Annotated in this window: 48 protein-coding genes (1 of these 48 cut by a window edge); 35 read left to right on the top strand and 13 right to left on the bottom strand. The window is 67.7% G+C overall.

Translation table 11 applies throughout. From position 1 onward, the window contains the following. The 5 genes from QZX79_RS05480 to secA all read left to right on the top strand — a co-directional run. Positions 1-826: the 3' portion of an LpqB family beta-propeller domain-containing protein gene (locus QZX79_RS05480; protein WP_294565736.1), read on the top strand. Its footprint begins 905 nt before the window's first position; only the last 826 of its 1,731 coding nucleotides appear in the window; its start codon lies beyond the left edge, outside the window; the stop codon is at positions 824-826. A gap of 251 nt (positions 827-1,077) precedes the next feature. Then, complete coding sequence (locus QZX79_RS05475; RefSeq protein WP_294565733.1) at positions 1,078-2,034, top strand: ComF family protein; 957 nt, start codon at positions 1,078-1,080, stop codon at positions 2,032-2,034. Positions 2,035-2,158: 124 nt separating this feature from the next. Then, complete coding sequence (gene raiA / locus QZX79_RS05470) at positions 2,159-2,902, top strand: ribosome hibernation-promoting factor, HPF/YfiA family (protein WP_294565730.1); 744 nt, start codon at positions 2,159-2,161, stop codon at positions 2,900-2,902. Positions 2,903-2,993: 91 nt separating this feature from the next. Further along, entirely contained in the window at positions 2,994-4,205 is a 1,212-nt protein-coding gene (locus tag QZX79_RS05465; RefSeq protein WP_294565728.1) for a winged helix-turn-helix domain-containing protein, read from the top strand. Positions 4,206-4,295: 90 nt separating this feature from the next. After that, the gene (gene secA / locus QZX79_RS05460) at positions 4,296-7,028 is read left to right on the top strand and encodes a preprotein translocase subunit SecA (protein ID WP_294565725.1); all 2,733 of its coding nucleotides are present in this window, start codon (positions 4,296-4,298) and stop codon (positions 7,026-7,028) included. An 11-nt stretch (positions 7,029-7,039) separates the two neighbouring features. Here the strand turns inward: secA and QZX79_RS05455 are convergent, their stop codons facing one another. Further along, positions 7,040-7,543, bottom strand: coding sequence for an Rv3235 family protein (locus QZX79_RS05455; protein ID WP_294565722.1), 504 nt, complete (start codon positions 7,541-7,543; stop codon positions 7,040-7,042). 50 nt (positions 7,544-7,593) lie between these two features. Next, positions 7,594-8,340 carry a LysM peptidoglycan-binding domain-containing protein gene (locus tag QZX79_RS05450; protein ID WP_294565719.1) on the bottom strand — a complete coding sequence of 249 codons (747 nt, stop codon included), beginning with the start codon at positions 8,338-8,340 and terminating at the stop codon, positions 7,594-7,596. 111 nt (positions 8,341-8,451) lie between these two features. Between QZX79_RS05450 and QZX79_RS05445 the strand changes: the two genes are divergently transcribed. Then, positions 8,452-9,003 (top strand): hypothetical protein, encoded by a 552-nt coding sequence (locus QZX79_RS05445; RefSeq protein ID WP_294565716.1) that lies wholly within the window; start codon positions 8,452-8,454, stop codon positions 9,001-9,003. Positions 9,004-9,015: 12 nt separating this feature from the next. On the opposite strand, the gene QZX79_RS05440 is transcribed toward QZX79_RS05445, so the two are convergent. Further along, a complete protein-coding gene (locus QZX79_RS05440; RefSeq protein WP_294565713.1) occupies positions 9,016-9,243 on the bottom strand; it encodes a helix-turn-helix domain-containing protein in 228 nt (75 codons plus the stop codon). 243 nt (positions 9,244-9,486) lie between these two features. Between QZX79_RS05440 and QZX79_RS05435 the strand changes: the two genes are divergently transcribed. Genes QZX79_RS05435 through QZX79_RS05420 form a run of 4 tightly spaced genes read left to right on the top strand, consistent with a single transcriptional unit; the run spans position 9,487 to position 17,849 of the window. After that, positions 9,487-10,155, top strand: a complete 669-nt coding sequence (locus tag QZX79_RS05435; RefSeq protein ID WP_294565710.1) for a hypothetical protein — start codon at positions 9,487-9,489, stop codon at positions 10,153-10,155. After that, positions 10,152-11,495, top strand: coding sequence for a P-loop NTPase (locus tag QZX79_RS05430; protein ID WP_294565707.1), 1,344 nt, complete (start codon positions 10,152-10,154; stop codon positions 11,493-11,495). Before QZX79_RS05435 ends, QZX79_RS05430 begins: the two co-directional genes overlap by 4 nt. 47 nt (positions 11,496-11,542) lie before the next feature. After that, a complete protein-coding gene (locus tag QZX79_RS05425) occupies positions 11,543-16,360 on the top strand; it encodes an NAD-glutamate dehydrogenase (RefSeq protein ID WP_294565704.1) in 4,818 nt (1,605 codons plus the stop codon). A gap of 13 nt (positions 16,361-16,373) precedes the next feature. Further along, positions 16,374-17,849, top strand: a complete 1,476-nt coding sequence (locus QZX79_RS05420; protein WP_294565702.1) for a sensor histidine kinase — start codon at positions 16,374-16,376, stop codon at positions 17,847-17,849. Positions 17,850-18,006: 157 nt separating this feature from the next. Here the strand turns inward: QZX79_RS05420 and QZX79_RS05415 are convergent, their stop codons facing one another. Then, entirely contained in the window at positions 18,007-18,255 is a 249-nt protein-coding gene (locus QZX79_RS05415; protein ID WP_086994524.1) for a WhiB family transcriptional regulator, read from the bottom strand. A 237-nt stretch (positions 18,256-18,492) separates the two neighbouring features. Between QZX79_RS05415 and QZX79_RS05410 the strand changes: the two genes are divergently transcribed. After that, positions 18,493-18,915, top strand: a complete 423-nt coding sequence (locus QZX79_RS05410; protein WP_294565700.1) for a hypothetical protein — start codon at positions 18,493-18,495, stop codon at positions 18,913-18,915. 4 nt (positions 18,916-18,919) lie between these two features. Here the strand turns inward: QZX79_RS05410 and QZX79_RS05405 are convergent, their stop codons facing one another. From QZX79_RS05405 to QZX79_RS05395, 3 genes are all read right to left on the bottom strand, one after another. Next, positions 18,920-22,822, bottom strand: coding sequence for an FtsK/SpoIIIE domain-containing protein (locus QZX79_RS05405; protein WP_294565697.1), 3,903 nt, complete (start codon positions 22,820-22,822; stop codon positions 18,920-18,922). 244 nt (positions 22,823-23,066) lie between these two features. Continuing rightward, entirely contained in the window at positions 23,067-23,912 is an 846-nt protein-coding gene (locus QZX79_RS05400) for an NAD(P)H-binding protein (protein ID WP_294565692.1), read from the bottom strand. Beyond that, positions 23,912-24,331 carry a nuclear transport factor 2 family protein gene (locus QZX79_RS05395; RefSeq protein WP_294565689.1) on the bottom strand — a complete coding sequence of 140 codons (420 nt, stop codon included), beginning with the start codon at positions 24,329-24,331 and terminating at the stop codon, positions 23,912-23,914. The genes QZX79_RS05400 and QZX79_RS05395 overlap by 1 nt, the downstream gene beginning before the upstream one ends. Positions 24,332-24,416: 85 nt before the next feature. Between QZX79_RS05395 and QZX79_RS05390 the strand changes: the two genes are divergently transcribed. The 8 genes from QZX79_RS05390 (at position 24,417) to QZX79_RS05355 (ending at position 32,578) form a co-directional block, all read left to right on the top strand. Then, positions 24,417-25,004 (top strand): TetR/AcrR family transcriptional regulator, encoded by a 588-nt coding sequence (locus QZX79_RS05390; RefSeq protein ID WP_294565686.1) that lies wholly within the window; start codon positions 24,417-24,419, stop codon positions 25,002-25,004. A gap of 157 nt (positions 25,005-25,161) precedes the next feature. Continuing rightward, positions 25,162-26,451, top strand: a complete 1,290-nt coding sequence (locus tag QZX79_RS05385) for a nucleotide sugar dehydrogenase (RefSeq protein WP_294565683.1) — start codon at positions 25,162-25,164, stop codon at positions 26,449-26,451. Between the two features lie 5 nt (positions 26,452-26,456). After that, positions 26,457-27,386 carry a glycosyltransferase family 2 protein gene (locus QZX79_RS05380; RefSeq protein ID WP_294565680.1) on the top strand — a complete coding sequence of 310 codons (930 nt, stop codon included), beginning with the start codon at positions 26,457-26,459 and terminating at the stop codon, positions 27,384-27,386. Beyond that, entirely contained in the window at positions 27,379-28,755 is a 1,377-nt protein-coding gene (locus tag QZX79_RS05375; protein ID WP_294565677.1) for a hypothetical protein, read from the top strand. Before QZX79_RS05380 ends, QZX79_RS05375 begins: the two co-directional genes overlap by 8 nt. After that, the gene (locus QZX79_RS05370; protein ID WP_294565674.1) at positions 28,752-29,348 is read left to right on the top strand and encodes an acyltransferase; all 597 of its coding nucleotides are present in this window, start codon (positions 28,752-28,754) and stop codon (positions 29,346-29,348) included. The genes QZX79_RS05375 and QZX79_RS05370 overlap by 4 nt, the downstream gene beginning before the upstream one ends. Continuing rightward, positions 29,345-30,436: a DegT/DnrJ/EryC1/StrS aminotransferase family protein gene (locus QZX79_RS05365; RefSeq protein WP_294565672.1), complete on the top strand. Its 1,092-nt coding sequence runs from the start codon at positions 29,345-29,347 to the stop codon at positions 30,434-30,436. Before QZX79_RS05370 ends, QZX79_RS05365 begins: the two co-directional genes overlap by 4 nt. A gap of 1 nt (position 30,437) precedes the next feature. Continuing rightward, positions 30,438-31,430, top strand: a complete 993-nt coding sequence (locus tag QZX79_RS05360; RefSeq protein ID WP_294565669.1) for a Gfo/Idh/MocA family protein — start codon at positions 30,438-30,440, stop codon at positions 31,428-31,430. Then, on the top strand, positions 31,427-32,578 hold the full coding sequence (locus QZX79_RS05355) for a glycosyltransferase family 4 protein (protein ID WP_294565666.1): 1,152 nt from the start codon (positions 31,427-31,429) through the stop codon (positions 32,576-32,578). The genes QZX79_RS05360 and QZX79_RS05355 overlap by 4 nt, the downstream gene beginning before the upstream one ends. Here the strand turns inward: QZX79_RS05355 and wecB are convergent. Further along, complete coding sequence (gene wecB, locus QZX79_RS05350) at positions 32,559-33,611, bottom strand: non-hydrolyzing UDP-N-acetylglucosamine 2-epimerase (RefSeq protein ID WP_294565663.1); 1,053 nt, start codon at positions 33,609-33,611, stop codon at positions 32,559-32,561. The two genes, QZX79_RS05355 and wecB, sit on opposite strands and share 20 nt — an antisense overlap. 9 nt (positions 33,612-33,620) lie before the next feature. Then, positions 33,621-34,742 carry a hypothetical protein gene (locus QZX79_RS05345; protein ID WP_294565660.1) on the bottom strand — a complete coding sequence of 374 codons (1,122 nt, stop codon included), beginning with the start codon at positions 34,740-34,742 and terminating at the stop codon, positions 33,621-33,623. Positions 34,743-34,957: 215 nt separating this feature from the next. Between QZX79_RS05345 and glf the strand changes: the two genes are divergently transcribed. The 4 genes from glf to QZX79_RS05325 are packed head-to-tail and all read left to right on the top strand — an operon-like array spanning position 34,958 to position 39,797. After that, positions 34,958-36,145, top strand: a complete 1,188-nt coding sequence (gene glf / locus QZX79_RS05340) for a UDP-galactopyranose mutase (RefSeq protein ID WP_294565657.1) — start codon at positions 34,958-34,960, stop codon at positions 36,143-36,145. After that, positions 36,142-38,169, top strand: coding sequence for a glycosyltransferase (locus QZX79_RS05335; RefSeq protein ID WP_294565655.1), 2,028 nt, complete (start codon positions 36,142-36,144; stop codon positions 38,167-38,169). Before glf ends, QZX79_RS05335 begins: the two co-directional genes overlap by 4 nt. A 2-nt stretch (positions 38,170-38,171) precedes the next feature. Beyond that, the gene (locus QZX79_RS05330; RefSeq protein ID WP_294565652.1) at positions 38,172-39,065 is read left to right on the top strand and encodes an ABC transporter permease; all 894 of its coding nucleotides are present in this window, start codon (positions 38,172-38,174) and stop codon (positions 39,063-39,065) included. A gap of 3 nt (positions 39,066-39,068) precedes the next feature. Continuing rightward, entirely contained in the window at positions 39,069-39,797 is a 729-nt protein-coding gene (locus QZX79_RS05325) for an ABC transporter ATP-binding protein (RefSeq protein WP_294565650.1), read from the top strand. 129 nt (positions 39,798-39,926) lie between these two features. On the opposite strand, the gene QZX79_RS05320 is transcribed toward QZX79_RS05325, so the two are convergent. Beyond that, complete coding sequence (locus QZX79_RS05320; RefSeq protein WP_294565647.1) at positions 39,927-41,888, bottom strand: DUF6541 family protein; 1,962 nt, start codon at positions 41,886-41,888, stop codon at positions 39,927-39,929. A gap of 417 nt (positions 41,889-42,305) precedes the next feature. Between QZX79_RS05320 and QZX79_RS05315 the strand changes: the two genes are divergently transcribed. Genes QZX79_RS05315 through QZX79_RS05305 form a run of 3 tightly spaced genes read left to right on the top strand, consistent with a single transcriptional unit; the run spans position 42,306 to position 44,375 of the window. Next, complete coding sequence (locus QZX79_RS05315) at positions 42,306-42,971, top strand: glycosyltransferase family 2 protein (protein WP_294565644.1); 666 nt, start codon at positions 42,306-42,308, stop codon at positions 42,969-42,971. A 5-nt stretch (positions 42,972-42,976) separates the two neighbouring features. Beyond that, the gene (locus QZX79_RS05310; RefSeq protein ID WP_294565640.1) at positions 42,977-43,354 is read left to right on the top strand and encodes a DUF2304 domain-containing protein; all 378 of its coding nucleotides are present in this window, start codon (positions 42,977-42,979) and stop codon (positions 43,352-43,354) included. After that, positions 43,341-44,375: a glycosyltransferase family 4 protein gene (locus QZX79_RS05305; RefSeq protein WP_294565637.1), complete on the top strand. Its 1,035-nt coding sequence runs from the start codon at positions 43,341-43,343 to the stop codon at positions 44,373-44,375. The genes QZX79_RS05310 and QZX79_RS05305 overlap by 14 nt, the downstream gene beginning before the upstream one ends. 171 nt (positions 44,376-44,546) lie before the next feature. Here QZX79_RS05305 and QZX79_RS05300 read toward each other — a convergent pair whose 3' ends face one another. The 3 genes from QZX79_RS05300 to QZX79_RS05290 form a co-directional block, all read right to left on the bottom strand. Further along, entirely contained in the window at positions 44,547-46,334 is a 1,788-nt protein-coding gene (locus QZX79_RS05300) for an ABC transporter ATP-binding protein (RefSeq protein ID WP_294565634.1), read from the bottom strand. Positions 46,335-46,403: 69 nt separating this feature from the next. Then, entirely contained in the window at positions 46,404-48,428 is a 2,025-nt protein-coding gene (locus QZX79_RS05295) for an FG-GAP-like repeat-containing protein (RefSeq protein ID WP_294565632.1), read from the bottom strand. Positions 48,429-48,744: 316 nt separating this feature from the next. Beyond that, a complete protein-coding gene (locus QZX79_RS05290) occupies positions 48,745-51,660 on the bottom strand; it encodes a hypothetical protein (protein WP_294565629.1) in 2,916 nt (971 codons plus the stop codon). A gap of 534 nt (positions 51,661-52,194) precedes the next feature. On the opposite strand from QZX79_RS05290, the gene QZX79_RS05285 reads away from it, so the two are divergent. The 9 genes from QZX79_RS05285 to QZX79_RS05245 all read left to right on the top strand — a co-directional run bounded on the left by QZX79_RS05285 (position 52,195) and on the right by QZX79_RS05245 (position 57,563). Beyond that, entirely contained in the window at positions 52,195-53,421 is a 1,227-nt protein-coding gene (locus QZX79_RS05285) for a CpaF family protein (RefSeq protein ID WP_294565626.1), read from the top strand. Next, positions 53,418-54,275: a type II secretion system F family protein gene (locus tag QZX79_RS05280; protein ID WP_294565623.1), complete on the top strand. Its 858-nt coding sequence runs from the start codon at positions 53,418-53,420 to the stop codon at positions 54,273-54,275. Before QZX79_RS05285 ends, QZX79_RS05280 begins: the two co-directional genes overlap by 4 nt. Beyond that, positions 54,272-55,216: a type II secretion system F family protein gene (locus QZX79_RS05275; RefSeq protein ID WP_294565619.1), complete on the top strand. Its 945-nt coding sequence runs from the start codon at positions 54,272-54,274 to the stop codon at positions 55,214-55,216. The genes QZX79_RS05280 and QZX79_RS05275 overlap by 4 nt, the downstream gene beginning before the upstream one ends. A 44-nt stretch (positions 55,217-55,260) precedes the next feature. After that, the gene (locus QZX79_RS05270) at positions 55,261-55,473 is read left to right on the top strand and encodes a hypothetical protein (protein WP_294565615.1); all 213 of its coding nucleotides are present in this window, start codon (positions 55,261-55,263) and stop codon (positions 55,471-55,473) included. Next, the gene (locus QZX79_RS05265) at positions 55,474-55,872 is read left to right on the top strand and encodes a TadE/TadG family type IV pilus assembly protein (RefSeq protein WP_294565613.1); all 399 of its coding nucleotides are present in this window, start codon (positions 55,474-55,476) and stop codon (positions 55,870-55,872) included. Positions 55,873-55,936: 64 nt separating this feature from the next. Further along, positions 55,937-56,326 (top strand): hypothetical protein, encoded by a 390-nt coding sequence (locus tag QZX79_RS05260; RefSeq protein WP_294565611.1) that lies wholly within the window; start codon positions 55,937-55,939, stop codon positions 56,324-56,326. A gap of 7 nt (positions 56,327-56,333) precedes the next feature. Then, entirely contained in the window at positions 56,334-56,798 is a 465-nt protein-coding gene (locus tag QZX79_RS05255; protein ID WP_294565607.1) for a pilus assembly protein TadG-related protein, read from the top strand. Positions 56,799-56,923: 125 nt separating this feature from the next. Beyond that, positions 56,924-57,049 (top strand): hypothetical protein, encoded by a 126-nt coding sequence (locus QZX79_RS05250; protein ID WP_294565604.1) that lies wholly within the window; start codon positions 56,924-56,926, stop codon positions 57,047-57,049. Positions 57,050-57,122: 73 nt separating this feature from the next. After that, positions 57,123-57,563, top strand: a complete 441-nt coding sequence (locus QZX79_RS05245) for a DUF5956 family protein (RefSeq protein WP_294565601.1) — start codon at positions 57,123-57,125, stop codon at positions 57,561-57,563. Positions 57,564-57,671: the final 108 nt, after the last annotated feature.

Raw genomic sequence — 57,671 nt, 5'->3', positions numbered from 1 at the left:
CCTCGTGATTCCAGACTTCAACCCCCCGGTGGGCAATGAGCAGGTGGTCATCGCGGACAATGAGGTGCGCACCGTACGGAACCTCGATGTGCTCCCGGTCGAGGGGCTGCCCTCGGTGGCCGACTACAGCCCGAAGGACCCGGCGCGGTCCCTCGAGGGGAGCAACTTCGCGTTCCTGAACGGCCGGTCCACGGCGCTGCTGGCCACCGCCCCGGGCAGCGAGGTCCGCACCGCCGTCGAAGGCACCGGTCTCACCGCCCCCAGCTTCGACACCAGCAACTGGGTGTGGACCGCACGCAGCGTGGAGGGCGGCCCGAGCGGCCGCGGCACCGAGGTGGTCGCGGTGCCTCCGGGCGGGGTGACGCGCAATGCGGTCGTCGTCTCCGCGTCGTGGCTCGCAGACCGCACGGTCAGGGAGCTCCAGATCTCCCGGGACGGCGCCCGCGCCCTCCTCGTCGTCGATGAGGCCGGGGCCTCCGAGGTGCTGCTCGCCGGCATCACGCGCAGCGCCCAGGGCATTCCGCAGAGCCTGGGGACCCCGATTGCCCTCAACGCGGGCGCGGACATCGGCACCGCCAAGTGGGCGGGGGAGAGCACCATCGTCGCCTCCCCGGTCTCGGAGACGGCCGAGGTGACGCCCCTGATCGTCCAGCTCAGCGGGGAGACCGAGGCCCTTAAGCCGCACAAGGGTGTGCTGAACATCAGCGCCGGAAGCGATCCGCAGGAAGACTTCTACATTCAGACCGCGGAGGCGCTCTTTGCCAGGGTGGGACTGAGCTGGATCCGCAGCGTCGAAGGGGTACGGGACCCGGCCTTCCCCGGCTGATGCCGAGAGGGCCGCTCCCGCCGCCGCGCCGCGCCGCGCGCCGCCTGACGGGAGCTGGCGGCACCGCCCGGCTACGCGCTCCGCGCGCCCTGCCGGGTGGTCCGCGCTCCCCGGGTTCCACACTGCACCCTTATCCACACAGCCCTTATCCCCACAGCCCCTTATCCACACAGCCCCTTATCCACACCGCCCCTTATCCACACCGCACGCCGGTGCCCCGGCATCCCCAGCCTCCGCGGCACCCTTAAGGCATGGCTCACCCGGTCCGCGTACTCCCGGAAGCCGGCGCGGTGCCCGGCGGCGGCATCGACTGCAGCAGGGGCGGTGGCGTCCCGGCCGCGGCCGGCCGCGCCCTTCGGGGTTTCTGGGCACTGATCCTGCCGACCTCCTGCGTGGGATGCGGCCGCCATGACACCTCCCTGTGTCGGCCGTGCCGCCGGACCCTCCGGCGGGCCACGGTGCGTCCCTTCCGGGCCGAAGCCGGAGCCGGTTCCCTCCCGCTGCGCGATCCCGACGGACCGGGAAGCGGCACCGGCGCTCCGGGCGATGACGATGCCGGAGGCGGCTTTGAGCCGCTGCCGGTGGTCGCCGCGGGAATCTACCGGGGAGTGGTCGCCCGGGCCCTGCTGGCGTTCAAGAATGCCGGCCACACCGACCTGGCCCGCCCCCTCGCGGCGGCCCTCGGCGGTGCCCTGCTCGCCGCATGCTCGGACCTGCCGGCGGGTCCCTGCCTGCTGGTGCCCGTCCCCACCCGCGGCCGGTCCCTGCGCCGGCGCGGCTACGACCCGTTGGGCCTGCTGCTGGACGGACTCCGCCGCCGCGGTGAGCTCCCTGCCGGGTCCCGGCTTGCACGGCCCGTGGGGCACCGGCATCCGGGGGTGCGTGCGGGCGGACGGCCCGCCGGCATCCCGTGGTTTCCCTCGGCGCGGCGGGGCGGGCAGAAGGGGCTGGGGCGGCGCGGCCGGCAGGAAAACGTCGCCGGGTCGATGCGGGTTCGGCGGCGGTACCGCGGCCGCCTGGAGGGGGTGCAGTGCCTCGTCGTGGACGACGTCCTGACCACCGGAGCGACCCTCGCGGAGGTCGTCAGGGCGCTGCGGGCCGAGGGCGCGGCGGTGGCCGGTGCCGTCGTCCTGGCGGCCACGCCACCGCCGTCCGGAGCCGAGTTGGCTTACAGCGAATTCCGGAGAAATCGGCGCGGGGAGGGATGAATTACGGGGTGCCGTGATCTACCGTGAGGTATGGGTGTTAGAAAGCAGACAAGCACCCATCGGCAGCGGACCGGGGCAGCCTGACCGGCCGCTGTTGTGTCACCTTAGCGATTTGGAGGGCACCATGGAATTTGTGATTAACGGCCGGAACCTTGCAGTATCGGACCGGTTCCGCGAGTACGCCGCAGAGAAGGTCGACAAGATCGAACAGCTCGGCGATAAGGTCCAGCGGGTGGATGCCAAGATCACCAAGGAAACAAGTGCCAGGGACGCCGACACGGCCCTCACCGTCGAACTGACGGTACTGTGCAAGGGCCCGGTCATCCGGGCCGAGGCCACGGCCGGCGACAAGTTCGCCGCCTTCGACCTCGCCTACAACAAACTCCTCGAACGCCTCCGCCGGGCGCGGGACCGCCGCAAGGTCCACCACGGACGGCACACACCCGTCGCGGTCGGCGCTGCCACCGCCGGGCTCGAACCCGTCAGCACCTCCCAGCCGATCTACGCCGCGCTGGCGGACGATTCCGCCAATGGAACGACGGCTGGAACGACGGCGCCCGCCGCCTCGACTGATCCCTACGAGTCGCCGGACGATGTCCCGGCAGGGGACTCACCGGTCCTCATCCGGCGGAAGGTCTTCTCCGGAGAGCCGATCACCCTCGATGACGCCGTCGACAACATGGAACTGGTCGGCCACGACTTCTACCTCTTCGTCGACTCTGCCACCGGTGCCCCCTCGGTCGTCTACCGGCGCCAGGGCTGGACCTACGGAGTCATCACCCTCGATTCGAAGTGCGCCGAAGGGACGCAGGACCCCCAGGAGGAGCTCCTGGCGTACCGGGCGAAGGAAGCCGCTGCAACCCAGTGACACCCCGTCCCACTTCCGGGCCCCGGACCTGCGCCGCTAACGGCGCGTCCGGGGCCTCGTCGTCGGCCCGTCCGTTACCCCCGGCAGGGCCATGACCGTTCACCTCACCCTGTCCCAGGCCCGCAGGGCAGCCCTGCTGGCCCAGGGACTCGCCAAGACCCGGCCCACGGCTCCGCCCTCCGCGCGGTCCGTGGGCCGGATCCTCGATAGGCTGCAGCTGCTCCAGATCGATTCGGTCAACGTGCTGGTGCGCTCCCACTACCTTCCGGTCTTCTCGCGGCTGGGCGCGTACGACCCGGCGGTCCTCGATCGGTTCGCCGGCAGGCATCCGCGCCGGCTGACGGAGTACTGGGCGCACGAGGCCAGCTTCATCGACCCTGCCCTGTTCCCGCACCTGCGCCCCTGGCAGCGGCGCACCTGGAGCGGAGCGTCGGGGATGGACCCGGTGCTCCGCTCATCCCTGGAGGAACGGATCCTCACGCTCCTTGCCTCGAGCCGGGCGCTGACCGCCGGACAGGTGCAGGAACGCCTCGGCCACTCGGAGCAGCGCAGCACCGATAACTGGGGATGGAACTGGAGCGCGGTCAAACGCGTCCTCGAGGACCTCTTCGCCCGCGGGGAAATCAGCTCGGCCGGCCGGACCTCATCCTTCGAACGCCGGTACGCACCCTCGGCCCGGGTGCTGCCCACCTCCGACCTCGCAGCCGAGGAGGCCGACCCGCGCGAGGCGATCCTTGTCCTGACCGAACGCGCCGCCGCCGCGCTGGGCATCGGCACAGTGCGCAGTTTCGCCGACTACTTCCGCACCCCCGTCCGCGACACCGCGGAGGCGGTGCGGATCCTCGAGGGGAGGGGGGTCCTCACCCCCGCCCAGGTGGGCTCCTGGAACCGGCCGGCCTACCTCCACCGCGACGCCGCAATCCCGCGCCGCGCCGCCGGGCGGGCGCTGCTGAGCCCTTTCGACTCCCTCGTCTTCGACCGCCCGCGGCTCGAGGAGCTCTTCGGCTTCCACTACCGGCTCGAAATCTATACTCCTGCGGCGGCACGCCGCTACGGGTATTACGTCCTGCCCTTCCTGCTCGGAGAGACGATGGCGGCCCGGGTGGACCTCAAGGCCGACCGGGCCACCGGGCGTCTGCTGGTGCGCGGAAGCTACGCCGAACCGGGCGCGCCCGCGGACACCGCCGACGAACTCTCAGCTGAACTGGGTACCATGGCCGGATGGCTCGGCCTGCAGCAGGTCGTCGTCGAACCCGTGGGAGACCTCGCGGCGCCGCTTTCCGCGGCGCTGGGGCGGCGTTGAGCCGTTCGGGAACTAAAGCGGGAGACAAAGCGTCTTCCCGTAGACTGATCACGCCATCTTTCGGCAGCCTTAGATTGGGAGCAGATACCAGTGCCATCACTTCTTGAACGAGTTCTCCGCACCGGCGATAAGAAGACACTGAAGAAACTCCGGAACTACGCCGACGCAATCAACATCATCGAGGACGACTTCCGTGCGATGTCCGACGCTGAGCTGCGCGGGGAGACCGACAAGCTGAAAAAGCGCCACGCGGACGGCGAGAGCCTCGACGACCTCCTGCCCGAGGCCTTCGCCGCGGTGAGGGAGGCCTCCCGCCGCACCCTCGGCCTGCGCCACTTCGACGTCCAGCTCATGGGCGGGGCCGCGCTGCACCTTGGCAATATCGCCGAGATGAAGACCGGCGAGGGCAAGACCCTCGTGGCCACGGCCCCGGCCTACCTCAACGCCCTCAGCGGCAAGGGCGTCCACATCGTCACGGTCAACGACTACCTCGCCGAATACCAATCGGACCTCATGGGCCGCGTGTTCCGGTTCCTGGGCATGACCAGCGGGTGCATCCTGTCCAAGCAGGACCCTGCGACGCGCCGCGAACAGTACGCCGCGGACATCACCTACGGCACGAACAACGAATTCGGCTTCGATTACCTGCGCGACAATATGGCCTGGAGCGCCACCGAGCTCGTCCAGCGCGGGCACAACTTCGCCATCGTCGACGAGGTCGACTCGATCCTCATCGACGAGGCCCGGACCCCGCTGATCATCTCCGGGCAGGCCTCCGGCGATGTCAACCGCTGGTACAACGAGTTCGCGAAGGTCGTGAAGAAGCTTTCCGTCGACGCCGACTACGAGGTCGACGAGAAGAAGCGCACCGTCGGCGTGCTCGAGTCCGGCATCGAGAAGGTCGAGGACTACCTCGGCATCTCCAACCTCTACGAGTCCGCGAACACCCCGCTGATCGGCTTCCTCAACAACGCCATCAAGGCCAAGGAACTGTTCAAGCGCGACAAGGACTACGTCGTGCTCAACGGCGAGGTCATGATCGTCGACGAGCACACCGGCCGCATCCTCGCCGGCCGCCGGTACAACGAAGGCATGCACCAGGCGATCGAGGCCAAGGAAGGCGTCGAGATCAAGGCGGAGAACCAGACGCTCGCCACCGTCACGCTGCAGAACTACTTCCGGCTCTACGAAAAGCTCTCCGGCATGACCGGCACCGCCGAGACCGAGGCCGCGGAATTCATGTCGACCTACAAGCTCGGCGTGGTGCCCATCCCCACCAACAAGGAGATGGCCCGCAAGGACCTCGCCGACCTGATCTACAAGAACGAGGTGGCGAAGTTCGACGCCGTCGTGAAGGACATCGTCGAACGCCACGAGACCGGCCAGCCGGTCCTGGTCGGCACCACCAGCGTCGAGAAGAGCGAATACCTCTCCAAGCAGCTGGCCAAGGCCGGGGTCCGCCACGAGGTCCTCAACGCCAAGAACCACGCCCGCGAGGCCGCCATCGTCGCCCAGGCAGGACGCAAGGGCGCCGTCACGGTGGCCACCAACATGGCAGGCCGCGGCACCGACATCATGCTCGGCGGCAACGCCGAGTTCAACGCCGTCGCCGCACTTGAGAAGCGCGGGCTTGACCCGGCGAAGAACCCCGAGGAGTACGAGGCCCAGTGGCCTGCGGCCCTCGAGGCTGCCAAGAAGGCCGTGGAGGCCGAGCAGGACGAGGTCCGCGAGCTCGGCGGGCTCTACGTGCTGGGCACCGAGCGCCACGAATCGCGCCGCATCGACAACCAGCTGCGCGGCCGTTCCGGCCGCCAGGGCGACCCGGGCCGCTCGCGGTTCTACCTCTCGCTGACCGACGACCTCATGCGGCTGTTCAACTCCGGCGGCGCCGAGCGCATCATGAACAGCTCGAGCATGCCCGACGACGTCGCCCTCGAGTCGCGGCTGGTCTCCAAGGCCATCGAGAACGCCCAGGGCCAGGTCGAGGGGCGCAACGCCGAACAGCGCAAGAACGTCCTGAAGTACGACGACGTCCTGAACCGCCAGCGCGAGGCCATCTACGGCGACCGGCGGCGCATCCTTGAAGGCGGCGACCTGAAGGAAAAGGTCGGCTACTTCCTTGAGGACGTGGTGACGGCCATGGTCGATGAGGCCACCGCCCAGGGCCACGGCGACGACTGGGACTACGAGCTGCTGTGGACCAACCTCAAGACGCTCTACCCGATCACCCTCACCATCGACGAGGTCATCGAGGAAGCCGGTGGGAAGTCGAAGATCACCCGCGACTTCCTCCACTCGGAGATCCTCTCCGACGCCAAGCTCGCCTACCAGGCGCGGGAGGATGCCCTCGGCGAGCAGACGATGCGCGAACTCGAGCTCCGCGTGGTCCTGTCGGTGATCGGCCGGAAGTGGCAGGAGCACCTCTACGAGATGGACTACCTCAAGGAGGGCATCGGGCTGCGGGCCATGGCCCAGCGCGACCCCCTCGTGGAGTACCAGCGTGAGGGCTTCATCCTCTTCCAGGCCATGATGGAGGCCATCCGCGAGGAGACCATCGGCTACCTGTTCAACCTCGAGGTCGAGGTCGCCGCCCCCGCGGCACCGGCGTCGAACGGGCTGGGCGTCCAGGACGGCCGCGGACTGGTCCAGGTTCCCTCGATCCGGGCGGCGGGCCTTGAGGCACCGCAGCGCCCGGCCAGCCTGAACTTCTCCGCGCCGAACGCGCAGGGCGAGGTCGAGACGCACGTGGAACGGCTCAAGACGGCCGTCGCCGAAACGAAGGCACGGGCCGAGCGGAACGGCTCCAAGCGACCGAAGAAGTAGCCAAAAGCAGCTCAGCCGATCTCCAGGGCGGTGACCTTCCAGTCGCCGCGGCGGTGTTCGACCCGCAGGGCGACGGCGCGTGCCCGCCTGCGGTCCAGAACGACCAGGGCGGCCTCGAAGGCGGTTTCGGAGACGCGGCACAGCCGCGCGCTGCGGACCGTCACGCAGCGGTAGGCCCGCCGGTCCACCAGGGCGCCGCCCGGGCAGGAGCCGGTGGCTTCGGAGGCTGCGACCTTCTGCATGAGGCAGGCGCGCAGGTGCAGCTTCTCGTAGCTGGCCGGATCGAGCCACCGGGACATCTGGGAGGCGGGGCGGCTGCCCCCGAGGACCTCGACGGCTCCCTGCGCCACGGCGCGCGCGATGCCGCCGACGCGCTCCTCCGCTTCCGGCAGCAGCGCCTCCGGCGGCGGCTGCTCCGGTGGGTCCGCGCAGGACGGGAGGGCCCACGGTGCGGCGGCACGGGCCGGGTGTTCCTGGATTCGTTGCTGGTTTCGTTGCTGGGTGAGGGTGGCCATGGTGGTCCTTTCACTGCTGGGATGGGCGGTCCTGCTGCCGGCTGGGACGCTCAGGGCGGGTCCGGGGCAGCCAGTGTCTGGCCCGGTGTCAGGAGGTCCGGATCCGGGCCGATCAGTGAGGCGTTCCTCGCGTACCAGCGCGGCCAGCTTGCCGCGATGTCGGCGTCCGAGGCGAGGGGACCGAGCCGCGCCGCGGCGATCGACCACAGCGAGTCACCCCTCCGGACAACCACCCGGGCGCTGTCCGCATCCGGTGCCGCGCCCTGCTGGCTTGGCGGCCGGGCCAGCAGGCCGGGATCGCAGGGGAGCGGCAGCGGTTTCCAGTCCGGGCTGACCCGCGGTTCCCGAACGGACGGGTGGGACTGCCCGGGCTGAGGGTCCTCGCCGCGGTCTGCAGGAACGGTCAGGGCCGCGACAGCCGGCACCACGACCGTGGGTGCCGGGACCGCGGGTGGGATCGATGCCGACGGCGGCGCCGAGGCTGCGCACGGTGCGGCCAGGAGATTCGCCCCGAGCAGCACGGCGGCCAGCCGGCGCATGAAGCCTGGAGTGAGGGCCGCCATCCTGGCGGCGGCGGCGGCGCGGCCCCTCCGCTTGAGGACCTCGGCGCCGAGCGCGAGCGCCAGGGCCCCGGTCCACCAGAGCAGCAGGCCCAGGCCGGCAACGGAGACGACGGCGCCGATACCGGTCTCCGGCGCCCGCGAGGCACCGGAGGCAAGCCCCAGTCCCGAGAGGACGAGGACCGCCCCGAGGCCGAGGAGGGCCGCAGGGTAGAGAACCCCCAAGCGCCTTTCCATGGTCTCCTCCCTTGCATTTGCATCCATTTGAGCGCGTTTGATACCGCTTGTATACGTTTACGGCTACTCGAATTCGTTGACCCCCTCTACCCGCCTGCCTACCGTTGGACCATGCGGTGGGAAGCCCTGTTCGGTGATCTCGAGGCCCAGCTGGCGGCCGCGCGGGCGGCCTCGGAGGAAGCGGCGGCGGCAGACCTGCTCAGGATGGAGCAGGCGCGGGTGGCCCTCGCGGACCGGCTGGCCGGTTCCATCGCCCAGGGGCTGAAGGTCCGGACCGGGAACGGGCAGGGCTTCTCCGGCAGCCTGGCCTACGTCGGCGCCGAATGGCTCGTACTCGCAGAGGGGCAGCGCTCCGTCCTGGTGCCCTTCGCCGCGATCCTGAGTATCGAAGGTCTGGGACGTGCCGTCGCCCCGCGCCCGGCGGGGATCCACGCCCGCCTGGGCCTCGCCTCGGCCTACCGCGCGCTGGCCCGCGACCGGGCGCACATCAGCGTCTATGCAGGGTCACCGGTCACGGTCTCCGAGGGCACGCTGGATCGGGTCGGAGCCGACTTCCTCGAGGTGGCACTCGTTCCGCCGGGCGAGCACCGCAGGCCGGCCAATGTCCGGGCGGTGGTGGCGCTGCCCTTCGCCGCGGTCGCCGCGGTGGCCTCCCGCCCCTGACACCATAGACGCTCAGGCGTTGTTGACCGGGTCGGCGCTTCCGCGCAGGGCGGCTGCGGATCTCCGGTAGGCATCGGCGATGTAGTCCTCGAGGACCCGTGCCTCGACGCGCCACTGACCGCGCCCGCCCACCTGGATCGCCGGAAGCTCCCCCGAGCGAACCAGGGCGTAGGTCTGGGAGGAGCTGATATTGAGCACCTCCGCAACGTCGGCGAGGGTCAGGAACCGCTTCTCAGCCACACGAACACCTCTTCCTCAGCCGTGGCCTTGCCTCCACGAGCGCCTCCGTTCCAACCGTGGGCACCCGGCTGGACCTGCCTCAATTCTGTCACTCCACGGCCCCGGAGGTGCCGGTTGTCCACAGATTCGGGCGAGCCGGAAACCTTCTGTTTATTTTGTGTGCCGCCTGCACAACAATGGCAGGAGCGCCGGTGCCCATCCGCCGGTGCCGAAGAGTGCTCCGAAGCGTGCGGAGGAAGCTCCATGAGCGGTAACGCCAGCCGGACGGACGGTCACGCCACCGCGCCGCGGATCGGCAGGCCGTCCTGGCGGGATCCACGGCTCATCATCGGTCTCCTGCTCGTGCTGGCCTCCACCGCAGGGGTTACGGCGCTGGTCGGCAGCCTCGACCGCACCACCGATGTCCTCGCTGCCCGTACCGAACTTCCCGTCGGCACCCGCCTGGAGTCAGGTGACCTCACCACGGTCGCCGTCCGGCTGGGAGGCTCGGAGGAGAAGTACCTTCGGGCCTCCTCCGGCCTTCCAAAGAACGCGGTGGTAACCCGGCTCGTCCGCCCGGGCGAACTGGTTCCGGCCGCCGCCGTCGGCCGCCCCGACGAACTGGACAGGAAACCGGTCGGGCTTCCCATCGAGGACCCCCTCCCCGCGGGCACGGAGCCCGGGGTGCGGGTCGATGTCTGGGTCGCCCTGCCGGAGGCGGCCACCGGGCAGGGCACCCGGTTCGAGCAGCCCCGGCTCCTGCTTGAGGGCGCCGAGGTCTCCGAGATCGCGGTCAACGAATCGGCCCTGGGAACGGAATCCCCGTCCCGGGTCTACGTGCTGGTGGCCGACGAGGCAATGCCTGCCCTGCTGAACGCCCTGTCGAACGGTGCGAAGATCGCCGTGGTGCTGAACCCGCGGGGGAGTCCGTGAGCGGCCCGGTCATCCCCGTCGTCACCGTGGGACCGGCCGCGGGGGAGTACGTTACCGGGCTGGAGGAACTCCACGGCCCGGTGACCGTGGTGCGCCGCTGCGAGGGGGTGCCCGAACTGCTGGCAGCCGGCCAGGCGGGACTGGCCCGCGCGGCCATCCTCTCACCCGGAACCGGAGCGCTGACGGTGTCGCTCCTGGAGCGGCTGCGCGACACCGGGATCGCCGTCGTGGTGCTCGCGGGAGAGGACGAACCGGCCGCGGGGGTCGTGGCGCCCGGGGTACGCCGTGCGCCTCCCGGCATCGCGCCGGACGCGCTGGCCGAACTCGTCACGGCGGCCGTCGAAAGCCTGTCCGGCGCCGCAGGAAGTCTGGGCACCAGCGCCTACGCCGACCCGGCCGCTTCCCTGCCGCCCCCCGGGCAAACCGCCGAGCCGCCCGCCGGCGAACCCGGCGAACCCGGCGGCGGCACCGTCACCGCGGTGTGGGGGCCGATCGGGGCCCCGGGGCGGACCACGGTGGCCGTGAATATGGCGGCGGAGCTGGCGGCGGCCGGCTCCACCGTCCTGCTTGTCGATGCCGACACCTACGGGGCCAGTGTGGCGGCGTTCCTGGGTCTGCTCGATGAGGCCGCCGGACTTGCCCAGGCCTGCCGGCTCGCAGACCAGGGGACGCTCGACCCGGACGGGCTCCGCCGGGTGGCCTCAACCGTCGCCGTGGGCGGCGGCAGGCTGGGAGTCCTCACCGGCCTGACGCGGCCCGACCGGTGGCCCGAGGTGCGTCCCGCGGCCCTGGCCCGGGTCCTCGAGTACGCCCGTGCATGCGCCGCCGTGACCATCGTCGACTGCGGGTTCTGCCTCGAAGCGGACGAGGAGCTCAGCTTCGACACCGCCGCTCCCCGCCGCAACGGCGCGGCACTGCGCTGCCTTGAACTGGCCGACTCCGTTATCGCGGTCGGTGCCGCCGACGCCGTCGGCGTACCGCGCCTCGTGCGTTCGCTGGCCGTCCTGGCCGAGGCGGTGCCCTCGGCCGAGCCGAGGGTGGTGCTCAACAAGGTCCGCGCCGGTTCCGTCGGGCGCTCGCCGGAGGACCAGCTGAGGGAGGCCTGGGAGCGGTTCGGGCCCGGCGCGGCCATTTCGGCCTTCCTCCCTGCCGATTTTCCGGCGGCGGACGAGGCGCTGCTGGCGGGCTCGGCGCTCGTCGAAACTGCCCCGTCCTCGGCCCTGCGGAGGGCGATTGCGGGACTCGCCGATGTGACGGTTGAACAACGCCAACGCCGCCGCATTGGATGGAGCTCCAACGAAGTGAAGTTTTCGTGGATGCCCGTTAGGCTTCCAAGGTAAGGGGCCGCAAGGGAGCGGTCTTTCATCTCGTTACGGAGGCGTTTTTCATGTCGTCTGGATCCAGCGTCACGGATCAGTCCAGTTCAGACACGTCGCTTGAGGACTTCATTGAGCACTACTATGAACACCTCGCAGGGGAGGACGCCGAAGCCTACAGCGGATCAGCGCTGCGTGACCGCGCGCTGACCCACCGCCGGCTTGCCGAGGTACGCGCCGCCGGAGAGCCGGTCGTCGATGTCTTTGACCAGGGCGAGGCGAGCGTCGTCGCCATTGTCACCGATGACATGCCCTTCCTTGTCGATTCGGTCACCGCGGAACTGGTCCGGCAGGGCTGCGCCATCCACCTGGTGGTCCATCCCACCTTCGTGGCGGCTCGCGACGAAGCGTCCCATGCCCTGAACGGTCTTCAGCGCGTCCCCTCCAGCGCCGGCTCCTCAAGCGGAGACACGGCTGCGCTTCCCGACATCTCCCACCTGATCCCCGGGGCCTCCTCGATCGAATCGTGGATGTCCATCGAGATCAACCGGATTCCCGACGAGGAAGCACGCGGCAAGCTCATCGACGGCCTTCACAAGGTCCTGGCCGACGTGCGGGCCGCCGTGCACGACTGGCCCGCCATGCGCGCCCAGGTCCAGAACATCGCGGATTCACTGGACGGGGTCGCCGGCGGCTCCTCCATCCCGGACCTCCGCCAGGCCCAGGAACTCCTGAGGTGGCTCGACGACGGAAACTTCACCTTCCTGGGCTACAAGGAATACGACCTCGTCGTCGAGGACGGCCTCGACGCCCTCTGCGTCCGCCACGGCAGCGGCCTCGGCCTGCTCCGCGACACCGACGCAGACCGGCGGATCCAGCACCTCACGTCGGCGGGCCGCGCCAAGGCCCGTGAGAAGCGCGCCCTGGTGATCACCAAGGCGAACTCTCGCTCCACCGTCCACCGCGCCGCCTACCTCGACTACATCGGGGTCAAGAGCTTCGACGCGCAGGGCAACGTCAACGGGGAGCGGCGCTTCATCGGGCTCTTCGCGACCAGCGCCTACACGGGGTCGGTGCGGAACGTACCGATCGTCCGGGACAAGGTCACCGAGATGCTCCGGCTCTGCGGGTTCCCCTCCGACTCGCACTCCGGCAAGGACCTGCTCTCCATCGCCGAGACCTATCCGCGGGACGAACTGTTCCAGATCGAGGCCGAGGACCTGGTCAGCACGGCCATGGGCATCCTGCGCCTCCAGGAACGCCGCCGCACCCGGCTGTTCCTCCGCCCCGACATCTACGGGCGGTTCATGTCGGCGCTGGTGTACCTCCCCCGCGACCGGTACACCACCAGCGTCCGGCTCCGGATCGAGGAGGAGCTGCGCACCACCTTCCACGCCGACTCGATCGACTTCGAGGCCCGCGTCAGCGAATCGGCCCTCGCGAGGCTGTTCTTCCGGATCCGGCTCGCCCGCGGCGGGGAGGTCCCGCAGGTCGACAGCGCCGAACTTGAGGAGCGGCTCGTCCGGGCCGCCCGGTCCTGGGCCGAGGGCATCGCCGAGGTCGCCCGCGACCGCTTCGACCACGAGGAGGCCGAGCGCCTGTCCGGACTCTGGGGGGAGGCCTTCCCGGCAGGCTACCGGGTGGACTACGAGGTTGAGGAAGCCCTCGAGGACGTCAGCCGCTTCGAGGCCCTCGACGGCTCCACCGGTGCCCCGGGCATGCACGTCTACGTCCCGCAGCGCCCCGGCGCCGAGGAGGACGCGAGGCTCAAGCTCTACCTCATGGAGCCGAAGAGCCTCACCCAGATCCTGCCGTTCCTCCACAACCTTGGACTTGAGGTCCTCGACGAGAGGCCGTTCGAAATCGAACGCGCCGACGGGCAGCAGTACTTCCTGTACGACCTCGGCCTGAGGTATCCGGCCGGCATCAGCCCGCTCGAAACGGCCGATCTGCTCAAGGAGGCGTTCGCCGCCGCCGTCGTCGGTGCCAGCGAGTCGGACACCTTCGACCGCCTGGTGGTGCGCGAGCACTTCAGCTGGCGCCAGGTGCTGATCCTGCGCAGCTACGCCAAGTACATGCGCCAGATCGGCAACGCGAACTCCTACGGCTTCGTCGCCGACACGCTGCTGCGCAACGCCGGCGTGGCCCGGGCGCTCGTCGCGCTGTTCGAGGCACGGTTCGACCCCGACCTGACCTCCGACCGGGAGGCCGCGGCCGCGGCTGCCCGGTCGGACCTCGCCGCGGGACTCGAACGGGTCGTGACCCTCGACGCCGACCGCGTCCTGCGCTCCTACGCCAACCTCATCGACGCGACCCTGCGCACGAACTACTTCCAGAACAAGCGGCACGTCAGTTTCAAGCTCGACACCCCCTCGATCGAGGGAGCGCCGTTCCCGCGGCCCAAGTTCGAGATCTGGGTGTACTCGCCCCAGGTCGAGGGTGTCCACCTGCGCTTCGGGGAGATCGCCCGCGGCGGGCTGCGCTGGTCGGACCGCCGCGAGGACTTCCGCACCGAGGTGCTGGGCCTGGTGAAGGCCCAGACCGTCAAGAACGCCGTCATCGTGCCCACCGGGGCCAAGGGCGGATTCTTCCCCAAGCAGCTTCCCGACCCTACGGTCGACAGGGCAGCCTGGCTGAACGAGGGAACGGAGAGCTACCGCACCTTCATCCGCGCCCTGCTGGACATCACCGACAATCTGGTCACCGTCGACGGGAGGGAAACGGTAGTCACGCCCGACCGGGTGGTGCGCCACGACGGCGACGACTCCTACCTGGTCGTCGCTGCGGATAAGGGCACCGCGTCCTTCTCCGACATCGCCAACGGACTGTCGGCGGAATACGGCTTCTGGCTCGGCGACGCCTTCGCCTCGGGTGGCTCGGTGGGCTACGACCATAAGGCGATGGGCATCACCGCCCGCGGTGCCTGGGAATCCGTCAAGCGGCACTTCAGCGAATTCGACCTCGACACGCAGACCCAGGACTTCACGGTGGTCGGTGTCGGCGACATGAGCGGGGACGTGTTCGGCAACGGGATGCTCCTGTCCGAGCACATCAAGCTCGTGGCCGCCTTCGATCACCGGCACATCTTCCTCGATCCCAACCCGGACCCCGCGGCCTCCCACGCCGAGCGCCGGCGGCTGTTCGAGCTGCCGCGCTCCAGCTGGGAGGACTACGACGCCTCCCTGGTCAGCGAAGGCGGAGGAATCTACCCCCGGCAGTCCAAGTCGGTTCCGGTCTCGGACCAGGTCCGGGCCGTCCTCGGACTGGAGGACTCCGTGACCACGCTCAGCCCGCCCGAACTCCTGAAGGCCATCCTGAGCGCGCCGGTCGACCTGCTCTACAACGGCGGCATCGGCACCTACGTGAAGTCCTCGGCCGAAACCAACGCCGAGGTCGGGGACCGCGCCAACGACGCGATCCGGATCAACGGCAGCGACCTGCGGGTCAAGGTCGTCGGCGAGGGCGGCAACCTCGGCATGACTCAGCGCGGACGGATCGAGGCGGCGCTGAACGGCGTGGTGCTCAACACCGACGCGATCGACAACTCCGCCGGTGTCGACTGCTCCGACCACGAGGTCAATATCAAGATCTTCGTCGACCGGATGGTGAAACTGGGCCGGATGACCCCTGAGGAACGCCCCGGGTTCCTCCACTCCATGACCGATGAAGTCAGTGAGCTCGTCCTGCGCGACAACATCGACCAGAACGTGCTGCTGCTCAATGACCGCCAGCGGATCATCGAGTGGAGCCCCAGCTTCGAGCGGCTGATGGACTGGCTTGAGGCACACGCGGACCTGGACCGTGGCATCGAGGCCCTGCCCACCACCAAGGCGCTGCGGGCCCGGATTGAGACCGGGAAGGGCCTGACCTCCCCGGAGCTGTCGGTCCTGGCGGCCTACGCGAAGATCGAGCTGGCCAAGGCGCTGACCAACAGCGACCTGCCCGATGACCCCTGGTTCTCCGGCACCCTGCGCCGGTACTTCCCGCACCAGCTGGTGGAGCGCTTCGGGGACCTGCTCGACACCCACCCGCTGCGCCGGGAGATCATCGCGACCACCGTCGCCAACGACATGGTCAACATGGGCGGGATCACCTTCGCCTTCCGCGTCATGGAGGAGACCTCCGTTTCCGAATCCGCTGTCGCCCGGGCCTTCGTTGCGCTGCGTGAGATCTACGAGCTCGACTCGATCGTCACCGCGCTCGAGGCACTGCCCGCGGACTTCCCGACCGAGCACTGGTGCGAGGTCCATCTGGACCTGCGGCGCCTGCTCGACCGGGCCGTCCGCTGGTTCGTGAACCACGTCGAGGCCAGCACCCCGGTCGAAGAAAGCATCGCGGCGTTCAAGCCCCTCATCGACCCGCTGCGGTCCCGGCTCTCCTCCTTCGTGCGCGGCGGAGACCTCGACCGGGTTCGGAAGTGGACTGCCGTGGCGCAGGAGCGGGGGCTGCCCGAGTCCATCGTGACCACCTGGGCCGAACAGTTCGAATCCTTCGCCCTGCTTGACATCGCCTTCAGCACCCGGCGGGTCGACGAGCCGGTTGAGGACATCGCCCGGGTGTACTACGCCGTCTACGATTACTTCGACGTGGACAACCTCCTCGAGCGCATCACCCACCTTCCCCGCAAGGACAGGTGGCAGGCGCTGGCCCGGGCGGCGCTGCGCGACGATCTCTACTCGACCGTCGCCGACATCACCGTCGCGGTGCTCAAGGCCTCGGAGAGGCTCCGCGGAGGCGAGCCGATGGCCCGCCTGCACGAGTGGGAGGCGCAGCACGCCGACCAGCTGGCGCGGGCCCGGAACATGTTCGACGAGGTCAACCGCCTCGAACAGGACGATATCTCTTCGCTCTCGGTGGCGCTGCGCCTCCTGCGCTCCATCGTCCGCTGATTGACAGGAATTTATGGCTATCTTCACCGACCCGATCCGGGACTATCAGGGCTTCGCGCCGGGGGACGCGGAGTGGCTGCACCTTCTGGTGGGGGACTGGCAGATGGTGGCGGACCTCGCGTTCGCCGACCTCGCCCTGTGGTTTCCACTCGACGACGGGGGGTACGTCGCGCTGGCGCATGCCCGGCCTTCGACCTCGCACACCGTCTTCCACAGCGACTTCGTGGGGGAGCGGATCCGGGCGGACCTGCTTCCGCTGGTGAACCGGGCCTGGGAGAGCCAGCGCATCGAATGCACGCCGGACGAACAGTGCGTGGAAACCGCCATGCGGGTCGAGGCGGTCCCCATGGTGCGCAACGGCCGGACCCTGGCCATTGTGACGACGCATATGGACATGTCCACCCCGAGGATGCCCTCCCGGCTGGAACTCACCTACCGGCAGTGCGCGCAGGACCTGCTCCGGATGGGCACCCTGGGCCTCTGGCCGGACTTCGCGACACCGACGGGCTCGCGGCGGGGCGCCCCCCGCGTCGGTGACGGACTCATCCGCATGGACGTCGACGGGATCGTCGAATATGCCAGCCCCAACGGGGTCTCGGCGTTCCGGCGGCTCGGGGACGTGGAAACCCTCGAGGGACGGTCGCTGGCCGAGATCACCACCCCGCTGCTGAAGGACCGGCGGATGGTCGATGAGACCCTGCCGCTCGTGGTGACCGGGCGCATGCCCTGGCGGTCCGAAATCAGCTCCCGCGGCGTCAGCCTGTCCCTGCGGGCGATCCCGCTGCGGGACGAGGCGGACCGCTTCGGGGCGCTGGTGCTCGTGCGGGACGTCTCGGAACTGCGCCGCCGGGAGATGGAACTCGTCTCCAAGGACGCCACCATCCGGGAGATCCACCACCGGGTGAAGAACAACCTGCAGACCGTCGCCGCCCTGCTGCGGATGCAGTCGCGGCGGATGGTCAGCGACGAGGGCAAGCAGGGCCTCGAGCAGGCCATGCGGCGGGTTGCGACCATCGCCCTGGTGCACGAAACCCTGTCCCAGGGGCTTGCGCAGAGCGTCGACTTCGATGAGCTCATCGAGCGGCAGTTCCGGCTCTCGGCTGAGGTCGCCTCGCCGTCCCACGCGGTGCGCACCGAACGCAGCGGCTGTTTCGGCGAGCTGCCCAGCGACTTCGCGACGCCGCTGGCCCTCGTCATCAATGAGCTGGTGACCAACGCCGTCGAGCACGGACTGGCCGACCGCAGCGGCACCGTGTGGCTCACGGCGAACCGGCGCACCGACCGCGACGGCGAGGAGCTCCTTGACGTCACGATCGCCGACGACGGCGTGGGCCTGCCTGCCGGGGACTTTCCCCAGGGCCTCGGCCTGCAGATCGTCCGGACGCTCGTGAACAGCGAACTCGGAGGGACCATCGAGTGGAGTGCCCGGGAGGGCGGTGGCACTGCGGTGCACCTCGAGATGGGCCTGCACAATGACCGGCGCGCCTGAGCGGTTGGATATGCCGGTCGGATACGTCGGCTGGCTACGTCGGTCGGTGATCTCCCCGGAGCCCAGCTGCAGGGGTCCGGCTTAAATGCAGGAGGGCCGCCCGCGGGCGGCCCTCCTGCATGTGCTGGCTGCGGCCGGTCGGCCGCCCAGCAGCTGGTTATGAGGCGCGGCGGGCTCGCGCGGCCCGGCGCTTGAGCGCACGGCGCTCGTCTTCACTCATTCCGCCCCAGACGCCTGCGTCCTGTCCGGATTCGATCGCCCACTGAAGGCAGGTGTCGATGACGGGGCAGCGACGGCAGACGCTCTTCGCCTCTTCGATCTGAAGAAGCGCCGGCCCGGTATTTCCGACCGGGAAAAACAACTCCGGGTCCTTGTCCAGACACGCAGCGCGGCTACGCCAATCCATGCTGACCACTTTCTCCTTTAGCCCTCATCCTTGTGAAAACATTCACGAGGGCCCTCATAGTAAAGGGGCCGTATGCGGCCCCCGCTTTCATCTCAGATCAAGGCTGTCACGTTACGTCACGGTAAACAAGAGCTAATACACCGAGAGTTGCGCAGACGGATGAGGGTTAGGTCACAAGAGGGTGCGGGAGGGGTCCGGTCTTGGCCGTACTGGAACTATCTCCGGTAGGGTGCCAGTGTGTCAAGACCCACCGAGCCAGCTCCCCACCTCCGCCCGGCAGGCGTCGCCGTGATCGCGGGAATCCTCCTGCTTGAGGCCCTGGGCTTCCTCGGAGTCGGAGCCCTCTTTATGAGCACCCTGGCCATGGGCGACCTGGTCTCCGTCGGGGGAACGGTCTTCCTGGCGGTGTTCCTGATCCTCCTTGCCATCTGGCTCGTGGTGCTGGCGCGTGCGCTGTGGCGGGGTTTCCGCTGGCCGCGTTCGGCCGCCCTGGTGATCCAGCTTTTCCTCGTCATCCTTTCGGTGTCGTTCTTCTCCAGCGGGTCGGTGGTGATCGGCCTCGCGATGCTGGTGCCGGGTGCGGTTGTCCTGATCGCCCTCTTCACCCGCCCGGTCCTGAACTACACTTCACGGACCACCGGGGAAACCCGGACCCTGTAGGGCGTCATGGGCCGCCTTCGGGACCCTGCGCAAGCTGCACCGGCAGCTGCCGGCCCGAGTCCAGCACCACCGCGCGTCCGGGTGGGCCGACACGGTCCCAAGGCTCCAGCCGCACCCCGAAGACCTCGCCGTCGGTTTCGGACCTCGGTGCCAGGACGACTCCGCGGCCCGCAGCCCGGGCCAGCCGGGCGAGTGGCCGCTGGGTCAGCAGGAACCGGTGGCCCGCCGTGAACACCGCCCGAGCGCCGGACGCGAGGCATGCCTCAAGGATCGGGTGGAGGGCGTCGGGCAGGGTCTCCGCGTCGTCGATCAGCAGCAGGCACCGCGCCGGGTCCGTCACCAGGGGAGGGCGGCTCCCTGAAGCCCGCCAGTAAGCCGCCGGATCGTCCCGGGGCCGCAGGCGGTGCAGCCAGGCCGGGGCCTGGTTCTCGAGCAGGGCCAGGAGGGTCGATCTGCCCGAGGCCGGAGGTCCCACCGCGGCCCAGAGGCCCCCGGCTTCAAGCCCAAGGAAGACAGTCTCCAGTTCGTCGCCGCCGACCCCGATGGGAATCCGGCAGGCCGCGCCGGTTCCGGTGGCCGCCTGGAGGTCCGTCGACCGGACGCGGACCGGGAGCGGGTCAACCCGGAAGGGGCGCCGCCGCGGCGGCCGCGGCGCCGCTGCACCCTCCCGCGGCCGAATGATCAGCTGGGCGGGGGCGCCGTCGTCGAGCAGGACCGGGCCAAACCGCGCCGTGCCGAATCTACCGAAGGCAACTCCCCGTCCCGGCACCGGGTCGACCGCCGGCAGCCGGGGCCAGCCGGCGGTCACCTCCGGGGGCGTTCCCAGGGGCAGGTAGACCCGGTTCGGCACCTGCCCGACGAAGCGCGCAGCGGTCAGCTCCCTTTCACCGGTGATCACCAGCGACACCCCGGCGGCGGGACCGTCGCGGACGATGTCGTGAAGCAGGTCCTCGGCGGCGGAAAACCGGCGGGACCGGAAGGTGCCCGCCCACCGGCCCCAGCCCGAGACCGCGAGGAGAATCGGGGGAGTCCCGGGTGCGGCGGGCGCCGAGAGCCGTTCGAGGACCACTGCCGCGAGGCGGAAGAGGATCCGTTCCGCCCGGACCGGTTCGTGGGCGGCGGCGTACGCTCCGGTCTGGGGTGCGTCGGAGGCGGAGGCGAGCGTGAAGTCGCCATCGAGGATATAGAGGTGCGTGTCCGGCTGGACCAGCAGGCACTCCGTGAGGGTGTGCCGGAGCGCTCCGGCTGCTCCGGAGGAGGCCGAACCGATGAAGGCGAGGTGGGAGCGGCCGGGTGCCCAGCGCAGGAAAGGCTGGGCCTGCCGGTCGGGAAGGTCGAGCAGTCCCAGGGTGAGCGCCTCCGGCACCGACGCCCCGGGGCCCGCGGGAAGGAGCTCCGACGGCAGCGGAGGGAGGACCGGGCGGTACTGATCGGGGGTGCGGCTCACCAGGGCCGCTTCCGCGATCCTTTGAACGAGCCCCCGAACCGCGTCCGGACCCTCCTCCGGCGCCGGACCGGGCGCGTCCGTGCGCGTTCCTTGAAGCCACTCGGCCAGCTCCAGGACGGGGCCCGGTCCCGGGGGCGGCCCGGCCGTCGACGCCACCTGGAACTCCCTGGGCTCCCCGGAGCCGACCTTCAGGAAGCCCCGACCGGGCAGGCCCACCGCGATGGCCGCGGCCTGGATCGAGCCGATGAGGTCCAGGGATTCGATGTCGTTCTGGACCCGAAGTGCAATCGACGCGGTGATGTTTGTCCGGAGATCGGCAGTGACGGCGCCGGTGGGCCGCTGGGTCGCCAGGACCAGATGGACCCCGAGAGACCGGCCCAGCGCCGCACACTTCATCAGGTCCCCGGCGGCTCCTGGGACTTCATCGCTCAGCCTGCGGAATTCATCGACCACCACCACGAGCCGCGGGAGGGACACCGCCGTCGACGCCGACAGCCCGGCGATGTCCTGGACGGAGTGGTCGGCGAACAGTTCCTCCCGTCGGCGCAGCTCGGCCCGGAGCGACCGGAGCGCGCGCTCCACCGACTCCGCCGACAGGTCCGTCAGGAACCCGACGCAGTGGGGCAGCCCGCTCAGCAGGCCGAGGCCCGAGCCTCCCTTGAAGTCAAAGAGGAGGAAGTTGACCCGCGGGGGTGGATAGCGGGCCGCGATGCCGAGGACCAGGGAACGCAGCAGCTGTGATTTTCCGGACCCCGTTGTGCCGGCGACCAGGAGGTGGGGCCCCTGCCTGACCAGATCGAAGACCTGGGGACCTCCCGGGGCAGCACCAATCGGCGCTTCCAGGCTGTCCTTTTCCGCGCCGTCGCACCACTGCTCGCCCAGTTCCCGAGCGGAAGGCGGAGCCGGAAGGTGCAGCCCGTCCTCGAATGAGGGGGGAGGCCGCACCCGGCGCCCGCCCGGTGGGGTCCGGGTCGAGGCTGTACCCAGGGCACGGGCAGAGGCTTCGAAGGCCGGGGCACCCACACGGTCCGGAATGAACCCGAGGCGGCCGGAGCCACGGACCACGGTGGCCCGGCCCGGCCGCACCGAGATGGTAATTGCCTCGGCCCACTCGCCTGCCGGAACGGGCCCGGGAGCCGCCGAAAACTCAATCAGCACCGGGCCGGGCCCTTCACGGATCACCGCCTCCAGCGCGGCGGGCGTGGACACGAGGCGGACCCCCGGCAGGAACCGCGCCGCGGTGGGCAGTTCGGACGGCAGGCCGCGGCAGATCACTCCCGCGTCGGATCCGAGTACTGCTGAGAACTGGAGCAGGATGAGCCGGCCCATGCCAAGCACGTCCTCCCGGGGGCCGTGCAGCTGGATCCGGGCGCGGAAGGGGCGTTCGGACGCCGGTCGGAACGGGAGCACCACGGGCATCCGCTTGAGGATGGGCGGCGTCCATTCCGGTCCCGGGCGGGTAAGTCGAAGGTTCGCCTGCTGGTCGGCCTCGCCCAAACGGATATTCGCGGTCCGGGAAGTCTGATCTGCCGCGGACGGGGAGGCCGTGCCCGGGTCGGTCCACCGGTCTTCCGGGCCGCGCCCGTAGGCCCGGAGGGCGACCGACCCGGCATCCAACACCGCCGCGCAGCGTCGCTTCGCATCGGCCCCGGCGGCGCTCCGGACGGCGGCCTCGAACCGCCGCCGGCGTCGACGCACGGCCCAGATCGACAGCAACCCGGTCAGCGAGGCGACCGCGGCGAAGGCGAGCAGGAGCCACATCTTCAGGGCCAGCGCCAGGACCGCCCCGCCCACCACCGGCAGCAGGACCGTCGGCGTGAGGAAGCGCTCGCGCTCCGACACGGGCTCGGCGGTGATGTCCAGGGGTTCCCCGAGGTCCCCTGGGCGGAATTCCGGGCGGCAGGCTCCGGTGAGGGCGAGGGCGCACCGCGAGCCGCCCATAACGAGCGAGGAGGAGGAAGAAATCGGTGCCTCGGTAATCCGGTTCCCGTCCACCCACGTGCCGTTCGCCGAGCCCGCATCGCGCAGCAGGACGCGGTCCTCTCCGACAGCCAGCACCGCGTGGCGCCGGGACAGCGCCGGATCGCGCAGCGAAATGTCGCAGCCCGACCGGCCGATCGAGTACGAACCCCGCATTAAGGGGAAGATGAGCCCGGCATCCGGTCCGGAGTGCACGACAAGCATGAGGGCGGAACGTGCCGGCGAGGGCCCAGGACCGGCACGGCCGCTCCCGGCAACGAGGACGGCCCCGTTGACCAGGGGAGGGACGCCCGGTTCGAGTGCGGCAAGGGGGATGCCCGCGACCGAGAGGCAGAGGTCCCCGAAGCGGAGGGTGAGGTGCCCGGCCAGGTCCGCTCCGGACATCGGCCGCTGGAGATTGACAACGAGCTCGCAGGGGAGGTGTGACGCGGTGGCGGCAGGGGCTCCGGGGCCCGCCACCACGGAAAGGTGAAGCTGCATACCCGCTCCAATGCTGAATGCTCCTCCGGCGAGGATAGGCAGTGTCCGGGTGGCAGGAATGCGGCCGGCAGGCGTTGTGGACAACGCGGCCGGACGGTCCTGGGCGCCCGGGGTCAACCCGATCGACGGTGGAACACAGGTGATGGTGCGGCCGCAGTACGTACCTGGACAGGCAGAGCAAGACTGTGCTGTTGCAAGACCACCACTCAGGCGAATCAGTGCATATGCACCCTCCACCCACGCCTCAATGGTTCCATGGCGTCTCCTTTGCCAAGAGGTCGCGGAAGCTGCGCGGGGACTGGCCGGTGAGTCGCTGAACGGTATCGGTGACGCGGTCTTCGGATCCTGCTGCGATGGCTACGTCCATGTCGGTCAGCATCGTCGCAAAGGATTTCGGCATGAGCGCACTCAGGCGACCGACCATGTGATCGTAAGATAAACGACGGTGCGCCACTGGTCGATTCCATATTTCGGTGATCCTGGTAGCGACATCATCGAAGCTCAGTGCTTCGGGTCCGGTAAGGATGAGTTCATCATTGGGTGCCTCTTCGTCGGTCAGCGCGTGAACTGCCACCGATGCAATGTCCCCGGCGTCGATGAATCCGACTCGGCCGTCGCCTGCAGCTGTCCAAATGGTGCCATGGTCCCGAATGCTCATGGCATGCGGGTGCGTTCCGGTGAAGTTCTGCATGAACCATGAGGGCCGCAGCACCGCCCACTGATCGAATAGATCAGGCAGGGCATCGTGCACCATCCCCACCGCTGGGCCGCCCCGGGCAATGGCTGAGGAGCTCAGCAGCACGGCGCGGAGCACACCCACAGCGCGGGCCTGTTTGAGGAACGGCAGCATGACCGACGCCGGGTCGGATTCACCTAAGGGCGGTATGAGGTAGACGCGGTCAACCCCGTCGAGGGCGTCGAAGTGGGTGGACGGGTCATACCAATCAAAAGTGACAGGTGTCGCTCCTGCGACGGCAGAGGCGCGCCGGCTGGCGGCCTTAGCCCGGTAGCCCACGGCAGCCAGTTGGGCAACGATGCGGGTGCCGGTGGTGCCGCTGGCACCGATGATCAATGCACTGCCGGTGGTCATCAGTTGGTCCTAAAGTCGGTGCCGGCCGTGGAGACGGCGAGGGGGTTCCAGTAGTCGCGGTAGGAGGAGAAGCAGCCGTTGTGAACAGTGACGACGGCGATATAGGTCATGTCGTACGGGCTGTCCGATGTCACTATGCGTCCGGTAGCACGCATCTCCACCACGATGGTCGCCGGGTCGGAGGTCTCATGAACCACGAGGTCGGGAATGTCCTGCAGGTCGATGTGGTCGGAGTAGTTCCGCATGTACGCGGCGATGGCCTCCTTCCCAGCCAGATGCGTGGGCCAGCCGGTGGGGGCGAAGGGAAACTCCATTCGTCCGTCTTCGGCCCACAGCTCGACCCAAGCGGGGACGTTCTTGTCCAGGAGCAGTTGCACACCGTTGCGGAACGTGTCCGCCGGCGAGATGGGCATAGACATGAGTACTCTCCTTATATCGAAATCGAACCCTTGGTCCGGATTAAGAACAATACGGACCGGTGGTCCGTATTACAAGGAGAGCCGTATGACCGAACGCAAGCCTCGTAAGGACGCCGTCCGTAACCGTTCGGCCGTTCTCGCTGCCGCCGACACCCTTTTCCATGACTACGACAGTTCGAAGGGCGTCACCATGGCCGACGTTGCCGCAGCGGCCGGCGTCGGCAAAGCAACGATTTTCCGGGCATTTGGCGATCGTGCGGGCCTGATTCGGGCGCTGTGCGAGGTGCGGCTCGAAGTAACCATGGACGCCATTACAGCCGGTCCACCTCCCTTAGGGCCTGGTGCCCGCCCGCAACAGCGCATTCCCGCAGTGCTCGACGCCTTGCTGTGCTTCAAGCTCGACAACCGCCACCTCGCACTGGCCCTGGAGGAAGCAGCGGATTTGGGCCCCTACCGGGCAGAGAATTACGACCGATGGCATGATCTGCTCCAGCTCATGCTGGAGCAGATTCCCGGTATGACCCACAGCGACTTCACGGCTCACGCACTACTTGCCGTCACCCGAGCCGATCTTGTAGATCACCTAGCGGGCAACGAGCGGGTATCACCCGAACAGATGCGGACACAGTTGGCAGACTTCACTGCCAGGGTCCTCCACCCATACCCCCTATAGGGCGGACATCAACCGGGGTTAAGGGGACGCCGGACCCAGCTGGTGCAGTGGCGCGCCCGATACCGCCAAGGCGGTTAATTGCGGGCACAACCTATAGGCTTGCCTCGATGCCCTCGAAGGGTGAGCCCTCAAAATCCTAGAAAAAGGTCATGCTGCTGTGAAGATTGCTGTTATCGCGCTCGGAAAGATCGGACTGCCCCTGGCCGTCCAGTTCGCGTCCAAAGGCCACGAGGTCGTTGGCGTCGACGTCAATGCCGCAGTTGTCGATCTGATCAACAGCGGCCGGGAGCCGTTCCCCGGAGAAGCCCACCTTCAGGAACAACTGGCCGAGCTCGTACCCGCAGGCCGCCTGAGGGCGACCACCGACTACGCCGATGCCGTTCCGGGGGCGGACGCCGTCGTCCTGGTCGTGCCGCTCTTCGTTGACGCTGATGCCAACCCCGATTTCGGCTGGATGGACGGGGCGACCGCCGAGCTCGCCCGGCACCTCACACCGGGAACCCTCGTCTCCTACGAGACGACGCTGCCGGTGGGAACCACCCGCAGCCGCTGGAAGCCTGCGCTTGAGTCGGGATCCGGCCTGGTTGAAGGGAAGGACTTCCACCTCGTCTTCTCCCCGGAGCGCGTGCTGACAGGCCGGGTCTTCGAGGACCTGCGGAAGTACCCCAAGCTTGTTGGCGGGCTTTCTCCCGAAGGCGCGAAGGCCGCCGTGGAGTTCTACGAGGCCGTCCTTGACTTCGATGAGCGCCCCGACCTGCAGCGCGGCAACGGCGTCTGGGACCTCGGCTCCGCCGAGGCATCCGAGCTGGCCAAGCTCGCCGAGACGACCTACCGCGACGTCAACATCGGGCTGGCCAACCAGTTCGCGCGCTACGCCTCAACGGTGGGCATCGACATCTATCAGGTCATCGAAGCCTCAAACTCCCAGCCCTACAGCCACATCCATCAGCCCGGCATCGCCGTGGGCGGCCACTGCATTCCCGTTTACCCCCGGCTGTACCTGTGGAACGACCCCGCCGCCACCGTCGTGCGCGCGGCGCGGGAAGCCAACGCCGGAATGCCCGACTACACCATCGGCCTGCTCGAGGGCGCCTACGGCTCCCTCGAGGGAGCACGGGTGGTAGTCCTCGGTGCCGCCTACCGCGGCGGAGTCAAGGAAACGGCCTTCTCCGGGGTCTTCGCCGCCGTTGACGCCCTGCAGTCCCGCGGGGCCACGGCCTTCGTCAACGACCCGATGTACACGGACGAAGAACTCGAGAAGCTGGGATTCACGCCCTACCACTTCGGAGAGCCCATCGACGCCGCCGTCGTCCAGGCCAACCATGCCGAGTACGCCTCGCTGAGCCCCTCCGACCTTCCCGGCGTGAAGGCGTTCATTGACGGCCGCCGGGTCAGCAGCGCCGAAAAGTGGGACGGTGTGGTTTACCGCGTCATCGGCAAGGCCTGATCGCCGTGTCGAACGTGAAAATTGCGGCCATCGTTCCCTGCCACAACGAGGCGGGAGCGATCGGCAAGGTGGTCACCGACCTCCAGGCATCGCTTCCGACGGCGACAATCTACGTCTACGACAACTGCAGCGACGACAACACCGCAGAGGTGGCGCGGGCGGCAGGAGCCGTGGTGCGGTTCGAGGACCGGAAGGGCAAGGGCAATGTCATCCGGCGGGCCTTCGCCGACATTGACGCCGACGTGTATGTGCTCATCGATGGCGACGACACCTACGACGCCGCGGCCGCCCCGGAGCTGATCAACAAACTCCTCGATGGTCCCTACGACCAGGTGACCGGCGTGCGCCGGCAGGAGAGCGACTCCGCCTACCGGTCCGGACATGAGCTCGGGAACCGTTTCTTCAACGGCATCGTCGGATTGATCTTCGGGTACAAGGTCGAGGATATGCTCAGCGGCTACCGGGTCTTCTCAAAGCGCTTTGTCCGATCATTTCCCGCACTGTCCCGGGGCTTCGAGATCGAGACCGAACTGACGGTCCACAGCATCAGCGCGCGCATTCCGCAGGCGGAACTGCCCATCGCCTTCCGGGACAGGGCGGAGGGCACCGAAAGCAAACTCCGGACCTACCATGACGGTCAGCGCATCCTTCGGACGGTGCTGAAACTTGCCCTGCACGAGCGGCCGGTTCCCACCTACGGCCTGATTTCCGGTGTGCTTGCCGGAGTGGCGCTGATCCTGGGCCTCCCGATCATCGTCGAATTCGTCGACACCGGACTGGTGCCGCGCCTTCCGACGGCCCTGCTCGCCTCCTCGCTCGTGATCCTCGCCGTACTTGCCATGATCAGCGGCACGTTGATGGATGTGCTGAAGAAGATGCGCGACGAGAGCTCCCGCCTCGCGTACCTCTCCTGGGAGGTGGTCGGGCATGGGTGACGGCAGTACCTCCCGGGAGGAGTTGTCGTTGAGGCTGCGCCGCCGTCCCTCGCTCCTGCGGGTGTCCGGTTACTTCGTCGGTGGGTTCGTCGCCCTTCAGATTGTGTTTTTCCTGTTCCTGGTGGTTGGGCAGGCGGTTCCCGACCGGCCGATCCTCACGCACCTGATCCATTCGATCAATGCCGGAACCTACGGACCCTCGTCGACTCCCGACCGGATGGGTGGAACCTCAGACGCGTTCACCGAGTGCGTCGTGGTCGGCACCGGCCTCGGGTCGAATCCCGGGGAGAGCGCCTTCGACCGCGCCGTGTACATGCCGCGGATCTCCAACTGTGCGCGGGGCGTGGAAGACATCCGCCTGCTGGCCGCGGGAGGTGATCCGGTGAATGGCGACTACTACAAGTACTGGGCCGGATACACCATCATCACGCGTCCCGTCCTCGCCCTGGCCGGCATGGACGGAGTGCGGATCGTGGCGGGCGCGATGCTGCTGGGATCGCTGGTACTGGCGTTCTCGCAGGTCGCGCGCAGGACGAGCAAATACGCGGCCCTCGCGTTGATGGGCCCGGTGCTGCTGGCCACCAACATCATGTCGACACCCTCGACATCCTTCAGCCAGGCGATCTCCCTGTCCTTCATCTTCCTCAGCACTGCCCTGGTGGCGTGGGGTGCGGGAGGCGGCCGTGCGCGCCTCGCCGGATCGACGATCCTCGGGGCAGCCCTGTTCTGCTTTGTCGACCTGCTTACGACTCCCGCGATCCCCTGGGCGCTGGCCTCCGCTGTGGCGGCCGCGGTGACCTACCGTCGGTTCGGGAAGCTTGCCGGGACCGTGGCTGCCGGAGTAGGAGTGGCCGTGCTCTGGCCGCTCAGCTTCTTCCTGACCTGGGCGTCCCGATGGGCCATTGCCGCCCTGTTCCTTGGTTGGAACGAGGTGACGACCTTTGTCCGGGGCAACGTTGAGTACCGGACGGCGGGTAAGGAGACCTGGCTCGACACCGCTTTCGGTGCCCCGACCAGGGCGAACGCGCTGTTCTGGTTGAATCACGTGCCGACTTCCCGGTTGGTCCTTCTGGCGGTGCTCCTGCTGGGGGTCGTCACGCTGCTGATCGCGGTGCGCCGCGGGGGAGTCCGGCGGATTGGTGTCGCGATGGTCCTGGCCCTGCCGGTCCTGGTGGTCCCGGTTTGGTACGAGGCCCTGAGCAATCATTCGCAGATCCACGCGTTCTTCACCTACCGGGCAGTGCCTGTCGCCCTTGGGATCTGCCTGTTTGCGTGTGCCATCGCCATGGTGGAGCGGCGCCGAGATGCTGGAACGGGAAGGCACGAAGCAGTGGCGCCCGCCGAACCTCAAAAAGAAAGTGTGTCATGAGCTATATCGCTGAAACCGCGGACGTCTCGCCCGATGCCGTCATCGGGCAGGGGTCAAAGATCTGGCATCTGGCGCAGGTGCGCGAAAACGCCCGGCTGGGCGAGAACTGCATCGTGGGACGGGGAGCGTACGTCGGAACCGGTGTCGAAATCGGCGCCAACACCAAGATCCAGAACTACGCGCTGGTGTACGAGCCCGCAGTGCTCGGCGAGGGCGTGTTCATCGGCCCGGCCGTTGTCCTGACGAATGACACCTACCCCCGGTCCATCTCTCCCGATGGAAGCCTCAAGAGCGCCCACGACTGGGTGCCGGTCGGGGTCACCATCGAGAAGGGTGCGGCCATCGGCGCGCGTGCAGTCTGCGTGGCGCCGGTGACCATCGGCGCGTGGGCGACGGTCGCCGCGGGCGCCGTGGTCACGAAGGACGTCCCGCCCTACGCCCTGGTTGCCGGCGTTCCGGCCAAGCGCCTCGGCTGGGTGGGCAGGGCCGGACACCCGCTGAAGGCTGAAGGTTCCTTCTGGGTCTGCCCGGAGACCGGGGAGCGGTACGAGGAAACGAACGACACACTGAAACCAGTAGGGGTAGAGGCATGAGCAAGGACTTCATTCCAGCAGCAAAACCGATCGTCGGAGACGAAGAGCGCGCGGCCGTCGACGCCGTCCTCGTTTCGGGAATGCTGGCACAGGGTGCCGAGGTTGCCGCGTTCGAGAAGGAATTCTCCGAGGTCCTCCTCGACGGCCGCGCGGCCGTCGCCGTGAACTCCGGAACGGCAGGACTCCACCTTGGACTGCTGGCCGCGGGTATCGGCCCCGGCGATGAGGTGATCGTCCCGTCCTTCACCTTCGCGGCCACGGCGAACTCCGTCGCGCTCACCGGCGCAACGCCCGTCTTCGCCGACATCGAACTCGATCACTACTGCCTCGACATCGCCCATGTGGCTTCCCTGATCACGGAGAAGACCAGAGGGATCATGCCGGTCCACCTCTACGGACACCCGGCCGACATTGAGGCCTACCGGACGCTGGCTGACCGCCACGGGATCGCCCTCTTCGAGGACGCAGCCCAGGCGCACGGCGCCTCACTGGGCGGGCGTCAGGTCGGCACCTTCGGCGACTTCGCGATGTTCTCGCTCTACCCGACGAAAAACATGACCTCCGGCGAGGGCGGGATGGTCTCCACGGGCAACCCCGAGATCGAACGCCGGCTGCGCCTGCTGCGCAACCAGGGCATGGAGCGCCAGTATGAGAACGAGCTGGTCGGCTTCAACGCCCGGATGACGAACCTTCACGCCGCGATCGGGCGCGTCCAGCTGACGAAGGTCGGGGGATGGACCGCACAGCGCCAGGCGAATGCCGCCTTCCTTTCCGCGAATATCGAAGGCGTGGCAACGCCAACGGTGGCCGAGGGCGCAGTGCACGTGTACCACCAGTACACAGTGCGGGTCGACGGCGACCGGGACGGCTTCGCCGCCGCCCTCAAGAACGAGTACAACATCGGCTCGGGTGTCTACTATCCGATTCCGAACCACCGCCTGCCCTCCTTCCAGCGCACCGAGGACCTTCCCAACACGGAAACCGCCTCCCGCGAGGTCCTGTCGCTGCCGGTTCATCCGTCGCTGGACTCCGAGGATCTCGACCGGATCGTGACCGCCGTCAACGCCCTGGCGAAGGCGGGTGCCTAGCATGGCGGATCTCCGGGTCGGACTGATCGGACTGGGAATGATGGGGCGCCACCACGCCCGCGTCATCCGGGAGGTCGAGGGCCTCGAGCTGGTCGCCGTCGCCGACGCGTACGGCGATCCGCACGGGGTCGCAGGGAAGCTTCCGGTCTGCGCGTCGGTCGATGAGCTGATCGCCGAAGGCATCGACATGGCGGTGTGTGCAGTGCCGACCGGTCTGCACGAGAAGGTCGGGCTGGCCCTGGCCGGCGCCGGCGTCCACACCCTCGTGGAGAAGCCGATCGCCGACACGGTCGAAGCCGGCCAGCGTCTCGTCGAAGCGTTCGAGAACGCCGGCCTGATCGGGGCCGTCGGGCACATCGAGCGGTTCAATCCCGCGCTGCAGTCGCTGCGCGCGCGCATTGAAGCGGGCGACCTGGGGGAGGTCTACCAGATCGCCACCCGGAGGCAGGGTCCCTTCCCCGCCCGCATCGCCGACGTCGGCGTCGTGAAGGACCTGGGCACCCACGACATCGACCTCACTTCGTGGCTCGCCCGGTCGCCCTTCACCTCCGTGTCGGCCCGCACGAGCACCCGCTCCGGGCGGCCGCACGAGGACATGGTCACCGCCTCGGGCCAGCTCGCCAACGGTGTGATCACCAGCCACCTCGTGAACTGGCTCTCCCCGATGAAGGAACGGCTCACCGTGGTCACGGGGGAGAAGGGCGCCTTCGTCGCCGATACGCTCACCGCGGATCTCACGTTCTACGAGAACGGCACCTTCACCACCGAGTGGGAGGCCGTTTCGAACTTCCGCGGCGTGTCCGAAGGCAACATCACCCGCCTCGCGCTGACGAAGCGCGAACCGCTGCGCGTGGAGCACGAGGCGTTCCGGGACGCCGTGCTGGGGATCTCGAACAACACCGTCACCATGCGCGAGGGTCTCAATACGCTCCGCGTGGCGGAGGCGATGATTCAGGCGGCCAACACCAATTCGACGATCGGCCTCGGCCTGTGAGTTCGAAGGTACTGCTGGCCACCCGGCTGTATCCGCCCGAGGTGGGAGCGGCAGCGTTCCGGCTTCAGGCGCTCACCAGGGGCCTCACCGACGCCGGCGCCGACGTCTCGGTGCTCACCACGCGTCCGCCGCGCGGCACCGATGACCCCCGCCCCGCCAAGGGAGTCAAGCGCTGGCCGGTGCTCCGCGACAGCGGCGGAAACGTCCGTGGCTACGTCCAGTACATGAGCTTCGACCTTCCGCTCTTCTTCCGGCTCCTTGCCGCGCGGGCGGACATCGTCGTCTCCGAACCGCCCCCGACCACCGGTCTGATGGTCGCACTGTCGTCATGGCTCCGCCGCCGCCGCTACGTCTACTACGCCGCGGATATCTGGACCGATGCGCTGGCCGCAACCAGTGCTCCGGCGCCGGTGGTGAGCATCATGCGCTCCATCGAGGGCGTGGCGCTGCGGAAGGCGCTGAAGGTCATTGCCATCTCACAGGGCGTTGCGGACCAGACACGGCAGTTTTCGGTCGACCCGAGCCGGGTCGTCGTCGTCGGCAACGGCGTGGACACCGAAACCTTCTCTCCGGACGGGCCGGCAGCCGAGCCGGGCTATCGATACTTCGTCTATACGGGGACGATGTCCGAGTGGCAGGGCGCGGAGATTTTCATCGACGCGATGGAGGAAGTGCTGCTGCGCTTCCCGGATGTGCGGCTTCACTTCTTCGGCCAGGGATCGGCCGAGGCGGCACTCAAGGAAAAGGCCGCCCGCATGGCCGACGACCGGATCCGCTTCGGCGGGGTCGTGCCGCCGGCCGAAGCGGCCACCTGGATTCGGGGGGCGGCCGGCTCACTCGTCAGCATCGTTCCCGACCAGGGCTACGACTTCGCCAAACCGACGAAGATCTATGCGGCGGCGGCCTGCGGGACACCGGTGATCTACGCCGGCAAGGGGGCGTCGGCTGGAATGGTGGCCGAAGGCGGCCTTGGGTACGCCAGCGGCTTCTCGTCGACCGAGGTCGCCAAGGCCATGATCCGGCTCCTCGAGGAGCCGGACCATGGCCGTGCGGCGCGGGCCGCGTGGGTCGAGGACAACGCCTCGCTCCGGACCTCGGGACGGCACGCCGCCGCCGAGGTGCTGCGCGCTATCGAAGAAGGGCGCTGACCACCTGCTGGGCCGCTGCCCCTTCACCGTAGGGGGCGGCGTCGGTCGGCTGGGGCGCGGGGCGCTGCACCACCGAGGTGAGCGAAGCCAGGTCCTCCGACACGAGGACGTTCCAGCCCAGGTCCACCGTCTCCACCCACTCGGTCTCCGGGCGGATGGTGGTGCACGGCACCCGCAGCAGGAAGGCCTCCTTCTGCAGCCCACCGGAGTCGGTGACGACGCCGGCGCTGTGGGAGACGGCGTTCACCAGCTGCGGGTAGGCCAGCGGCGACGCGACCCGGATGGACCCGGTCTCCAGTTCAAGGCCATGGCGCTCGGCGAGACCGACAAGCCGGGGGTGGGCCAGGAGGAGGACCGGCTTATCCAGGGCGGCCAGCGATTCAATAATCAGCTTCAGCCGGTCCGGGTCGTCGGTGTTGTCAGGACGGTGAATGGTGCTGACGTAGTAGTTCCCGGGGCTCATCCCAAAGGGCACCGCTTCGCCGCGTGCTTCAACAGCGGCACGGGTTCGGAACAGGACATCGGTCATGACGTCTCCCACGAGCACCGTGCGTTCGGCGAGACCCTCACGGCTGAGATGGTCGACGGCGACCTTGGTCGGCGCGAGCAGCAGGTCCGAGGCATGGTCGGTCAGCACCCGGTTGTGCTCCTCCGGCATGCGGCGGTTGAACGAGCGCAGCCCTGCTTCGAGGTGGGCCAGCGGAATGTGCATCTTCACCGCCGCGACCGCAGCAGCGAGCGTTGAGTTCGTGTCGCCGTATACGAGCACCCAGTCGGGGCGGACCTGCTCGAAGATTTCCTCAAGCCCGGTCAGCATGGCGCCCGTCTGCTGACCGTGTTTCCCCGACCCGACCCCCAGGTTGAAGTCCGGCTCGGGAATTCCCAGATCACTGAAAAACACGTCCGACATCAACGCGTCGTAGTGCTGGCCGGTATGGACAATGAGGTGGTCGGCGCGGCCCTTCATCGCTGCGGCAATCGGCGCAAGCTTCACAAACTGGGGGCGCGCGCCAACGACGCTGAGAATACGCATGGGAAAATCCTATCGTTCCGGGGTTGAGCCGGAGGTCGTTGAGGAATTCAGGCTGAGCAGCCTGCGCAGGATCGAGCGTTCCGTGGATTCGTCCGACTCGGAACTGAGCTGCCGGGCGGCCCGGTGCGCATTGGCCTTGTACCGCGCGATGTCTTCCCGGCTCATCCCTTGGATACTCCGGATCAGAGCGGCCGGTGAGTGGTCCTCTGTGATGGCACCGAGGTCGCTCTCCCGAATCAGCAGTGAGGTTTCGGGCGAGGGGCTGAAGACGATCGCCAGCCGGGCCTGGACAAAGTCGAAGAACTTGTTGGGGAGCATGAGTTCATGGTTCTTCGTCTGGGGAGGCAGGGAGAAGATTCCGATGTCGTACCGGTTCAGTACGGCCGGTAGTTCCTCCGGCTTGACCGGGTCGTGGAAAGTGACGCGGGCTGCGCCGGCCGCAAGCTCCTCGAGGAAACGGCGGTACTTTCCGCCGTCCCTGGCCGGGACCAGGTAGAAGTCGAGACTGTACTGGGGGCCAAGTCCCGCGGCGGCTTCAATCATTCCCTCGAGGTTCCTGCCGGGAACAGCTGCCCCACTGTGCACCAACCGGATGGCGTCTGCATCGACCGGCACCGGTTCGAGATCCACGAAGGGCCTGGCGTTCCTCACGGTCTCCGTGGCACAGCCGAAGGCACTCTCGTAGAGGGCCGCAATCGAGTCATTGACCACGGTCACCGCCTGGGTTTCAGGAAGGTAGCGGGCGCAGACGTCGGTCATGAACGGTTTGACGAGCAGTTTCCAGGACCGCACGTGGGCGCGTTCTTCGGGCGCCCACTCATGCATGTCCCCCCACACCGGCGCACCCTTGGCGATGCGGTGCGCAAGGGGGAGTGCGCGGGCTTCGTTCGCGACAACCAGGTCGTAGGTGCGGCCGGCATTGAGCTGGAAGGCACGCTGCACCGCCGGCGCGATGAGTTCCGCCCGGCGGTGGAGGCGCAGTGCCAGAAGAGCAACCCCAAGAGGCGTCTGTGGGAGTGAAGGAAGGCTCGCATCGATCTCCAGATGATCCGAGGCGGCGTCGGGCTTCACGCCATAACTCAGGGTTGTGACGTCCCCAAACTCGGCGAGAACCTCCAGCTGACGGAGCACGCGCGCATCAGCGCGGATGTCGGAAAAGGAAATGCAAAGTATTTTCGGTCGCATACTGCAACTCTAGGTGTAGTCGGACGGGCCGATGGCGCGGAACGCCGCCCGCGTATCCCCGCCCGAGCCGCGCTGCGTGGCGGCTCTCAGACCGAGGTCGGGTAACCTTGACCCCGCAGGTAGGGACGTTCTCTGTCTGGCCAATCGAAGCAGGAGTTTTTGTGAGCGTTGATCTCGTCATCGTGGGATCTGGTTTTTTCGGCCTAACCATTGCGGAGCGAGCGGCCACAGAGCTGGGGCTCAAAGTAGCTGTAATCGATCGCCGTCACCATGTGGGCGGCAATGCCTACAGTGAGAATGAGGCGTCCACAGGTATCGAAGTGCACCGCTATGGGGCGCACCTCTTCCACACCTCCAACGAGCGGGTCTGGGAGTACGTCAACCGATTCACCTCGTTCACCAGCTACCAGCACAAGGTGTACTCAAGCCACAAGGGCGAGGTCTACCCGATGCCCATCAACCTGGGCACCATCAACCAGTTCTTCCGGTCTTCGCTTGGACCCACGGCGGCGCGCGAGCTCATCCAGGAGCACGCGGGGGAGCTGGCCGGAACCGATCCGCAGAACCTCAACGACAAGGGCGTCCAGCTGATCGGACGGCCGCTGTACGAGGCGTTCATCAAGCACTACACCGGGAAGCAGTGGCAGACCGATCCCAAGGATCTCCCGGCCGACATCATTTCGCGGCTTCCCGTCCGGTACACCTACGACAACCGGTACTTCAACGACAAGTACGAGGGCCTGCCGACCGACGGCTACACGGCGTGGATCGAACGCATGGCGGCCCACCCCAACATCGAGGTGCACCTCAACACCGACTTCTTCGACGACGGGCACGCCTTCTCGCGCACGTCCACGCTCGGCCAGGTCCCGGTCGTTTACACCGGCCCCGTGGACCGCTATTTCGACTACGCCGAGGGGAACCTGTCCTGGCGGACCATCGATCTTGAGGAGGAAGTCCTTCCGATGGAGGACTTCCAGGGCTGCTCCGTCATGAACTACCCCGACGAGGACGTGCCCTATACGCGCATCCACGAGTTCCGGCACTTCCACCCCGAGCGGGATTACACGAAGGACGCGACCGTCATCATGCGCGAATTCTCCCGTTTCGCGGAGAAGGGCGACGAACCGTACTACCCGGTGAACACCGCCGATGACCGCGCCAAGCTCCTCGCCTACCGCGACCTGGCCCGCGGTGAAGAGTCGGTGCTGTTCGGTGGACGCCTCGGCACCTATAAGTACCTCGATATGCACATGGCCATCGGCTCCGCCCTCGCGATGTACGACAACAAGATCAAGCCGCACTTCAGTGGCGGCGCCCGGCTTGAAAGTGGAGGAGTGGACGCGTGAGCACGACGGTAAAGGCTGACACCAAGAAGACCCGCAGCGCCCAGGACATGAAGTGGAAGACGGTCCACCGGGTGGTGTTCCCCGAAGCCGCCGACATCGACACCATGCCGCTCTATGTCGACTTCAACAACTCCCAGCGCGTTGTGGAGACGGATTTCCCCTCGCCAGCCCCGGGCGCGGGCGCCGCTGCGGCCGGCGGGGCCGAGGTCCACCCCGACTACGTCCTCGACCGGCGCAGCCTGTCCCTGCCGGCCCATGAGAGGGTTTCGCTCGGCACCTACTTCAACGCGTTCCCCGCGAGCTACTGGCAGGCACACACCGCGGTCCGGACGGTCCGCCTGACCATTGAGCTGACCGGCGAGGCAACGGTCGTGGTCTACCGGTCGAGTTCACGTGGTGCAGCGAACCGGGTGAGCAGCATGCGCGCCGACGGCACCGGGTCCACCCCGGTGGTCGTCGACCTTCCCATCACCAACTTCGGTGACGGCGGCTGGTACTGGTTCGACCTCGCGGCCCATGGCAGCGCGGTCCGGCTGACCAAGGCGGAGTGGAGCGTTCCCGAGCCGGACGGATTCGAAGCCGGGACGCTCTCGATCGCCGTGACCACCTTCAACCGGCCCGATTACTGCGTCCGCAACCTGGGCATCCTCGGGGCCTCAACCGAACTGCTCAAAGTCCTAGACCGGGTCATTGTCACCGACCAGGGCACCCAGAAGGTCCGGGAGGAGCCCGGGATCGACGAGGTGACGTCCGTGCTGGGTGACCGGCTGGCGATCGTGGAGCAGGCAAACCTCGGTGGATCCGGCGGATTCGCACGCGGCATGCTGGAGACCGTCGAGGACGGCCGCAGCCGCTACGTGATGCTGCTTGATGACGATGTCGAAATGGAGACCGAGGGAATCCTCCGCGCGGTCCAGTTCGCCGACTTCACCCGTAAACCCACCATCGTGGGCGGGCACATGTTCAACCTGTTCGAGCGCTCCGTGATGCACAACTTCGGCGAGGCCGTGCAGCAGTACCGCTTCACCTACGGCGGCACCGTGAACACCCGGGAGGCGCACGACTTCGCCGCCAGCAACCTGCGCACCACGCCGTGGATGCACCGGCGGATCGACGTCGATTACAACGGCTGGTGGATGTGCCTCATCCCCACCCAAATCATCAAGGAAATCGGCCTCGCACTGCCCGTCTTCATCAAGTGGGACGACGTGGAGTACGGCATCCGGGCCAAGTCCCACGGGTTCACGACGGTGACCCTTCCGGGCGCGGCCGTCTGGCACATGCCGTGGACCGAGAAGGACGACACGATCGACTGGCAGGCCTACTACCACCAGCGCAACCGGTGGGTGGCCACCATGATCTACTCGCCGTACAAGCGGGGCGGGCGCATGCCGAAGGAAAGCTTCGCCGTGGACGTGCGCCACCTGCTGTCCATGCAGTACTCGGCGGTGGAGCTGCGGCTCCAGGCCCTGGCCGATGTCCTCGAGGGGCCGGACCACCTCCACCGCACCATCGGAACGAAACTTGGTGAGGTCCGTGCCACCCGTGCGCAGTTCGACGATGCCCGCGTGTCGAAGGACCTTGTCGACTTCCCGCCGGTAAAGCGCAGCAAGCCCCCCCGGAAGGGCAAGGGCGCGGCGCCGGCCCGCACCCGGCCCGCGGCCGTGGTGAAGCTGCTTGCGAGCGCCGTGCACCAGCTGAAGCCCGTTTCGGAGAGCGCGGTGCGCAATCCCGAGGAGCATGTCGCGGCCATGGATGCCCGGTGGTGGCGGCTCGCCCAGCTGGACTCCGCCCTGGTCACCTCTTCCGACGGCACGGGGGCCTCCTGGCACAAGCGCGACGCCGAGAAGGTACGCGAACTGGCACTGCGGAGTGCCGACCTGCACCGGCGCCTGCTCCTCAACTGGAGCGAGCTGGCCGAGCAGTACCAGAGGGCGCTGCCCCAGTTCACCTCGCAGGAAGCGTGGAAAGAAACCTTCGCCGTCAACGGACCGGACAACCCCGCCGGAGGGACCAAAGAGTGAAGATGGATGTCTCTACGCCGGATGACGGCACTGTAGGCCTGGTCTCGCCCGGGCGCGGTGCCGGACTCCGGGACGTTCTCAGCAGCAGGTTCCTCCTGAAGCTGCTCGTCGATAAGGAGATCAAGGTCCGCTACCGCGGCTCCGTCATCGGCCTGCTGTGGTCCTACGTCAAACCCGGCGTGCAGTTCATCGTCTTCTACATCGCGCTGGGCATCTTCCTCGGCCTCGAGCAGAGCGCACGCAACCCCGGAGGGCTGCCGAACTACGCCATCTATCTCTTCTCCGGGATCGTGCTCGTCAACTTCTTCTCGGAAGCACTCGGCAATGCGTCGAGGTCGATCGTGATGAACGGCGGATTGATCAAGAAGATCTACCTCCCGCGCGAACTGTTCCCGGTGTCCGCCATCTGGGTGTCCGCCATCCATTTCCTCCCGCAGATCATCATCCTGATCGTCGCGTGCCTGTTCGCCGGCTGGACGCCGTCCGTCCTGCAGCTTGGCGCCGCCGTGGTCGGGTTTGTCATTGTGGCGTTGATGGCCACGGGTCTCGGCCTGATCTTCGGTGCCGTCAACGTCTATTTCCGGGACGCCGAGAACCTCGTGGACCTGTTGCTCATGGTCGCGACCTGGGCGTCGCCGGTGCTCTACGCCTGGACCACGGTGCGGGACCAGTTGGGTCAGACCGCCCTGAACATCTATCTGCTCAACCCGCTGACCGTTGGAGTGGAGACCTTCCACTACGCGTTCTGGATGCCCACCGCCGACCAGACCCAGGCGCTGCCGCCCTCCTTCCTGTCGCTCTGGGTTCCGATCGCCCTGGCCCTCTCCATCGTCACGCTGGTCCTCGGGCAGCTTCTTTTCCGCCGGCTCGAGGGCCGCTTCGCCCAGGAGTTGTAGACAATGCCCATATCGATCGACATCAAGAGCATCGAGAAACGGTTCGTGCTGCGCCATACGCGCTCCATGAAGGAGACCTTCCTGTGGCTGCTCAAGGGCAGGCGGGGCGATCTCTACAAGAAGTTCTCCGCCCTCGAAGGCGTTTCCTTTACCGTGGAGCAGGGGGAGACGGTCGCTCTGCTCGGCTTCAACGGCTCGGGCAAATCAACCCTGCTCAAGCACATCTCGGGTGTCATGCTGCCCGACGCCGGCACCGTCCGTACCCGGGGCCGGGTGGCAGGCCTCATCGAGGTCGGTGCCGGGTTCCACCCGGACCTGAGCGGGAGGGACAACGTCTTCCTCAACGGCTCGATCCTCGGGATGAGCGAAAAGGAAATCCGGGAGCAGTTCGACTCGATCGTCGAGTTCTCGGAGATCGGCGAGTTCATCGACACCGAGGTCCGCTTCTACTCCTCGGGCATGTACCTGCGCCTGGCGTTCGCCGTGGCCGTGCACACCAACCCGGACATCTTCCTCATCGACGAGATCCTCGCGGTGGGCGACGAGCCGTTCCAGAAGAAGTGCCTGGCGAAGATCAAGGAGCTGAACGAGGCCGGGAAGACCCTCGTCGTGGTCAGCCACGATCTCGACATGGTCAGCAAGGTCTGCGACCGCGGGATCGTGCTTGAGCGCGGCAGGGTCGTCATGGACGGTGAAGTGGGAGACGCGATCGCCCACATCCGCGCCAGCTGAAATCCACGCCGCGGTTTCACCCGGAAACGAAGAATGCGGAGGCCGCTGCGGCCTCCGCATTCTTTGTTTCCACGCTCAGTGCGATCCGGGAAGGACCGGGCGGCGCCGCGGGCTGCGGCACCGTACGGCCTAGGAGCAGTTCGCCACCCGGTACAGCCGGGCGTCGCCCTCGCTGTCGACGAGTTCGAGGTTGGCCGCTCCTGCCGCGTCATCGAAGGCGGGATAAAGATAGGCCTCTTCACGGTCGAGGAGGTAGAAGTCGCCGAAGTCCAGCACATACTCAACGCGTTTCTCACGGGCAATGGCGCAGGCCTCCGAGCCGGCTGCTGCGTCGTCGAGTTCCTCCGCCAGGACGGCAAGGTCCGGGCGCAGCGCGCCGGGGCCCATGTGGTACTGGGTCACACTGCGGCCGCTGATCGCATAGGCAAGGGATCCGCCGTTCCACGGATTGACGGCGATGACGGCGTCCTCCGGGACGGTTTCGTCGACCCGTTCGAGCAGCGCCAGTTCATCGAGCGACAGGATGGTGGGGTTTCCCTCGAAGGTGTGGTGGGTCCGGGCTTCAAGGACGAATTCATCGATTGCGCCGCGCTGGCTCTGCAGTCCTCCCAGGACCGCCACCACCGCAACCAGGGCCCCCGCCACCACCTTCTGGGCGGCGGACGGCGTCCGCGGGAACCACAGGAGGCTCCTCCACAGCCAGGCGAGGATCCAGCTGGCGCCAAATGCCGCCACCAGCACGGTGGGAAGCGGAAGGAGTGCGGCCAGGCGCTGCGGGTCCTGGTACCAGCTGCCGGTGGTCAGGATCCGCAGGGGACCCCGGGGCTCCGCGGCGGAGACGACGTAGAGCGCCACAGCCACCGCATAGACCGCCAGCAGCCAGAACAGGGATCGCCTTCTGCACAGGCCCGCCAGCCCGACGACCGTGCAGACCGCGATGACGATCGGAATGCTCCGGTTGTGGGGAGCGCTCGTGACGGCCTGTCCGATGGCACCTGCATAGCGGGTGAAAGGGAGCCAGGTGTCGTATCCGATGAGCAGCGCCTGCCAGATGTACACGAACGCGGCTGCGAAACCGGCGGCGATGAGGAGGGGAAGAATGGCCCCGCGGAAGCTGCGCCGCGTGATCCGGGCTGCCGTCCACCTCCACCAGGCGAAGACGGCGATCGGCAGGGTCAGGGCCAACAACGCAGTGAAGCCATTCGGCTGGGCGAGCGCCAGTGCTGCGATGGAGGCCAGGAAGGCCAGAACGACCACGCCGTACTGGGTACCCGAGCGGGGGCGGATCCTCAGCACCATCATCGCCAAGGCAAGCGCGGCCGGCAGCACCGAGTAGGAGAGGAGGTTCGGGTAGAGCGGACCGAAGTCGATGAGTCCCAACGGGAAGGCGGCGAATCCCGCCGAGAACAGGCCGGCGATCGCAATCAGCGCCATCCGGGGACCGAAGACCACCCGGGCCAACAGCATGACGCCGATGGGCCAGAGCACCGAAGCCACGACCAGGTTGAGGCCATTGGCAGCGACAGGCACCGGCTGCCCCGCGACGTCCGCGACGAGTGCGGCAAAGCCATGCCAGGCGGCCGGATAGATGGCGATGTCCGCTGTCGGGTTGAGCATCCGGCCCAGCGTCAGCGTTGACGCGTCCCCCTGCTCGAGGACCCACCGCACCGCATTCAGGTGGTACACATTGTCGTACCGCTGGGCGATATTGTCTGGGTGGTCGAAGACGCGGACCAGGTTGTAGGCGGAGGCGAGGCCCCCCAGAAGCAGCCCGGCCGAACCGCCGATCGCGGTCGCCCGGTCGATCCTGAAAGAGAATTCACCCCACCCGGACCGGAACGCGAAGCGCTTCACGAGTACCGCCGCTGCCAGGAAAACTCCACAGGCCGCCAGGAAACTGCCCAGCGACCAGCCGATGCCAAGCAGCGACAGCACGACGGCGGACACCCCGGACAGGGCCACCGAGAAGGCCGGTGCAAGACCGATTGAAAGCGGACCGCGCACGTTGAGCGCCGCTGACAGCGCCAGTCCCGGCAGGGTGAGCAGAGCGATCGCTGCGGCGATGGTCGGGAGGGAGTCCCACCAGGACATTTACACTCCTGCGGCTAAGGTGCGGCCGCGCTGATCTGCGCGGGCAGAGAAAGGGGGTTCACCGGGCTCCGGCGAACCTGTCGACGGTATCACGGGCAGGTACCGCGGACCCGCTAGGAGCCGCCGGCCTCCTCCCTGAGCCCTGGCCGGCGGGCGTCCGCCGCGCGGCCCGGACGGTCGGCGTCCGCATTCAGACGGGGCCATTTCCCGGGCCTTCGTGAGGCACCCATGCCGGGCGGCGACCCGGAGCCGGCGGGCCCGGAAATGGAAATGCACAATATCCGGGCGGCCACCCGTCCAATGGTGCGCGCAGACAATTTCCCACAATAAATTCCGCCTCCTTGGCCGCACTTCGCAGCCGACCCTCCGGCCGGCTGTCGATGTGTCTCCGCGGAGCCCTTATGCGATACTGGGCTTGTGAGTCGTACCTGGATTGTGATCCCGCTGTTCAACGAGGCCTCCATCATCGGCTCAGTAATCGAAGATCTGCTTCCGGTGTTCCCGCACGTCGTCTGCGTGAACGACGGCAGCACCGACGCCTCGGCCGAGGCCGCCCGGGCCGCCGGAGCCGTCGTGGTGAACCACCCGGTGAACCTGGGACAGGGAGCCGCCCTGCAGACCGGCCTGGAGTATGCCCTCCAGGATCCGGACATGACGAGTGTCGTGACCTTCGACGCCGACGGCCAGCATCGGGTCTCCGACGCCGCCGACATGGTGCAGCGCATCGAAAGCGGAGAAGCCGACGTCGTTCTGGGATCCCGGTTCCTTGACGGCCGCACCCAGATCGGGTCGCTGAAGAGGCTGGTGCTTCGGACAGCGGCGCTTCAAACGCGGTGGAGCACGGGTATGCCCCTCACGGATGCCCACAACGGTCTGCGGGCCTTCAACCGCGGCGTGGCCCAGAACATCCACATCACCCAGAACCGCATGGCGCACGCCTCCGAATTGGTTCAAATGATTTCCTCGATGCGCCCACGGTGGACCGAGCACCCTGTCGAAATCATTTACACGGACTATTCAAAATCCAAGGGGCAATCCCTCCTCAACTCCGTCAATATTGTGGCGGACCTGCTCTTTAGGTAATTCAAATGCTAATTGTGGTTCAGCTTGTCCTGGTTCTCGTCGTCGTGGGCTTCTCCCTCGTGCTCATCCGCGGCGGTTCGAACGCCAAGCACATGGCCATCCGCCGGATCATGATCCTCCTCTTCGCGGTCGCCGCAGTGCTGTCCATCTTCTTCCCCACGATCCTCACGCAGTTCGCACGGATCGTCGGGGTGGGCCGCGGCACGGACCTGGTGCTCTACGCACTGATCGTCTCCTTCCTGGTGTACATGTCGACGACGCACCAGCGCTTCCGTTCCATGGAAACCACCATGACGAAGCTCTCGCGGCGCATCGCGCTGGACGAGGCCGAGCGGCCCTGGGAGAAGAAGGACGAAAAGGATGCCTCGAGTGGACGGTACTAAGCCGGTGGAGCCGGCGGCCGGGCAGGATCTGTCCGCGGTGAAGGTGGTCCACGTCAACGACTGCGCCTTCTACGCCGAGCGCATCCTCGCGAAGGCCTCCGAGCAGGAACTGCCCTGGAGCTTCTACCCGCGGGCCGTCGCCGACTACCCGCTGACGGGGGTCAAGGGCCGGGCCCGGTATGCAGCCCAGGGCGGGGCATGGCTCCTTGGCCTCGCGCGCCAAGCCGTTTCCTCTGACTTGTTTCACATCCACTCCGGCGGCGTCACCCAGCACTCCAGGTTCGTCCCCAAGAAGTACGTGCTCACGCTGCACGGCACCGACATCCGCACCCTCCAGTACGACGAGCGGTGGCGGGAGACAATTCTCCGGGGCGTGCGTAATGCGGCCGCGGTGATGTACACGACCCCCGACCTGCGCGAGCACATCCTGCCGCACCGGCCCGACGCCGAGTACCTGCCGGTGTCGATCGACCTGTCCAAGCTGCCTGCGCCGGTTCCCCGCCCGCAGGGCAGGCCGCGGGTATTTTTTGTCTCCCGCTGGGACGACTCGAAGAACGCGGCGGGCCAGCTGGAGACGGCGCGTCAGCTCGTGCAGGCAAGCGGCGGCACCTTCGATGTCTACGGACTCGACTGGGGTCCCATGGCCGCCGACGCCGAAAAGGCCGGGGTCCACCTCGTTCCGAGGATGAGCCACCGCGACTACCTCGACTTCGTCAACGCATCCACCGCCGCGGTCGGGCAGGCCGCCGGCATCCTTGCAGCGAGCGAGCTGGAGGCGATGGCCCTGGGAGTGCCGCTCTACATTTCGCTGACGCCGGGCTTCTATCCGGAGGGCATCCCGGTGGGCCACGAGGACGTGGATTCGCCGGCGGCCATGGCTAAGCTCATCGCTGCGGATCTGGCGGATGAGGAGACCCTGCGACGGCGCGGTGCCGAGGGCCGGAAGTGGATAGCCGAGCACCACGACCCGGCAGCGGCTGTGAAGCGTCTCCGCGAGATCTACGCTGCCGTCTCCCAGTAGCGGTTCCAACCGCCTCCGGTAGTCGCGCCAACCGCCTCCTGGGACGCTCCGTTGAGGCCCTGCCGCGCACACCCGTACCCGGGGCCCCCGGCGGATTCCGCCGGCGGAGGCTTGGACGGTCAGGGACGCAGGGGAGCGGGCGCGGGCCCGCTGGGCCCGCGCCGGGCGCCTCTAGCTCAGACCCGCGAGCTGTGCCTGACGCGCGAAGTCCGGAACCGCCGCCACGACCTCGTCGAAGGTGCCCTGGGCGACGATCCGCCCGTCCTGCATGAAGAAGACGATGTCCGCCGAGCGGATGGTCGAAAGCCGGTGGGCGACGGTGATGACGGTGACTTCGCCGTGGAGTTCGCGGATTGCGGTGGTGACCGCGGATTCCGTTGCCGTATCGAGGGCACTGGTCGCCTCATCCATCACGAGCACATCGGGTTCGTTGTAGAGCGCCCTGGCGATGCCCAGCCGTTGGCGCTGTCCGCCGGAGAGGGCGAGCCCGCGCTCGGCGATCAGGGCGTCCCGTCCGCCCTCCCGGTTCATGACCACGTCGTACATCTGTGCCCGCCGCAGGGCCGCCTCCACCTTGGTGTGGTCGACGTTGGCAGGGTCCCAGGACAGGGCCACGTTCTGGCCGACCGAGGCGTCGAAGAGGGAGACGTCCTGGGGGACATATCCGATCCGTTTCCGCCACGAGGTCAGGACCCGGTCCATGCGCTCCGAGTCCACTTCCACATGACCGGAGGTGGGACGGAGGAGGCCAAGGAGGATATCGATGATGGTCGACTTGCCCGCGCCGGACGGGCCGACGAAGGCGACGTGGCTGCCTGCGGGGATGGTCGCGTTGACACCGCGCAGGGCGGGCTGGGCCGCGCCGGGGTAGGTGAAACTGACGTCGCGCAGCACGATGTCGACGCGTTCCGCATCGAGGTCCTGCTGCGGGTTCTCCTGTGCGTTTTCCGCAAGCAGCTGCTCGCTTTCACTGATGTCTGTGGCAACCTGCTGTGCGAAGGCCGAGTTCGAGTTCACCTGTGACTGGACCGCCTGCAGCCGGGTCAGCGACGGGACAAGCCTGAAACCGGCGACGGCGAACAGGCCGACAGCGCTGACGGCACCCTCGGCCCCGCCCGTGGCGAAACCGACCCCTCCAACCAGGAGGAAACCGACGATGAGGGCCGACTCAAGCACATAGCGGGGAACCTGGGCCAGGAAGACCGAGTTCGCGCGGGCCACGGAGCTGTGGCTGCGGGTTTCGTGGACCTGGGCGCGCACCTCGGAGGCCCGGTCGGCGAGGGTGATCTCCTTCAGTGCCGCGAGTGCCTCGGTGAGGATCTTCACCGTTTTGGCCGACCACTTGAGGTTCTCCTGGCCCATCCGGACCGAAAGCGGAGAGATGACCCGGGCGAGCAGCAGGGCGACGAGCCCGAGATAGAGGATGCTGACGACGGCGATGAGCGGTTGTGCGACCACCAGCACCACGCCGACGGCGAGGAGGGTCCCGAGCTCCCCGAACAGTGTCATGGAGGGAATCAGCACCCCCGAGACCGACAGGCCGACACCGACGTCGACGGACCGGACCAGCTCGCTCGAGTTCTTCTGCAGGCGCTTCTCCCACGGGGACGAGAGGTAGGAGGCCAGGAGCCGGTCACCGATGGCGACCTCATGCTTGGCGAACCGCGCCGTCGCCGACCGAAGGATCATCACGGCGAAGACACCCTTGGCAACGACCAGCGCACAGGCGATCCCGAGGAGCGTCAGCAGCTGGCTCTGCTCACCCACGGTCCCGAGGAAAGGCAGCTGAACCTCCGCCCCGCTCACGAGGGACGGGAGCAGGACGGCGATGAGTCCGAGGGAGATGATGTCCAGCAGTGAGAGGCAGGCCGTGGCTATCCCGTAGCCAATGAGGAACCTGCGGCTCCCCGGTGGCAGCGTAGCGAGGAGGGGCCGGAGGGTTTTGAGGAGATTATTCATTCTGCATCTCACAATACTCGAAGCAGTGATCGTCCTTTCGGGGGAGCAGGGGACCGGTGGGGGGTGGGGTTAGAGTTTTCCGGCGGGTTTTGCGGTGTTGTAGCCGGCGTTGGTTCCGTGGGTGCCGGCGTAGAACCAGAGGGAGCCGTCGGCGCGGGTGGTCAGGAGGTCGGCCTTGGTGTCGCCGTTGAAGTCGCCGGGACCGGTGATGGTGGTGGCGTTGTGCCAGCCGGTGCCGATCGGGGTGGCGGGTTTGTAGCCTTCCTGGGTGGGTGAGGCGGCTCCGGTGCCGGCGTAGAGCCAGAGGGTGCCGTCGGGTTTGCGGGCGATCAGGTCGGGGCGGCGGTCCCCGGTGAAGTCCCCGGGGGAGACCATGATGTCGAAGGCGTTCCAGCCCACACCGCTCTTGACCGGGCCCCGGTAGCCTTCGGAGGTGGCCGTGACCACCCCGGTGCCGGCGTAGAACCACAGCGTGCCGTCGGTCTTGCGTCCGACCAGGTCCGGGCGTCCGTCCGCGTTGAAGTCCTGGCCGCCGATGAGCTGGCTGTAGATGCCCCACCCCGAGCCGATCTTCACCGGGGCCCGGAACGAGCCGGTGCCGGTGCCGTCATGGAACCACAGGGTCCCATCCGGGCGCCGGGAAACCAGGTCATGGGTGCCGTTCCGGTTGAAATCCCCGGCATTGACCGCCGCCAGGGTCTTATCCAACACCACCGGCGCAGGCGCAGGAGCAGGAGCCACCGTGGAAGTCAGCGCGGTGATGGTGATGGAGGCGCTGGTCGCTCCGATTGAGTTGATGTGCACGCGGGTACCGCGGTGCGTCGTGAAGACGGACCCGGCCTGCCACGCGTGGTTTTCGTTGTAGTAGCCGACCCACCTGCTGTTGGGGGTCAGCACCACCGAGGCGTTGCCGTTCCACCCAAGGTGGTCCTTCTTGATGATCTTGACTCCGCGGTTGCCGCCGATGGCGCTGTTGGCATCCCGGCCGACGGGCAGGCGCAGTTCGATGTAGTAGACCTCACCGCTGCCCGGATCGGTGAATTTGACCGCCCGTTGTGCTTCGCCCCCGGCCCACGCCTTCAGGGTGTACTGTTTCGACCCGCTCGCGATGCCGGCATTCCGTATTTCATCCCCGCGGCCAAAGCCGCCGAATTCGTACATGAACGAGTTGATCATTGGGGTATGCAGCTGGGCGAAGCCCATGATGTCGAGGGTGTCGCCGTATTCCCAGGACCTGCACGCAGTATCGCCCCACGTCGCTCCCGCAATTCGAGCGACGTCGACCCGCCCGTTGGTGCAGTTCAGGGAATTTGAGTGGTGCAGGCCCAGCACGTGGCCGAATTCGTGGGAAACCACGTTCTTCGTCGTTGCCGAGGGGTAGGGCATGATGACGCGGCCGCTTGTCGCGCTGTCGGTGAATCCACCGCCGAGAATTCCCCAGTTTCCATATGAATTCAGGTCGCGGTGCGGAATGAAGAGGACCAGCGCTTCATAGGGGTTGTACTGCCAGTTGAGCTCCCTCGTCACGGTGGCCATGATCTGGTCGTAGGAATCGGTGTGCTTGGCCTTCGAAGCGAATCCCCTCACCTCGGAAACGGTGGTGATGGAGAGCCGGCCCATGGACGCCGAGCGCCAGTAGGAATCCGCAGCTGCAATTGAAGCCCGCGCAGCGTCGAGGTTGATTGCGTTTACATCCGCCAGGGTCTTGTCGGCGAGTTTCACCGTTACAAGCTTCACTTTGAAGTTCCCGTAGCGCGGGCCGAAGGCGGCGGCTCCGAGCTTCCCTTCCTCCTGCCCGTGCTGGGCAGCCTCGTGCGGCTCGGGGTGGTTTTCGCCAAGCCGGGGATTCGCCCCGGGCTCGAGCAGGGGGTTCCAGTCGAGGTCGGGGACGAAGGAGGTGACTTCATCCTCTGCAGGTGCGGTGGTTTCCGCAGTTGGCTGCGGGTCTGCCGGAACCGGGGCCTCGGATGCCGGTGCCGAAGGGACTGCGGGATCCTGTGTGGCGGCGGGCGACGGAGGTCCGGCCGGAGCCTCACCTGCAGGGTCCGGAGCGACGCCCGGTTCGATCTGCGATTCCGTGGCAGGAGTCGCCACGGGAGCGGGTTGAGTCTGTGCCGTGGCCGTTAGCGGAGCTGCGCCAATGCAGATTGCCATCGAAAGGGCCGTGGAGCACAAGATTCTATTGAGGGAGGCAAAAGTCACGGGTTCTCCAGAGTCCAGGCCAAAAGGCCAGGGCGAGCGGTCCCATGAAGACTACAACGACGTTACACCTGTGACTATTGTTTCTTGTGTGAAAGCGGATTTTATTTGCTAATCACGGCATTTCGGTGTGACGGATGGGGTGTGTCGCGCATTGTCAACCCCTTCGGAGAAGAAGTTTGGCCTTTCTTGCCCTCCCGGAGCCCGCCCATCAGGTAACCCGAAAACATATGGTCTTGGTGACAGGAGACTTCGTCGTGGTGTACTCCTTACTGACGGTCAAGGAATAGCAGGAGTTTCGGGTGACAGTGGCGGTGAAAGCGATGTTCCCCTGGTGGCCCGTCGTCTTTCTGCTGCTGTACGAACCGTCGATCGACAGTTTTACCGTCTGATTCACAATGGGAACGGAGGTCCCGGAAAGGACAGTCGAGCGCAGGTAGACCGTCGAGCCTTTTCGCACGGTCGTGGTGAGGGAGGTGCCTTTGCTGTTGAAGACGCCGATGCTGCCAATTGAGGCGGTCGGGCGCCATTGCATCGAATGCAGGGTTGCACTTTTCGCCAGCCGCATCGACCACATGCCCAGCTGCGCGTACTGCGTCCTCAAGGTGACATTCCCGCTGACGAATGCGGCGTCCTTGAGTGCGTTCTGCGCGTGGACAGACGGGACGAGGGACTGCTGCCTCACACGGCCGGTGAGGTCGAAGAACGCGGGAAACGGGGGCGGCTTCGCGAGCCAGCGTGCCATGCCGTCGTTGAGCCACTGCCTGCCGTACAGGGTGATGGCCGACTCGAAGGTGTACGCATTGTGGTTCGCGTCCTGGACGGGGAGCCGGCCGAAGGGAGGCTTGCCGGAGGGAAGGTAAAGGTAGGCCCAGCCGCCAAGGGTTTCGTTGTAGGTGTTGATGCCCAGCCACTTCAGCTGGGATACCACCCGGTAGGTCTGCGCCAGCCTGGCGGGGTCGTCGTCCAGGACGCCCGAATCCGCAACCTTGTTGAGGAACGCCGCGGCCCCGAGCGAGACGTTCACGACGCATCCGGCTTTTGAGGGACGGTCTGAGGGGCTCTTGGAATAGGCCATGCATCGTCCGTTGGGCGTATCGTCGATCGGCGTGCTGAGGAGGGAGTCCACCGCCGCGACCAGCTCTTCCTTGGGTACGGCGCCGGCGAGGTGCCCCGCGAGCAGGACCTCCCCAACATGATCCGCCGTCGAGACCGTGTACGTCGTGGAGGCCGGGTTGACCGACCCGTCCCCGAAGGCGTCCCAGGACTTCCCCATTCCATACCCCCCATCGGCCTTGTTCAGGCTGTAGACCTTTGCGAGGTACTGCTGGGTCGTCGGGTGCTGCCACCCGCGGTATTCCGCGGCCATCCGGGCCTGATACGCGTAGGTCCAGGAGGCATAATCCTCCTGCCCATCCGGGTCGCTTTCCATCCGGTGGAACATGTCCCTTGCGATGGAGTTCCAGCCGCTGCGTGATCCCGCTTCGGTGGGCGTTGGCGGGATCTCTTCGACCGGAGCCACGGGTACAGTGGACGCCGACACTCTAACCGCGCGGGCATACCCGGTCTTGGACCCCGTCACCTGCACCGAGATTCGCTTCCCCACCACGCCGGAGGTGGGGGTGTAGGACGCCGAGGTCGCGCCGGTGAGCCGGACGCCGTTGGCAAACCAGGCGTAGGTGAGGGCCACCGGCGCCGGTCCCCAGGTGCCGGGGGAGGCGGTCAGCTTCGACCCGACAATCACCGCGCCGGTGATTTTCGGCACCGGGGAAACCAGCGCCTGCAGGACGGCGGCGGTTTCCTCGGAGGTGCGCGTGCGGGTCACATAGCCGGGCTTCTGGCCGGTCACCCGGACCGTGAGGCGCTTGCCGGCGTCGCCGGGGGAGGGTATGTAGGTGCTTGAGGAGGCTCCGGGGATCCGGGCGTCGTCCGCGTACCAGGCGTAGGTCAGGGTCACCGGTGCCGGCGCCCAGGTGCCGGGGGAGGCAACCAGTTTCGACCCGACGACGGCGGCGCCGGTGATGACGGGCACCGGGGCGGTGAGCAGTCCGCTCACCGGGTCGGTGGGTTCGGAGGTCGCCGTGGCCGGGGTGTAGCCGGGCGCCGAGGCGGTGACGATGACGCTGAGTTGGTGGCCGACGTCCTCGGCGGTGGGAGCATACGAAGCGCCTTCGGCGCCGGGGATCACAGTGCTGGCGCGCCGCCATTCATAGGTGATGGTGGCGGGCACCGGTCCCGGGTCGCCAAGGACGGCCATGAGTCGAGCCCCCACTTGAGGGAGGCCGGAGATGGTGACGGACGGTGCCACAAGGCCTCCCGGCTCCACCACTTCGGCCAGCGGGTGGACCGAGACGCCGTCGATCCAGCCCTCCCTGGACAGTGTCGCCCGCACGGAGATTTCACGGCCGAGGTCTTCGAGCTGCAGGGTGTAGTCCGGGTTCGTGGCGCCGTCGATCGGGTCCGAGTTGCGGAACCATTGAAGCGACAAGGTGGCTCCGGCCGTGTAGCCGGAGTGCTCGAAGGTGACCCTCTGGCCGACCTGGCTGACCCCGCTGAGCTGCGGCGCTTCGGTGAAGGCCGGTGTCGGTATGCCGAAGAGGCTGAACCCGCTGCTCTGCGTGGTGGGGCCCTCCGTTTCGGCGTCCTCTTTCGAGAACCAGCCCACGGCCGTCGCGGCCTCCATGGCGGCTTTCCAGCCGGCGTCCTCGGATAGGGGCGGCTCAAGGAGGGACGCGAAGTAGCTGTCCAGGAGCTCCGGCGCCTGAGCAGGAGCAGCCTCCTCCTGCTCGAGGTAAAACAGGGGCAGGGGAGTCAGCGTGTGGTCGAGTTCGAAGGCCGCAATCTCCGGGGCCTTTTCCTCGTTGGTCCGGCCGTGGACGGCTTCGAGGAAAACTCCAGCTTCGTCGCTCAGCTCGACCGGCTCGAAACCCAAGTCAGCCCTGGCGGCGTTGAACCGGTCAATTGCCTCATCGATGCTGGTCGAGGGCGGTGGTTCCTCCGACGGTTCCTCCGACGGTTCCTCCGACGGAGACGGCTCCGGGCTGGGCTCGGCCGATGGCGAGGGCTCGAATGACGGCTCGGGCTCCGGGGCGGGCTCGGATGACGGCGAGGGATCCGGGGTGGGCATCTCGCTTCCGGTTTCCGGGGCCGGGGGGACTTCCTGGGCAATTGCCGGTGTCAAGGATCCGCCGAGGAGGGCCGCAGCGGTGAGCAGTACGACCAGCGCTCTGGTGTGGGCTACGAGCTGGCTGGCATTCCCCCGGGCTGGCTGGCGCGATGCGGGCGTGCGGGATCCGGGCACAGATGCCCACGGTGCTGAATTCATTAGTTCCCCAACTAGATGCTCCGAGACCGTTTTCTGCCCGACCACAGCACCGGAGGTGCCATTGGACGCTCTTTCGCAGTCGTCTGGGCAGGCATCGATGGAGCAATCGGTTGCTTGCCGCAGGCACTTAGCGCGTCGGGTTCTCAGAGAGTAACGCATATTGACGACCGCGGGAGAGCGATTTTCCTTGCTCCTCCTTAAAGGGCCCCCGTGGAGCGGGGGAAGAAATTTGTCCACATCGTCGAATTGGCACTGGTCCTGCTGCGCGCCACTCCTTAGGCTGATGGTGCGCCGGCTGGGGGTGCTTCTGATGGAAGTCCTAGGTCGGGGGTTCGAATGGATGCTGTGCGCATGGTCGAGGAGGAAGTGCGCGAGCTGATCCGCCGCCGCGGCCTCGACCCTGCGGAGCAGGGCCCGGAGATCCTCCGCCTGGTCGAGGACGCAGTCAATGACTACGACGAGCGGGCGGTTCGAGGCTCCCTGCCCCCGCTGGGCCACCCCGAGAAGGTCCGCCGGCAGGTGTATGACGCCGTCGCCGGGTTCGGGGTGCTGCAGCCGTTCCTTGACGATCCGACGGTCGAGGAGTTGTGGATCAACGCTCCCTCGGAGATCTATGTCGCCCGCGGCGGGGAATCCGAGCTCACTTCCCTGACCCTGACCGCCCAGCAGGTCCGGGACCTCGTGGAGCGGATGCTGAAATCCTCGGGGCGACGCCTTGATCTCTCCTCGCCCTTCGTCGATGCCTCCCTGCCCGATGGCTCGAGACTGCACGTGGTGATCCCCGATGTCACCCGCAGGCACTGGGCGGTCAATATCCGCCGGTTCATCGCCCGGGCTACCCGTCTGGAGCATCTCATCGGGCTGGGGACACTGACGCCCCAGGCGGCCCGGTTCCTTGGTGCCGCCGTCGGGGCCGGGCTGAACATCCTCGTCTCCGGCGCCACGCAAGCAGGGAAGACGACGCTGCTTAACTGCCTGGGCGCCTCGATTCCACCGCGCGAGCGGGTGATCACGGTGGAGGAGATCTTCGAGCTGAAGTTGCCGCTGCGCGATGTCGTCGGGCTCCAGTGCCGGCAGCCGAACCTCGAAGGCATCGGGGAGATCCCGCTCCGGCACCTGGTGAAGGAGGCACTGCGGATGCGCCCGGACCGGATCATCGTCGGGGAGGTCCGGGAGGCGGAGAGCCTGGACATGCTCATCGCACTGAACAGCGGCCTGCCCGGGATGTGCAGCGTGCATGCAAACAGCGCCCGTGATGCCCTGACCAAGATCTGTACCCTGCCGTTGCTGGCCGGTAAGAACATTTCCAGTGAGTTCGTGGTGCCCACCGTCGCATCTTGCCTCGACCTCGTGGTGCACTGCGCGCGAGCCGGCGATGGCCAGCGGCAGGTCACGGAGATTATGGCAGTGGGCGCCCGGGTGGAGAGCGGCGTCATCGAGTCCTCGCCTGTCTTCCGGCGGCTGGAGGGTGAACTGCGGATCTGCGCCACGGCCATGCCCGCGCAGGAAAAGTTCGCCGCGGCCGGCGTCGATATTGCGGCGCTCCTTGAGGAGGGCCGGTGAGCGCGGTCCTGGGCGTGATGCTCGGCACCGGGCTCTTCCTGATCTGGTGGGCGTGCTGGGGCCCGTCTCCCCGGAGTTCCGCCCGCCCACGGCGGACCCCACGGTTGCGGGAGTTGCTCGTGCGGGCCGGGGTCGGTTCGGTGTCGGTGCGGGGACTGCTGGGCGCCTGCGTCGTCACGGGTTTCCTCGTCCTCCTGACTGCCGTTGTCCTGGTCCGCTCGGTACCCATCGCTGTCTGTTTCGCCCTGTTCGGCGCCTGGACTCCGTATGCCCTGGTGCGGTGGCGGGCCGCGAAGCGGACGGCGTCACTGCGGGAGCTCTGGCCCGACGTCGTCGATCACCTGCGCTCGGCGATCCGTGCCGGTCTCTCGCTGCCCGAGGCCCTGATGCAGCTCGCCGACAAGGGGCCGGCCGAACTGCGCGGCGCGTTTCGGGAGTTCGCGGCGGACTACCGGGCGGGCGGGCAGTTCGATGATTCGTTGAGCAGGCTCAAGGATCGGCTCGCCGACCCGGTGGCGGACCGCATCGTCGAGGCCCTGCGGATGACCCGCGAGGTGGGCGGGTCCGACCTCGGCCGGCTGCTGGGCACCCTGTCGGAGTTCCTCCGCGACAGCGCCCGCACCCGCAATGAACTCGAGGCGCGCCAGTCCTGGACGGTCAACGCGGCCCGGCTCGCGGTGGCCGCGCCGTGGTTCGTGCTGCTGCTGTTGGCAACCCGGCCCGAAGCCGTCCGCGCCTACAACTCCGGTGCCGGCGCCCTGGTCCTGGCCGGAGGCCTCGTGGTGTCGGTCCTCTGCTACCGCGTGATGCTGCGCATCGGAGCCCTGCCCGAGGACGAGAGGGTGCTCCGGTGACCGGGCAGGTGCTGGCGGTGTCCCTCCTGGCGGGCGGTGCGCTCGGGCTGGGCCTGTGGATGGTGCTCGTCGGGCTGCCGTCGGCGCGGAGAGTCCGCTTCGTGGAACGGATCGGCCCGCAGTTGAAGGTCGTGGACGTCCGGTCCCGCCTGCTCGGCGCGGACGCGGGCCGCCCGACGCCCTTCGGGCCCCTGGGCCGCATCCTGCAGCCGGTCCTTCGTGATGCGGTGCGCAGGCTGAACCGGTTCAATCCCGCTTCGACCCTGCTGGACCGCCGACTGGTGCAGGCAGGTGGAGGACTGAGCGTTACCGACTTCCGGGCCCAGCAGATCCTCTGGGCGGCGCTCGGACTCGGTGCGTCCACCGCCCTGGTGGTCCTGGCGGCCGGCTCCGGAAAGTCGAACGTATTCTTCGCTGCGGTCATGGTTCCCGCCTGCACCGCCGGAGGGTACCTGTTCCGCGACTATCTCCTGACCCGGCAAATCGCGCGCCGGGAGACGCGGATGCTCGCCGAATTCCCCAGCCTTGCCGAACTTATGGCGTTGGCCGTCAGCGCCGGAGAGAGTGCGACCGGCGCCCTGGAACGGGTGTGCAGGACGGCCCGCGGCGAGCTGGCCGGGGAGTTCGGGCGGGTGCTTGCCGAAACCCGGGCCGGGACCCCGGTGATCGAAGCGTTCCAGGAGTTCTCCCGCCGCACCCAACTGGCCCCGCTTGCCCGGTTCGTCGACGGGCTGACCGTCGCGGTCCAGCGCGGCACCCCGCTGGCCGAGGTGCTGAGGGCCCAGGCGCAGGACGTGCGCGATATGTCCAAACGGGAGCTCATGGAATCGGCCGGAAAGAAGGAGATCGCCATGATGGTTCCGCTGGTCTTCGGTGTGCTTCCCCTGACCGTCCTCTTCGCCGTGTACCCCGGCATTGCGCTGATCAACCTTGGATTCTGAACCGCACGACCGGAAAGCCGACCGCTCAGAGAATGGAGATGACAATGGCAAGAGATCGAAATGGTGCCCGCGCTTGGCTGGCCCTCGCCGCCATCTACCGGCGGGTGGTCTCCGACCCCGACGCCGAGCGCGGGGATGTGCCCGGGTGGGTGATGATCACGCTGATGTCGGCGGTGCTGGTGGCGGGGCTGTTGGCCCTGGCGGGGCCTGCGCTGCAGGGCCTGTTCGAGGCGGCGATGAATCAGGTGTCCCCGTAGGTGCTTTGGTCAGGAGGGCGCCGGAGGCTGCGCGGTGAGGCGGGATCGGCGGTCGTCGATTTCGCGTTGATCGGCGGGCTGCTCACCGTGATTTTCCTTGCGGTGGTCCAGCTGATGCTGGTGCTGCACGTGCGCAACACCCTGATCGATGCCGCGGCCTCGGGCGCACGGTACGGAACCCTCGCCGACCGGAGTCCCGAGGATGCCGGGCAGCGCACCACCGAGCTGATCACCGCGGGGGTGGGGGAGGACTTCGCTTCGGATGTGACGGTCCAACGCTCGGGGGCCGCGGGGGCCCAGTTCGTGGAGGTGGTGGTTCGGGCTCCGCTTCCGGTGGTGGGTCTGCTCGGTCCGGCCGGGGTGCTTGAGGTTCAGGGCCGTGCGATCCTTCCTTCGTAGGCCCGCCCGGTTCGGGCTGGTCCGCCATGCACGCTTTCGGCTAGGGAACGAGACCGGCAGCGCGGTGCTTGAATTCACGTTCCTGGGCCTGATCCTGCTGGTCCCGGTGGTGTACCTGGTCCTGTCGGCAGGGCAGCTGCAGGGTGGCTCGTTCGCTGTGGTGGGGGCGGCCGACCACGCGGCCAAGGTGTTCGTGGAGGCCGACACTCCGGAGCAGGGTCAGGCCCAGGCGCGGCAGGCGGCCCTGGTGGCGCTGGAGAACTTTGGTTTTTCCCCGGAGCAGGCCCAGGTTGAGATGTCCTGCGACGGGACCTGTCTTTCCCCGGGATCCACTGTCACGGTCGTGGTCCGGCTGGCGGTGCCGCTGCCGCTGGTTCCCACCATGCCCGGAGTGAATGACTCGGCGGTCACTGTGGATTCGAGTGCCACCCAGTCGGTGGAGCGGTTCGGATGAGGCCGGCGTGAAGGCAGGGGGAGAGGCCGGACGGGAGATCGATTGGGCGGACGAGGACGGTCAGGTGGGGGTGCTGATCATCGGCTACCTCCTGCTGCTGTTGCTGGTCCTGGCCGTGGTGCTCGCCGCCTCTGCGGTCTACCTCGGGCATTCGCGGTTGTTGTCAGCGGCCGACGGCGCCGCCCTGGCCGCCGCGGACACATTCACCATCGACTCTGCGGCGGGCACCGGGCCGCAGCCGGTGCTTGACCCCGGCACCGTGCGGTTCACAGCCGAGGGGTATCTGCAGCGCACCGGCGCCGGGCAGCGGTCTCCCTCCCTGGCCGTGGACCCGGCCACCGGCACACCTGATGGCAGGACGGCGCAGGTGGTGCTCACCGCGGTGGTCCACCCGCCTTTGATCACCGTCCTGGTGCCCGACGGGATCCCCATCACGGCCACCGCCGACGCCCGCTCCGAACTGACCCGCTGACGGCACAGCGAGGACACGGTGGCGAACGGCCGAGGCGCTGTGGATCAACGCTCCCTCGGAAATCTATGTCGCCCGCGGCGGAGAATCCGAACTCTCCTGAGCTGGTCAGCAGCACGAACATTGCGATGGCCGACACACTTCAGTTCAAGGCGGACTTCAACAGTGGCCGTTCCACCTCCGACCCATCTCTGGCCCTGACCTGCCGCACCAAAACGCCGAAGACCGGTGCCGATCAGGAAACCGTGCCATAGAGGAGGACCGCCGGCCGCGGGGGCCAGCGTGGCGATGGAGACTGATCGGTGCCGCCTGCTCCAGACTGGACTGGTGAACGAGCAGTCGTGGAATCAAGTGCGGGACAGCGAAAAGCTGGAGGGGTGGGTCGAGGCGACCGCCAACGGCTGGGGTGCCCTCGTGGCCTGGGTCGCTGGTCCATCGAACCTGTGCCGCTGGCCGGCGCCCGCCGGGGACCGCCACATCGAGGTGCACATCCTGACCGGCGGCGTGGAAGTACACCAACCCAGCGTCCTCAGCGAGGCTGACCTGGCCTCGATTGACGACGACATCGACTCCTACCTGGCGGACGCCGACGTCCCGCCGCTGCCGCGCGGCTATGCCTGGTACATCCGGCGCCCGGCAGGAATCAGCAGCGACGATGCGTTCTGGTCCGCCATCAACCGCGGCGTCCAGGAGGCGGCACCGGAGGCCGTCCATCCGCTCGAGCTCCGGCTGGTCCTCGACGGGGTAATGCGTTCCCTGTACGGCTGAGCGGCCATCTGCCGCGTGATCCAGTGCTCGAATGGGTGGCAATACGTTGCCTTGCCACTCCGGCGGGCGGACAATTCGGGAATGAGCCAAGCCAGCTTTGGGCCCGTC

The sequence above is a fragment of the uncultured Arthrobacter sp. genome, assembly GCF_902805515.1.
Classification (GTDB): Bacteria; Actinomycetota; Actinomycetes; order Actinomycetales; family Micrococcaceae; genus Arthrobacter_D.
The sequence above is the reverse complement of the archived record's forward strand: the minus strand, read 5'-3'. Positions and strand labels throughout refer to the sequence as shown.

Coding starts and splice junctions, on each gene's coding strand:
- QZX79_RS05475 (WP_294565733.1), top strand. CDS start 1,078: ATGGCTCACCCGGTCCGCGTACTCCCGGAAGCCGGCGCGGTGCCCGGC.
- raiA (WP_294565730.1), top strand. CDS start 2,159: ATGGAATTTGTGATTAACGGCCGGAACCTTGCAGTATCGGACCGGTTC.
- QZX79_RS05465 (WP_294565728.1), top strand. CDS start 2,994: ATGACCGTTCACCTCACCCTGTCCCAGGCCCGCAGGGCAGCCCTGCTG.
- QZX79_RS05455 (WP_294565722.1), bottom strand. CDS start 7,543: ATGGCCACCCTCACCCAGCAACGAAACCAGCAACGAATCCAGGAACAC.
- QZX79_RS05450 (WP_294565719.1), bottom strand. CDS start 8,340: ATGGAAAGGCGCTTGGGGGTTCTCTACCCTGCGGCCCTCCTCGGCCTC.
- QZX79_RS05445 (WP_294565716.1), top strand. CDS start 8,452: ATGCGGTGGGAAGCCCTGTTCGGTGATCTCGAGGCCCAGCTGGCGGCC.
- QZX79_RS05435 (WP_294565710.1), top strand. CDS start 9,487: ATGAGCGGTAACGCCAGCCGGACGGACGGTCACGCCACCGCGCCGCGG.
- QZX79_RS05425 (WP_294565704.1), top strand. CDS start 11,543: ATGTCGTCTGGATCCAGCGTCACGGATCAGTCCAGTTCAGACACGTCG.
- QZX79_RS05420 (WP_294565702.1), top strand. CDS start 16,374: ATGGCTATCTTCACCGACCCGATCCGGGACTATCAGGGCTTCGCGCCG.
- QZX79_RS05415 (WP_086994524.1), bottom strand. CDS start 18,255: ATGGATTGGCGTAGCCGCGCTGCGTGTCTGGACAAGGACCCGGAGTTG.
- QZX79_RS05405 (WP_294565697.1), bottom strand. CDS start 22,822: ATGCAGCTTCACCTTTCCGTGGTGGCGGGCCCCGGAGCCCCTGCCGCC.
- QZX79_RS05400 (WP_294565692.1), bottom strand. CDS start 23,912: ATGACCACCGGCAGTGCATTGATCATCGGTGCCAGCGGCACCACCGGC.
- QZX79_RS05395 (WP_294565689.1), bottom strand. CDS start 24,331: ATGTCTATGCCCATCTCGCCGGCGGACACGTTCCGCAACGGTGTGCAA.
- QZX79_RS05390 (WP_294565686.1), top strand. CDS start 24,417: ATGACCGAACGCAAGCCTCGTAAGGACGCCGTCCGTAACCGTTCGGCC.
- QZX79_RS05375 (WP_294565677.1), top strand. CDS start 27,379: ATGGGTGACGGCAGTACCTCCCGGGAGGAGTTGTCGTTGAGGCTGCGC.
- QZX79_RS05370 (WP_294565674.1), top strand. CDS start 28,752: ATGAGCTATATCGCTGAAACCGCGGACGTCTCGCCCGATGCCGTCATC.
- QZX79_RS05365 (WP_294565672.1), top strand. CDS start 29,345: ATGAGCAAGGACTTCATTCCAGCAGCAAAACCGATCGTCGGAGACGAA.
- QZX79_RS05360 (WP_294565669.1), top strand. CDS start 30,438: ATGGCGGATCTCCGGGTCGGACTGATCGGACTGGGAATGATGGGGCGC.
- wecB (WP_294565663.1), bottom strand. CDS start 33,611: ATGCGTATTCTCAGCGTCGTTGGCGCGCGCCCCCAGTTTGTGAAGCTT.
- QZX79_RS05330 (WP_294565652.1), top strand. CDS start 38,172: ATGGATGTCTCTACGCCGGATGACGGCACTGTAGGCCTGGTCTCGCCC.
- QZX79_RS05325 (WP_294565650.1), top strand. CDS start 39,069: ATGCCCATATCGATCGACATCAAGAGCATCGAGAAACGGTTCGTGCTG.
- QZX79_RS05320 (WP_294565647.1), bottom strand. CDS start 41,888: ATGTCCTGGTGGGACTCCCTCCCGACCATCGCCGCAGCGATCGCTCTG.
- QZX79_RS05310 (WP_294565640.1), top strand. CDS start 42,977: ATGCTAATTGTGGTTCAGCTTGTCCTGGTTCTCGTCGTCGTGGGCTTC.
- QZX79_RS05300 (WP_294565634.1), bottom strand. CDS start 46,334: ATGAATAATCTCCTCAAAACCCTCCGGCCCCTCCTCGCTACGCTGCCA.
- QZX79_RS05290 (WP_294565629.1), bottom strand. CDS start 51,660: ATGCCCACCCCGGATCCCTCGCCGTCATCCGAGCCCGCCCCGGAGCCC.
- QZX79_RS05285 (WP_294565626.1), top strand. CDS start 52,195: ATGGATGCTGTGCGCATGGTCGAGGAGGAAGTGCGCGAGCTGATCCGC.
- QZX79_RS05270 (WP_294565615.1), top strand. CDS start 55,261: ATGGCAAGAGATCGAAATGGTGCCCGCGCTTGGCTGGCCCTCGCCGCC.
- QZX79_RS05250 (WP_294565604.1), top strand. CDS start 56,924: ATGGCCGACACACTTCAGTTCAAGGCGGACTTCAACAGTGGCCGTTCC.